At 73.9% G+C, this 45,700-nt stretch carries 45 protein-coding genes and 1 pseudogene (1 of these 46 running past the window's edge); 26 read left to right on the top strand and 20 right to left on the bottom strand.

Going from position 1 to position 45,700, the window contains the following annotated elements; all coding sequences use genetic code 11:
• Positions 1 to 1,303, top strand: partial view of an amylo-alpha-1,6-glucosidase gene (locus ETU37_RS18170; protein WP_129988741.1) — the 3' portion only. Its footprint begins 749 nt before the window's first position; the window shows 1,303 of its 2,052 coding nt (coding positions 750-2,052); its start codon lies off the left edge, out of view; its stop codon occupies positions 1,301 to 1,303.
• Here ETU37_RS18170 and ETU37_RS18175 read toward each other — a convergent pair.
• Both ETU37_RS18175 and ETU37_RS18180 read right to left on the bottom strand, forming a co-directional pair.
• The gene (locus ETU37_RS18175) at positions 1,293 to 2,147 is read right to left on the bottom strand and encodes an aldo/keto reductase (RefSeq protein WP_129988742.1); all 855 of its coding nucleotides are present in this window, start codon (positions 2,145 to 2,147) and stop codon (positions 1,293 to 1,295) included. The two genes, ETU37_RS18170 and ETU37_RS18175, sit on opposite strands and share 11 nt — an antisense overlap.
• Positions 2,148 to 2,157: 10 nt before the next feature.
• Positions 2,158 to 3,054 carry a LysR family transcriptional regulator gene (locus tag ETU37_RS18180; RefSeq protein WP_129988743.1) on the bottom strand — a complete coding sequence of 299 codons (897 nt, stop codon included), beginning with the start codon at positions 3,052 to 3,054 and terminating at the stop codon, positions 2,158 to 2,160.
• A gap of 83 nt (positions 3,055 to 3,137) precedes the next feature.
• On the opposite strand from ETU37_RS18180, the gene ETU37_RS18185 reads away from it, so the two are divergent.
• The 3 genes and pseudogenes from ETU37_RS18185 to ETU37_RS23730 all read left to right on the top strand — a co-directional run bounded on the left by ETU37_RS18185 (position 3,138) and on the right by ETU37_RS23730 (position 5,501).
• The gene (locus ETU37_RS18185; protein WP_206054019.1) at positions 3,138 to 4,043 is read left to right on the top strand and encodes an EamA family transporter; all 906 of its coding nucleotides are present in this window, start codon (positions 3,138 to 3,140) and stop codon (positions 4,041 to 4,043) included.
• Between the two features lie 68 nt (positions 4,044 to 4,111).
• Positions 4,112 to 4,637, top strand: a pseudogene (locus ETU37_RS23725) (cryptochrome/photolyase family protein); the annotation flags it as partial.
• Positions 4,638 to 4,859: 222 nt separating this feature from the next.
• Entirely contained in the window at positions 4,860 to 5,501 is a 642-nt protein-coding gene (locus ETU37_RS23730) for an FAD-binding domain-containing protein (RefSeq protein WP_276319696.1), read from the top strand.
• Between the two features lie 13 nt (positions 5,502 to 5,514).
• On the opposite strand, the gene ETU37_RS18195 is transcribed toward ETU37_RS23730, so the two are convergent.
• Together ETU37_RS18195 and ETU37_RS18200 are read right to left on the bottom strand one after the other, a co-directional pair.
• Complete coding sequence (locus ETU37_RS18195; RefSeq protein WP_129988744.1) at positions 5,515 to 6,372, bottom strand: hypothetical protein; 858 nt, start codon at positions 6,370 to 6,372, stop codon at positions 5,515 to 5,517.
• Position 6,373: 1 nt separating this feature from the next.
• On the bottom strand, positions 6,374 to 6,886 hold the full coding sequence (locus tag ETU37_RS18200; protein ID WP_129988745.1) for a SigE family RNA polymerase sigma factor: 513 nt from the start codon (positions 6,884 to 6,886) through the stop codon (positions 6,374 to 6,376).
• 89 nt (positions 6,887 to 6,975) lie between these two features.
• Here ETU37_RS18200 and ETU37_RS18205 point away from each other — a divergent pair, with 89 nt between their 5' ends.
• Positions 6,976 to 8,352, top strand: a complete 1,377-nt coding sequence (locus ETU37_RS18205; protein WP_129988746.1) for an FAD-binding oxidoreductase — start codon at positions 6,976 to 6,978, stop codon at positions 8,350 to 8,352.
• Positions 8,353 to 8,442: 90 nt separating this feature from the next.
• Here the strand turns inward: ETU37_RS18205 and ETU37_RS18210 are convergent, their stop codons facing one another.
• From ETU37_RS18210 to ETU37_RS18220, 3 genes are all read right to left on the bottom strand, one after another.
• The gene (locus tag ETU37_RS18210; protein WP_129988747.1) at positions 8,443 to 9,288 is read right to left on the bottom strand and encodes an alpha/beta fold hydrolase; all 846 of its coding nucleotides are present in this window, start codon (positions 9,286 to 9,288) and stop codon (positions 8,443 to 8,445) included.
• 82 nt (positions 9,289 to 9,370) lie between these two features.
• Complete coding sequence (locus ETU37_RS18215) at positions 9,371 to 10,405, bottom strand: endonuclease/exonuclease/phosphatase family protein (protein WP_165372592.1); 1,035 nt, start codon at positions 10,403 to 10,405, stop codon at positions 9,371 to 9,373.
• 193 nt (positions 10,406 to 10,598) lie between these two features.
• Positions 10,599 to 11,669, bottom strand: a complete 1,071-nt coding sequence (locus ETU37_RS18220) for an endonuclease/exonuclease/phosphatase family protein (RefSeq protein WP_129988749.1) — start codon at positions 11,667 to 11,669, stop codon at positions 10,599 to 10,601.
• 142 nt (positions 11,670 to 11,811) lie between these two features.
• Between ETU37_RS18220 and ETU37_RS18225 the strand changes: the two genes are divergently transcribed.
• Complete coding sequence (locus tag ETU37_RS18225; protein ID WP_129988750.1) at positions 11,812 to 12,921, top strand: pyridoxal-phosphate-dependent aminotransferase family protein; 1,110 nt, start codon at positions 11,812 to 11,814, stop codon at positions 12,919 to 12,921.
• A gap of 11 nt (positions 12,922 to 12,932) precedes the next feature.
• On the top strand, positions 12,933 to 14,180 hold the full coding sequence (locus ETU37_RS18230) for an alpha/beta fold hydrolase (RefSeq protein WP_129988816.1): 1,248 nt from the start codon (positions 12,933 to 12,935) through the stop codon (positions 14,178 to 14,180).
• Positions 14,181 to 14,200: 20 nt separating this feature from the next.
• Here ETU37_RS18230 and ETU37_RS18235 read toward each other — a convergent pair whose 3' ends face one another.
• The 3 genes from ETU37_RS18235 to ETU37_RS18240 form a co-directional block, all read right to left on the bottom strand.
• A complete protein-coding gene (locus tag ETU37_RS18235; RefSeq protein ID WP_129988751.1) occupies positions 14,201 to 15,121 on the bottom strand; it encodes an SdiA-regulated/phytase-like domain-containing protein in 921 nt (306 codons plus the stop codon).
• A complete protein-coding gene (locus tag ETU37_RS23320; protein WP_165372593.1) occupies positions 15,096 to 15,248 on the bottom strand; it encodes a hypothetical protein in 153 nt (50 codons plus the stop codon). The genes ETU37_RS18235 and ETU37_RS23320 overlap by 26 nt, the downstream gene beginning before the upstream one ends.
• Positions 15,249 to 15,333: 85 nt before the next feature.
• On the bottom strand, positions 15,334 to 15,891 hold the full coding sequence (locus tag ETU37_RS18240; protein WP_129988752.1) for an SACE_7040 family transcriptional regulator: 558 nt from the start codon (positions 15,889 to 15,891) through the stop codon (positions 15,334 to 15,336).
• A 106-nt stretch (positions 15,892 to 15,997) separates the two neighbouring features.
• Between ETU37_RS18240 and ETU37_RS18245 the strand changes: the two genes are divergently transcribed.
• The 7 genes from ETU37_RS18245 to ETU37_RS18275 all read left to right on the top strand — a co-directional run bounded on the left by ETU37_RS18245 (position 15,998) and on the right by ETU37_RS18275 (position 25,285).
• On the top strand, positions 15,998 to 17,062 hold the full coding sequence (locus tag ETU37_RS18245) for a class I SAM-dependent methyltransferase (protein ID WP_129988753.1): 1,065 nt from the start codon (positions 15,998 to 16,000) through the stop codon (positions 17,060 to 17,062).
• A 53-nt stretch (positions 17,063 to 17,115) separates the two neighbouring features.
• Complete coding sequence (locus ETU37_RS18250; protein ID WP_129988754.1) at positions 17,116 to 18,693, top strand: carboxyl transferase domain-containing protein; 1,578 nt, start codon at positions 17,116 to 17,118, stop codon at positions 18,691 to 18,693.
• Positions 18,694 to 18,702: 9 nt separating this feature from the next.
• The gene (locus tag ETU37_RS18255; protein WP_129988755.1) at positions 18,703 to 20,598 is read left to right on the top strand and encodes an acetyl/propionyl/methylcrotonyl-CoA carboxylase subunit alpha; all 1,896 of its coding nucleotides are present in this window, start codon (positions 18,703 to 18,705) and stop codon (positions 20,596 to 20,598) included.
• Entirely contained in the window at positions 20,591 to 21,529 is a 939-nt protein-coding gene (locus tag ETU37_RS18260; protein WP_129988756.1) for a hydroxymethylglutaryl-CoA lyase, read from the top strand. The genes ETU37_RS18255 and ETU37_RS18260 overlap by 8 nt, the downstream gene beginning before the upstream one ends.
• 266 nt (positions 21,530 to 21,795) lie before the next feature.
• The gene (locus tag ETU37_RS18265; RefSeq protein ID WP_129988757.1) at positions 21,796 to 22,890 is read left to right on the top strand and encodes a hypothetical protein; all 1,095 of its coding nucleotides are present in this window, start codon (positions 21,796 to 21,798) and stop codon (positions 22,888 to 22,890) included.
• A complete protein-coding gene (locus ETU37_RS18270; RefSeq protein ID WP_129988758.1) occupies positions 22,887 to 24,065 on the top strand; it encodes a hypothetical protein in 1,179 nt (392 codons plus the stop codon). The genes ETU37_RS18265 and ETU37_RS18270 overlap by 4 nt, the downstream gene beginning before the upstream one ends.
• Complete coding sequence (locus ETU37_RS18275) at positions 24,062 to 25,285, top strand: hypothetical protein (RefSeq protein WP_129988759.1); 1,224 nt, start codon at positions 24,062 to 24,064, stop codon at positions 25,283 to 25,285. Before ETU37_RS18270 ends, ETU37_RS18275 begins: the two co-directional genes overlap by 4 nt.
• Here ETU37_RS18275 and ETU37_RS18280 read toward each other — a convergent pair.
• Positions 25,246 to 25,941: an EcsC family protein gene (locus tag ETU37_RS18280; protein WP_129988760.1), complete on the bottom strand. Its 696-nt coding sequence runs from the start codon at positions 25,939 to 25,941 to the stop codon at positions 25,246 to 25,248. The two genes, ETU37_RS18275 and ETU37_RS18280, sit on opposite strands and share 40 nt — an antisense overlap.
• 57 nt (positions 25,942 to 25,998) lie before the next feature.
• Between ETU37_RS18280 and aat the strand changes: the two genes are divergently transcribed.
• Together aat and ETU37_RS18290 are read left to right on the top strand one after the other, a co-directional pair.
• The gene (gene aat, locus ETU37_RS18285; protein WP_129988761.1) at positions 25,999 to 26,688 is read left to right on the top strand and encodes a leucyl/phenylalanyl-tRNA--protein transferase; all 690 of its coding nucleotides are present in this window, start codon (positions 25,999 to 26,001) and stop codon (positions 26,686 to 26,688) included.
• 71 nt (positions 26,689 to 26,759) lie between these two features.
• A complete protein-coding gene (locus ETU37_RS18290) occupies positions 26,760 to 27,131 on the top strand; it encodes a hypothetical protein (protein WP_129988762.1) in 372 nt (123 codons plus the stop codon).
• 9 nt (positions 27,132 to 27,140) lie between these two features.
• Here the strand turns inward: ETU37_RS18290 and ETU37_RS18295 are convergent, their stop codons facing one another.
• The 3 genes from ETU37_RS18295 to ETU37_RS18305 are packed head-to-tail and all read right to left on the bottom strand — an operon-like array spanning position 27,141 to position 28,688.
• Positions 27,141 to 27,473, bottom strand: coding sequence for a rhodanese-like domain-containing protein (locus tag ETU37_RS18295; protein ID WP_129988763.1), 333 nt, complete (start codon positions 27,471 to 27,473; stop codon positions 27,141 to 27,143).
• Between the two features lie 10 nt (positions 27,474 to 27,483).
• Positions 27,484 to 28,350: an Fpg/Nei family DNA glycosylase gene (locus ETU37_RS18300; protein WP_129988764.1), complete on the bottom strand. Its 867-nt coding sequence runs from the start codon at positions 28,348 to 28,350 to the stop codon at positions 27,484 to 27,486.
• 20 nt (positions 28,351 to 28,370) lie between these two features.
• Positions 28,371 to 28,688, bottom strand: a complete 318-nt coding sequence (locus tag ETU37_RS18305) for a hypothetical protein (protein ID WP_129988765.1) — start codon at positions 28,686 to 28,688, stop codon at positions 28,371 to 28,373.
• A 150-nt stretch (positions 28,689 to 28,838) separates the two neighbouring features.
• Here ETU37_RS18305 and ETU37_RS18310 point away from each other — a divergent pair, with 150 nt between their 5' ends.
• Together ETU37_RS18310 and ETU37_RS18315 are read left to right on the top strand one after the other, a co-directional pair.
• Complete coding sequence (locus ETU37_RS18310; RefSeq protein WP_129988766.1) at positions 28,839 to 30,029, top strand: ATP-binding protein; 1,191 nt, start codon at positions 28,839 to 28,841, stop codon at positions 30,027 to 30,029.
• Positions 30,030 to 30,036: 7 nt separating this feature from the next.
• Entirely contained in the window at positions 30,037 to 31,125 is a 1,089-nt protein-coding gene (locus ETU37_RS18315; protein ID WP_129988767.1) for a winged helix DNA-binding domain-containing protein, read from the top strand.
• On the opposite strand, the gene ETU37_RS18320 is transcribed toward ETU37_RS18315, so the two are convergent.
• Entirely contained in the window at positions 31,080 to 31,502 is a 423-nt protein-coding gene (locus tag ETU37_RS18320; RefSeq protein ID WP_129988768.1) for a hypothetical protein, read from the bottom strand. The genes ETU37_RS18315 and ETU37_RS18320 overlap by 46 nt on opposite strands.
• Before the next feature lie 44 nt (positions 31,503 to 31,546).
• Positions 31,547 to 34,924, bottom strand: coding sequence for an ATP-binding protein (locus ETU37_RS18325; RefSeq protein WP_165372594.1), 3,378 nt, complete (start codon positions 34,922 to 34,924; stop codon positions 31,547 to 31,549).
• A 134-nt stretch (positions 34,925 to 35,058) separates the two neighbouring features.
• Here ETU37_RS18325 and ETU37_RS18330 point away from each other — a divergent pair, with 134 nt between their 5' ends.
• From ETU37_RS18330 to ETU37_RS18350, 5 genes are all read left to right on the top strand, one after another.
• Complete coding sequence (locus ETU37_RS18330; RefSeq protein WP_129988770.1) at positions 35,059 to 35,778, top strand: hemerythrin domain-containing protein; 720 nt, start codon at positions 35,059 to 35,061, stop codon at positions 35,776 to 35,778.
• Positions 35,779 to 35,909: 131 nt separating this feature from the next.
• A complete protein-coding gene (locus tag ETU37_RS23325) occupies positions 35,910 to 36,740 on the top strand; it encodes an NAD-dependent protein deacetylase of SIR2 family (protein ID WP_165372595.1) in 831 nt (276 codons plus the stop codon).
• A 40-nt stretch (positions 36,741 to 36,780) separates the two neighbouring features.
• Complete coding sequence (locus ETU37_RS18340; protein WP_129988771.1) at positions 36,781 to 37,596, top strand: glycerophosphodiester phosphodiesterase family protein; 816 nt, start codon at positions 36,781 to 36,783, stop codon at positions 37,594 to 37,596.
• Between the two features lie 104 nt (positions 37,597 to 37,700).
• Positions 37,701 to 38,114: an ATP-binding protein gene (locus ETU37_RS18345; RefSeq protein WP_165372596.1), complete on the top strand. Its 414-nt coding sequence runs from the start codon at positions 37,701 to 37,703 to the stop codon at positions 38,112 to 38,114.
• A gap of 59 nt (positions 38,115 to 38,173) precedes the next feature.
• A complete protein-coding gene (locus ETU37_RS18350; RefSeq protein ID WP_129988773.1) occupies positions 38,174 to 39,130 on the top strand; it encodes a DUF5926 family protein in 957 nt (318 codons plus the stop codon).
• A 239-nt stretch (positions 39,131 to 39,369) separates the two neighbouring features.
• Here the strand turns inward: ETU37_RS18350 and ETU37_RS18355 are convergent, their stop codons facing one another.
• From ETU37_RS18355 to larB, 4 genes are read right to left on the bottom strand one after another with little or no spacing between them, the layout of a single operon-like run.
• Positions 39,370 to 40,593 carry an arginine deiminase gene (locus ETU37_RS18355; protein WP_129988774.1) on the bottom strand — a complete coding sequence of 408 codons (1,224 nt, stop codon included), beginning with the start codon at positions 40,591 to 40,593 and terminating at the stop codon, positions 39,370 to 39,372.
• Positions 40,594 to 40,636: 43 nt separating this feature from the next.
• A complete protein-coding gene (locus ETU37_RS18360; protein ID WP_129988775.1) occupies positions 40,637 to 41,251 on the bottom strand; it encodes a TMEM165/GDT1 family protein in 615 nt (204 codons plus the stop codon).
• Positions 41,242 to 42,447 (bottom strand): nickel pincer cofactor biosynthesis protein LarC, encoded by a 1,206-nt coding sequence (gene larC / locus ETU37_RS18365; RefSeq protein WP_129988776.1) that lies wholly within the window; start codon positions 42,445 to 42,447, stop codon positions 41,242 to 41,244. The genes ETU37_RS18360 and larC overlap by 10 nt, the downstream gene beginning before the upstream one ends.
• Positions 42,444 to 43,139, bottom strand: a complete 696-nt coding sequence (gene larB, locus ETU37_RS18370; protein ID WP_240755819.1) for a nickel pincer cofactor biosynthesis protein LarB — start codon at positions 43,137 to 43,139, stop codon at positions 42,444 to 42,446. Before larB ends, larC begins: the two co-directional genes overlap by 4 nt.
• A gap of 24 nt (positions 43,140 to 43,163) precedes the next feature.
• On the opposite strand from larB, the gene pheA reads away from it, so the two are divergent.
• Genes pheA through ETU37_RS18385 form a run of 3 tightly spaced genes read left to right on the top strand, consistent with a single transcriptional unit; the run spans position 43,164 to position 45,510 of the window.
• The gene (gene pheA, locus ETU37_RS18375) at positions 43,164 to 44,102 is read left to right on the top strand and encodes a prephenate dehydratase (protein WP_129988777.1); all 939 of its coding nucleotides are present in this window, start codon (positions 43,164 to 43,166) and stop codon (positions 44,100 to 44,102) included.
• Between the two features lie 23 nt (positions 44,103 to 44,125).
• On the top strand, positions 44,126 to 44,545 hold the full coding sequence (locus ETU37_RS18380; protein WP_129988778.1) for a DUF4446 family protein: 420 nt from the start codon (positions 44,126 to 44,128) through the stop codon (positions 44,543 to 44,545).
• The gene (locus ETU37_RS18385) at positions 44,542 to 45,510 is read left to right on the top strand and encodes a glycosyltransferase (protein ID WP_129988779.1); all 969 of its coding nucleotides are present in this window, start codon (positions 44,542 to 44,544) and stop codon (positions 45,508 to 45,510) included. The genes ETU37_RS18380 and ETU37_RS18385 overlap by 4 nt, the downstream gene beginning before the upstream one ends.
• Positions 45,511 to 45,700 lie beyond the last annotated feature (190 nt).

Consider the following 45,700-nt stretch of genomic DNA (forward strand, 5'->3'; position numbering starts at 1 on the left):
GCTGGCGACGACGGATGCGCCGGGCGAGGAGTTCGTCGGTGCGGGGGCGCCGTGGTTCCTCACCCTGTTCGGCCGCGACAGCCTCTGGGCGGCGCGGATGCTGCTGCCCGTGTCCACGGGCCTCGCCGGCTCGACGCTGCGGGTGCTGGCCGCACGGCAGGGCACCACGCGCGACGCGGCCACCGCCGAGCAGCCCGGGAAGATCCTGCACGAGGTGCGGGCCACGGCGATCGACGTCCGCGACGAGAGCCGCACCTTCACGCTGCCGCCGGTCTACTACGGCACCATCGACGCCACCCCGCTGTGGGCCGTGACCCTGCACGACGCCTGGCGCTGGGGGCTGCCCGCCGACGAGGTCGAGCCGCTGCTCCCCGCGCTCGAGCGGGCGCTGGCCTGGCAGGTCGAGGAGGGCGACCCCGACGGCGACTTCTTCCTGGAGTACGTCGACGAGACCGGCACCGGCCTGGCCAACCAGGGCTGGAAGGACTCCGGCGACTCGATCCGGCGGGCCGACGGCTCGCTGGCCGGCGCGCCGGTGGCGCTGTGCGAGGTGCAGGCCTACGCGTACGCCGCCGCGACCCGGGGAGCCGACCTGCTGGAGGCGTTCGGCCGCTCTGGCACCGACCGGTGGCGGGCCTGGGCCGAGGAGCTGCGCACCCGGTTCCGCCGGCAGTTCTGGGTCGAGGACGCCCGCGGCGCCTTCCCGGCGATCGCGCTCGACGGTGCCAAGCAGCCGGTCGCGTCGGTGACCAGCAACATCGGGCACCTGCTCGGCACCGGGCTGCTCGACACCGACGAGGTCGACCTCGTCGCGCGCCGGCTGGTCGGCGAGGACATGCTGTCCGGGTTCGGCATCCGCACGCTGTCGAGCGACGCGCGGGGGTATTCCCCGACCGGCTACCACGTCGGCTCGGTCTGGCCGCACGACACCGCGATCTGCCTGGCCGGGCTCGCCGCCGAGGGCCGCCCCGAGGTCGCCCCGGTGGCCGAGGCGCTGCTCGCCGCGATGGACGCGTTCGACGGCCGGCCGCCCGAGCTGTTCGCCGGGGACGCCCGGGCCGCGCACCCGGTCCCGCTGCCCTACCCGGCCGCCTGCCGGCCGCAGGCCTGGTCGGCCGCCGGCACCGTCTCGCTCACCGCGTCGCTGCTCGGCCTGGCGGCCGACGTACCCGCCGGCGCCGTGACCGCCTCGCCCGCCGCTCCCTGGCCGCTCGGCGTGACCACGGTCAGCGGGCTGCGGGCCGGCGACCGCGCGCTCGCGGTCGCCGTCGACGAGAGCGGGGCGGCGACCGTCAGCTGGTGAGCAGCGCCCGGTCCTCGTCGTCGAGCTCGACGTGGACCGCCGCGGCGGAGTCGGCGACCGACTCGGGCCGGCTCGCGCCCGGGATCGGGATCATCGCCTCCGACAGGGAGAGCTCCCAGGCCAGGCACGCCTGCTGCGGGCTGATCCCGTGCTTGGTCGCGACCTTGCCGAACGCCTCCCACTCGCTGCCGAGGTCACCCGCCCGGCTCATCCCGCCGAGCGGGCTCCAGGCCAGGAACGCGAGGCCGAGCTCGGCACAGAGGTCGATCTCGTCGCGCGACGAGAGGAACGCCGGGCTGAACTGGTTCTGCACCGCGACCAGCCCGTCGCCGAGCTCGCGGTGCGCGAGCCGGATCTGCTCCGGGTTGGCGTTGGACAGCCCGGCGGCGGCGATCAGACCCTCGTCGAGCAGCGCCTTCAGCCCGCCGACCGTCTCGGCGTAGTCGACCTGCGGGTCGGGCCGGTGGTGCTGGTACAGCGCGATCTGCTCCACGCCGAGCCGCTGCATGGAGGCGAGGCAGGCCCGGCGCAGGTACGCCGGCGTCCCGTCGAGCTCCCAGTCGGTGCCGCGCCGGGTGTGGCCGCCCTTGGTCGCGACGAGCACGTCGTCCGGGCCGGCGCCGTACTCCTCGAGCGCCTTGGCGACGAGCACCTCGTTGTGGCCGAACGTCGCCTCGTCGGGCGAGTAGGCGTCGGCGGTGTCGATGAGGGTCACGCCCTCGTCGAGCGCCCGCTTGATGGTGCGGAGCCCGCGCTCCTCGTCGTTGTGCTCCCGGACCGACATCGGCATGGCGCCGAGGCCGATCGCGCTGACCGTGCGCGTCCCGATCCGTCGCTGCTTCATGCCGGCCAGCCTAGGCAGGGCGGTTCGTGTGCGCCTCCAGCCGGTCCAGCACCAGCCGCAACGGCGGCCACGACGCCCGCCCCCGCCGGGTGACCGTGTAGGACCGGAGCAGCACCTCGGGGTCCCGCAGCCGGACGATCGCCACGCCGCCGCGCGCCCCCATGGCCTCGGGCAGCAGGGCCACGCCCAGCCCGGCGGCGACCAGCTCCTGGACCAGGTCGAGGCTGTCGACCTGGTGCACCACCCGCGGCTCGAAGCCTGCCATCGAGGCCACCATGCGGACGACGTCCTCGTCGGCGGTGTTGCGCGAGTTGACGATCCAGTCGTGCCCGGCGAACCGCCGGAACACCTCCGTCGCCCGCCCGCGCAGGGTGGCCTCCGCCGCCGGCACGCCCAGGTGCCAGGGCGCCTGCCAGAGCGGCCGGGCCTCGAACAACGGGTCGAACCGCGCCGGCGCGAGGTCGTAGTCGTAGGCCAGCGCCAGGTCGATGTCGTCGCGCCGGAGGAGGTCGTAGGCCTCGTAGGGCTCGTGCTCCCGGATCTGCAGCCGTACGGCGGGATGGGTGCCGGCGAGGGCGTGCAGCACCGGCATCAGCGACCGCCGGATCGCCGTCCCGAACCCCGCGACGCGCACCGTCCCGACCGGGTCGGCGCGCGGGTCGAGGTCGAGCCGCGCGGCGTCGACCGCGGCCAGGATCGTCACCGCGTGGTCGGCCAGTCGCTGCCCCGCCGGGGTGAGCCGGACCCGGCGGCCGTCGGGCTCCACCAAAGGCGTGCCGACCTCGCGGGCCAGGGTCGCGATCTGCTGGCTCACCGTGGAGGTGGTGGTGTGCAGCTCCTCGGCGACCTCGCGCATGGAGCCGCGCCGGGACAGCTCGAGCAGCATCTCCAGGCGGCGCAGGTCCACCCGACGATTGTCCATGATCATCGAACGAACCGTCCATCGTTCACACGTGGACGCGAACGGTGCCGGTGTGGCGTCATGGAGTCATGACCACGACCGCACCCGTCACGACGCCGACCGGGGGACGTTCCCCGGCGACGGTCGGCACCTCCTTCGCGGTCGCGTCGATGCTGACGGTGCAGGTCGGCGTCGCGGTCGCCGTCGGGCTGTTCGACGACATCGGACCGGCGGGCGCCGCCTTCCTGCGCCTGGCCTGGGCCGGTCTGATCCTGCTGGCGCTGGTGCGGCCGCGGCGGGAGCAGTTCACCCGCTCGTCGTTCCTCGCCTGCGTCGCGCTCGGCACGGTGACCGCCGGGGTCACGATGCTCTTCATGGGCGCGGTCGCGCGGCTGCCGATGGGCACGGCGAGCGCCCTGGAGTTCCTCGGCCCGCTCGCCGTCGCGGTGGTCCGCAGCCACGGCCGCGGACGGGCGTACGCGCTGCTCGCCGCCGTCGGCGTGCTGCTGCTGACCGAGCCGTGGCACGGCGGCACCGACCTCGTCGGCGTCGCGTTCGCGCTCGGTGCCGCGCTGTGCTGGGCGTCGTACATCCTGCTGACGCAGAAGGTCGGCGACCAGGTCACCGGCATCACCGGGCTGGCCGTGTCGATGCCGGTCGCCGGCCTCGTGGCCACCGTGGTCGCCGGCCCGTCGACCTTCGGTGACCTGACCTGGCAGATCCTGCTCTACGGGCTCGGCCTGGCGATCCTGCTGCCTGTCATCCCGTTCACGCTCGAGCTGCTGGCGCTGCGGCGGCTGACCACCGGCGCCTTCGGCACGCTGATGGCGCTGGAGCCCGCGTTCGCGCTGCTCGTCGGCCTGGTCCTGCTGCACCAGGTGCCGGGCGTCCTGCCGGTCGTCGGGATCGGGTGCGTCATCGCGGCCGGCATCGGCGCGCAGCGCACCGGCGCCAGGGTTACACCACCGGAGACCGGGGCACCGTCGGTGGCATGACGTCGGCGCAGCTGGTCCTCCCGCACCAGCTGTTCGTCGAGCACCTCGACGCCGACCAGGACACGCTGATGGTGCTGGTCGAACCCGACCTCTTCTTCCGCCAGTTCCCCTTCCACCTGCACAAGCTCGTGCTGCACCGGGCCTCGATGACCTCGTTCGAGGACCGGCTCCGCGAGGCCGGGTTCGCCACCGTGTACGTCGCGACCAGCGCCGGCACCAGCAGCAACGACGCGCTCGCCGACGTGCTGCGCGCCAACCGGGTCACCGAGGTCACGGTCTACGACGTCGTCGACGACTGGCTCGACCGCGACCTGCGCCGGGTCTGCCGGTCGGTCGGCGCCGTCCTCACCGAGGCGGTGACGCCGAACTTCCTCACCACACCGGAGCAGATCGAGGCGACGTTCGCGGCACCGACAGCCGCGCATGCAGCACTTCTACGAGGCGCAGCGCCGCCGGCTCGACCTGCTGATGGAGGGGGGCAAGCCGGTCGGCGGGCGGTGGAGCTACGACACCGACAACCGCGAGCGGTTGCCGAAGGACGTGGCGCTCCCGGACCCGCCGCGCGCGACCCGCACCGACCACGTGCGCGACGCGCTCGCCTGGGTGGCCGAGGAGTTCCCCGACAACCCCGGTGACGCGTCGACCTTCCACTGGCCGACGACGCACCGGCAGGCGGAGAACTGGCTGCAGCGCTTCCTCGACGAGCGCTTCCACGACTTCGGTCCCTACGAGGACGCGATCGCCGCCGACCAGCCGTGGCTGTTCCACTCGGTGATCTCGCCCGCGCTCAACATCGGCCTGCTCGACCCCGAGCACGTGGTCCGGGCAGCCGTCGAGCACGCCACCGCGCACGACGTACCGCTGCCGAGCCTGGAGGGATTCGTCCGTCAGGTCATCGGCTGGCGGGAGTACATGCGGGCGACGTACGTCGTCCACGGCCCCCGGCTGCGCACCCGCAACCTGCTGCGGCTGGCCCGCAACCTCGGGCCGGGCTGGTGGGACGGCAGCACCGGGCTCGACCCCGTGGACGTCGTCGTACGGCGGGTCCTGCGGCACGGCTACGCGCACCACATCGAGCGGCTCATGGTGCTCGGCAACGCCATGCTGCTGCTGCGCACCGACCCCGACGAGGTCTACGCGTGGTTCATGAGCCTGTTCGTCGACGCCTACGACTGGGTGATGGTGCCGAACGTCTACGCGATGAGCCAGTTCAGCGGCGGCGAGCTGGTCACCACGAAGCCGTACGTGTCGGGCAGCAACTACCTGCGCACGATGGGCGACTTCGCCACCGGCGACTGGACGACCGCGTGGGACGCGCTCTACTGGCAGTTCGTCGACGACCACCGTGACGGCTTCGCCGCCAACCCGCGCGCGTCGATGGCGGTGCGCACTCTCGACAGGATGAAGCCGGAGCGGCGTCGTGAGCTCGCGGCCGTCGCCGCCGACTGGCTGGGCTGACGGTTCGGCGCAGTCAGCGCAGGCCCGCGCCCGAGCCGTACTTCTGCCGGGCGAAGTCGAGCATCGTGTCCAGGGTCGGCCCGCCCTGCTGCGGGGAGATCCGGAAGTACTCCGGCGGCCCGCCGTCCGCGTACCGCCGGGCCAGCACGTAGTAGCGCTGCCCGTCCACGCGGAGCGCCGCGGCGACCGAGGCGTCGGTACCGTCGACGAAGCCCGGGATGTCGGGGCGCTGGAACGCCTCGACCACGGTGACGCCGCCGCGCACGGCAGCGAGCTGTCCGTTGGGGAGGAGCTCGACCCAGTCGCGGACGTCGGCCGGGTCGGCGGCCTGGGTCGGGTCGTCGTCGACGCCGAGCTGGAAACCGATCCACTCCCCCAGGTTGCGCGCGCCGTAGGTGCCGTAGGGCTGCCACACGGCGGACGAGCCGCCGTTCCTCGCGAGAGTGAGGAGGTACCAGCGCCGCTCGCCGTCGAGGGTGAGGTCGAAGCCGACGGAGTCGACCGTGCGTCCCTCGGTCGCCGGGTCCTCGTACCGCTCGACGATCCGGGTGTCCGCCCGCAGCAGGACCTCGCCCTGGCTGTCGTAGCCCGCCCACTCGTCGCCCGGGAGCCGTTCGGGTGACGGCGTCGGCTCGGCCGTCGGGGTCTCGTCGGCGGGTTGGACGGTGCGGGGCTCGCCGCCTCCGCCCGTCATCGCCGCGGCCACGCCGACGACGGCCACCGCGACGAGGGTGGTGGCGGCCGAGGTGATGATCCGCTGCCGGCGCAGCGCGCGGTGACCCGCGGTGAGCCGGTCGCCGGCCGGCGGCAGCGGCGGCCCGTCGGACCAGGCGGTGCCGAGCCGCTCCTCGAGCTGAGTGGTGTCGCTCATGTCAGTCCTCCTGGCGGCGGTTCTGCGCGGGGGTGGCGAGCAGCTCCTGCAGCCGGGCCAGGCCGCGGGAGGTGTGGCTCTTGACGGTGCCGACCGAGATGCCGAGCTCGTGGGCGACCTGCTCGACGCTCAGGTCGGCGACGTGCCGGAGCACGACGGTCCGGCGTTGCATGGGCGGCAGCTGCTGCAGCGCCTGCACCAGCTCGTCGCGCACCTCGACGCCCGGTCCCGGGGGGGCGGCCGGGTCCCGGTCGGGCAGGCCGGGCAGCTCGCGCGACGAGGGCCGGCGCCGCTCGTCGAGCAGCGCGTTGAGGATGATCCGGCGGACGTAGGCGTCCTCGACCCCGGCGCGCGACAGCCGCGGCCACGCGACGTACAGCTTGGTGAAGGCGGTCTGCAGCAGGTCCTCGGCCTGGTGCCAGCTCCCGCACATCGCGTAGGCGACCCGGCGCAGCCGCTCCTGTCGCGACGCGACGTACTCGCTGAACGCGGCGTCCCGCTCCGCCTGGCGCATCCGTCCCCCGGTTGGTCGATCGTGGTCGGTCCTCACCCTGGTAACGCACGAAGCCGCGGCGAGGTTGTCACGCGTGGTCGAATGGCGTCATGGACCAGCCCGATCCTGCCGCCCTGGCTGACCTCGCGGCCTCGTTGCCCGACGGCGTCGTGGTCACGGACCCCGACCTCACGCAGAAGTACCGTCTCGACCGCTCCCAGGACGACGCCGCCGGCACGCCCGCGGTGGTGGTACGGGCCGAGGACGCCGCGCAGGTGCAGGCGGCCGTGCGCTGGGCGGCACGGCACGCGGTCCCGGTCGTCCCGCGCGGCGCCGGCAGCGGGCTCAGTGGCGGGTCCTCCGCGGTCGACGGCGGACTGGTGCTGTCGCTGGAACGGATGCGGGCGATCGAGATCGACACCGAGTCGCAGGTCGCGGTCGTCGAGGCGGGCGCGTTCAACGCCGAGGTCAAGCAGGCGGCCGCCGAGCACGGGCTCTGGTACCCGCCGGACCCGTCGTCCTACGAGATCTGCTCGATCGGCGGCAACATCGCGACCAACGCCGGCGGGCTGTGCTGCGTGAAGTACGGCGTCACCACCGACTACGTGCTCGGCCTCGACGTCGTGCTCGCCGACGGCACGCTCGTCACGCTCGGCGGGAAGCGGATCAAGGACGTCGCCGGGCTGCCGCTGCTCAAGCTCTTCGTCGGCAGCGAGGGCACGCTCGGGATCGTCACCCGGGCGGTCCTGCGGCTCGTGCCCGCCCAGGCCCCGCGCGCGACGATGGTCGCGACCTTCCCGAACGTCGACGCCGCCGCGCGAGCCGTCGTGGCCGTCCGCCGTACCCTCCGGCCGTCGATGCTGGAGCTGATGGACCGGGCGTCGATCAACGCCGTCGAGGACTACCGTCCGATGGGCCTCGACCGGACGGCCGGCGCGCTGCTGCTCGCCCAGTCGGACGCGCCCGGCGTCTCGTGCGGCGCCGAGGTCGAGCTCATGCGCGCCGCCTGCGAGGCCGCCGGCGCGACCGAGCTGTTCGTGACCGACGACCCCGACGAGGGCGAGATGTTCGTCGAGGCGCGGCGGATCGCGATCCCGGCGATCGAGACCACCGGTGCGCTGATGCTCGAGGACGTCGGCGCCCCGGTCCCGCTGCTGCCCGACCTGCTCGCCGCGATCGAGGAGGTCGCGGCGGCGTACGACGTCCGGATCCCCGTCATCGCGCACGCGGGCGACGGCAACACCCACCCGATCGTCGTGTACGACGCGGGCGACGCCGACTCCGAGAAGCGCGCCCGCGAGGCGTTCCGCGAGGTCATGCAGCGGGCCATCGACCTCGGTGGGACCATCACCGGCGAGCACGGCGTCGGTCGCACCAAGAAGGAGCTGCTGCCGACCCAGCTCGGCCCCGACGTGATGGCGCTGAGCCGGCGGGTCAAGGACGCCCTGGACCCCCAGGGCATCCTGAACCCGGGGGCGGTGCTGTAGGGGGCGTCGGAGTCCCTGGTGCACCAGGGACCCCTGCACTTCCAGGCCGACACAACACCCGGGAAGTGCAGGACTCGGCCTGGAAGCTCCTCAGTCGCGGTCCAGGAAGTCGACCGCGCTCGCGGCGAACAGCGGCGACAGGAACACGTCGTAGTGCGTCGCGCCGGGGATGACCGCCAGCGCGTGCCCGCCCTTCGGCCGGCCCTCGCCCGTCCAGCCGCCGTCGCGCAGGCCGCCGTCGAGCAGCCCGAACACCTCGACGTAGTGGCTCGGCGGGGCCATGTCGGCGTCGCCGCACATGACGAGGGTCGGGACCTGGAGGCCGCGGACCTCGTCGGTGAGGTCGAACGGCACCGCCATCAGCGCGCCGATCTTGTCGAGCAGGCGCGGGAAGTCCTCGGGACGCGGGGCGACGCGCTGGTACAGCTCGTACATCGGGGTGCCCTTCATCATCTCCGCCGCGGCCCCGGTGACCTGGCCCTGCTGCGCGCGCATCTCGGCGTAGATGGCGTCGGTGCGGACGTGGGCCGAGCAGGTGACGAGGCGGCGCACCTTGTCGGGGTGCCGGAGGGCGAGGTGGAAGGCCACCCCGCCGCCGAGGGAGTAGCCGACGACGTCGGCCTCGTCGTGGCCGAGGTGCGTGATCAGCGCGGCGATGTCGTCGGCCATCGCCTCGAGGGTGAGCGGACGGTCGACGTCGGCGGTGCGGCCGTGCGCCTGGAGGTCGGGGAGGATCACCTGGTGGCCGGCCGCGAAGACCGGGAGGACCGGGCCGAACATCTCGCCGGAGCCGAGCCCGCCGTGCAGCAGCACGAGCGGGCGGCCCTCGCCGTGCAGCTCGTAGTAGAGGCGGACGCCGTTGACGTCGGCGTACTCCCCGTTGCCGCTGGTGCTGCTGCTCCAGTCGCTGCCCTGCTCGCTCCGCTGCTCGCTCATCGCCCTGCTCCTCGCTCCGGTACGTCGGTGGCTTCACCCACTTCGACCGGGGGCGGCGCGAGAACTCATCGCGCCGCCGGGATCAGCCGAGGCCGAGCGTGGCGCGGACCATGTTGTGGTCGGAGGGGATGGTGCCGTTGACCTGCCACGTGCTGGGGTCCCACTGGGTGACGACCTTGTACTCGCGCACCGGCAGCCGGTTGTCCGCCCAGATCCAGTCGATGTTGTTGCCGACGCGGAACTGCTCGTTCCAGTAGCCGAACGAGCGCACGTCACGCTGGAACTTGTTGGCGGTGTTCATCCAGGCGTTCACGGTGGTCGCGGCGCGGGGGTGGGCGATCCTGGTGACGCGGTACTGCTGGTTGAGCACGTCGCCGTAGCCGGCCTGCTTCATCCGCGGCAGGAAGCGCTTCGCCATCGGCGAGAACTTGTGGGTGTTGAAATCACCGGTGGCGACGACCGGCCGGCCCTTCTTCAGGTCGTTGATCTTCCTGATCATCTCGCGCCACTGCTTGGAGCGGACCTTGCCGTGCTTGGGGTCGAGGTGCGTGGTGGTGAAGAGGAACTCGGCGCCGTTGACGTTGGACCGCAGCACCGCCCAGGCCATGTGGGCGGGGCTGTCCTTGCCCACCTGCGCGGCGTACTTCAGCTTTCCCTGCTTGACGAGCGTGATCGTCTGCGTGTTGTAGAGGATCCGGTCGCTCTGCGAGGCGCCCCGGTTCTTCTTCTTGCAGTGGTGCTGCGTGCTCGGCCTCTTGCAGTTGAACGCGTAGCGGTTGGTCAGCGCGAACGTCCCGCCCGCCTTGTTCAGGCCGTTGCGCAGGTCGAGGAACTGGTTGCGCCCGTCGACCAGGCGCGAGGCGAACGCCTTGCTCGGGTTGACCTCCTGGACGCCGATGACGTCGACGCTCTCGCTGAGGATGTTCGCGATCACCATCCCCCGTCGCTCGCGCCAGGGGCGGATCTCACCGGCGGTCTGGTCCAGGCTGACGCTGCGGACGTTGTACGACGCCACCCGGAGGTCGACGGAGGCCTGACGAGCCTCGGCGGCGGCCGGCTCCCCCGCGGCCGGCGACGCCAGCAGGGCGGTGGGGACGAGAAGGGACAGAGCGGTCAAGGACGTGACGATCAACCCGACGGTGCGCATCGTGGCTCTTTCAGGACTAGAGGGCAATAGCGGGTAGTACCCGCCTTTTTACGTTATGAACCACTCCATCCCGCGCAAACACGCGCGTCCCGCCCACCGGGAAATCGGTGGACGGGACGCATGAGGTGGGTGCGTGGGCCGCTCGGCGGCGGCCGGCGCAGGCTCAGGGGAGCGTGAGCGTGGCGCGGACCATGTTGTGGTTGGAGGGGATGACGCCCGTGAGCTTCCAGGAGCTCGGGTCGTAGTTGACGACCGTCTTGTACTCCACGACCGGCAGCTCGTTGCTGGCGAAGATCCAGTCGATGCTGTTGCCGGCCCGGAACTGCTCGTTCCAGTAGCTGAAGTCGCGGACGTCGCGCTGCAGCTTGTTCACCGAGCTGATCCAGCCGTTGACCACGTTCCGCGCCCGCGGCTGGTCGATCTTGGTGACGTAGGGCTGCTGGTTGAGCACGTCTCCGTACCCGTTGGCCTTCATCGCGGGGATGAACCGGGCGCCCAGCGACGACATCTTGTGGGTGTTGAAGTCACCGGTGACGACCACGGGCAGCGTGCCCCTCAGGCTGTTCACCTTGGCGATCAGCTCGTCCCACTGCGCCGCCCGGACGCTCTCGTCCTTGGGCTCGAGGTGGGTGGTCACGAAGAGGAACTGGCTGCCGGTGGCGAGGCTGCTCAGCACCGCCCAGCCGAGGTGGGCGGGGCTGGTGCCGGACCGCTGCGCGCGGTACTGGTAGGCGCCCTGCGACACCATCGAGAGGGTGCGCTTGTTGTAGTAGATCCGGTCGCTGTGCGAGGAGCCGCGGTCCACCTTCACGCACTTGTACTGGGTGCGCGCCTTCTTGCAGTTGTAGGACTTGCTGTTGGTGAGGGCGTACCAGCCACCGTGGCTGTTGAGGCCCTTGAGCAGGTCCTGGAACTGCGTCTTGCCGGCCACCAGGCGCGACTTGTAGACCCGGCTCGGGTTGAGCTCCTGCACGCCGACCACGTCGACGCCCTCGCCGAGGATGTTCGCGACGACGGCGTCGCGCCGCTCCCGCCACGGCCGGAACTCGCCCTGGGCCTTGTCCAGGCTCACGTTGGTGACGTTGTACGACGCCACCCGGACGTCGACCGGCATCTTGGCCGCGGCGGCGGCCCGGTCGGCCGGCCCGACGGTCACGGTGAGCCCGGCGGCCACGGCGAGTGCCGCGACGGCGGCGACCCCGCGGGCAAGACGGTTCGTTCGACCCTTGAGCATGCGTGCGTCCTCCCAGACGTTCGTCCGGGGCGTGCTTACGGCACAGCCCCGGCATTCCTCCCAAAAGGAGTTATCGGCAGGAAGCACGCAGAACTAAACGTGACGTTCGGCTCAAACGAGGCGTTCGGCTAGCGTCGGAGCCATGCCTGCGATCCTCGAGCGCCACCTGTTCGGGCCCGGCCCGTCGAATCCCTATCCCGAGGCCACCTCGGCCCTCGCTCTGCCGCTGCTCGGCCACCTCGACCCGGAGTTCCTCCGGGTGATGGACGAGACCTGCGACCGGCTCCGCACGGTCTGGGGGACGGCGAACGCGCGCACGCTGCCGCTCAGCGCCACCGGCTCCGCCGGCATGGAGGCGGCCTTCGTCAACACCGTGACCGAGGGCGACGTCGTCGTGGTCGCGGTCAACGGGCTGTTCGGCCAGCGGATGTGCGACGTGGCGGGCCGCTGCGGCGCCGAGGTGATCGCCGTCGAGCACACCTGGGGCCAGCCCGTCGACGTCGACCGCGTGCTGTCCGCGCACTCCTCGCCCAAGGTGATCGCCGCCGTCCACGCCGAGACCTCCACCGGCGCCCGGTCCGACATCGCCGCGCTGGGGGCGGGGAAGGGCGACGCCCTCCTGCTGACCGACGCGGTCACCTCGATCGGCGGCATCGAGCTCCGCGCGGACGACTGGGGCGTCGACGTCGGCTACGCCGGGACGCAGAAGTGCCTGGGCGTCGCCCCCGGCCTGGCGCCGTTCACGATCAACGACCGCGCCTTCGAGCGCCGGGTCGTCAAGCCGCGGTCCTGGTACCTCGACCTCGGCCTGCTCGGCGGGTACGTCGGGGAGGCGAGCGGCTCGGGCGGCCGCACCTACCACCACACCGCGCCGACCGCGATGGTCGCGAGCCTGCACGCCGGGCTGGGCCGGATCCTCGACGAGGGGCTGGAGAACGTCTGGGCCCGCCACGAGGAGGCCGGCCGGCTGCTCCAGGACGGGCTCGTGGAGCGCGGACTCGAGCTGTTCGCCGCCGAGGGCGCGCGGCTGCCCGAGCTCACCACGGTGAAGGTGCCCGAGGGTGTCGACTCCGCCGAGGTGCGCAAGATCCTGCTGGAGCGGCACGGCGTCGAGATCGGCGCCGGCGCCGGGTCCTACGCCGCGACGGTCTGGCGGATCGGGCTCATGGGCCACAACGCCCGCCCGGACGCGGTGCTGCTGGTGCTGGCGGCTCTCGACGACGCGCTGGCCACGGTCGGCTGGAAGGCCTGACGCCGGTGTCGCTGCGCTCGGAGACGCTGCACGCCGCGGGACTGCTGCTCGTCGAGCACGAGCTCGACGTCCCGCTCGACCACGCCGACCCCGACGGGCCGACGATCACGGTCTTCGCCCGCGAGGTCGCCGACCCCGGTCCCGGCGGCCGCGACCGGCCGTTCCTGGTCTACCTCCAGGGCGGCCCGGGGTCGGAGGCACCGCGGCCGACCCGGCTGCCCACGAGCCCGGCCTGGCTCGACCGGGCGCTGCGCGACTACCGGGTGCTGATGCTCGACCAGCGCGGCACCGGACGCTCGTCCCCCATCGGTTCGCTGCCCGGGCTCACGCCCGCCGAGCAGGCGGGGTACCTCGTGCACTTCCGTGCCGACTCGATCGTCCGCGACTGCGAGGCGGTCCGCGAGGCCCTCGGGGTCGACACCTGGAGCGTGCTCGGCCAGTCGTTCGGCGGCTTCTGCACGCTGACCTACCTGTCGCTCGCGCCGGGGTCGCTGCGCGAGGCGTTCTTCACCGGCGGCGTGCCGCCGGTCGGGCGGCCGGTCGACGAGGTCTACGCGACGACGTACGCCACCATGCGCGAGCGCAACCGCCGCTACCACGCGACCTACCCCGGCGACCGGCGGCGGCTCCGCGCGGTCCTCGACCGCGCCGCGGCCGGGGACCTGGTGCTTCCCACCGGCGACGTCATCACGCCGCGGTGGTTCCGCCAGGTGGGCAACATGCTCGGGATGAGCGACGGCGCCGCCCGGCTGCACTACCTGCTGGAGCTCGACCCCGACAGCCCGGCGTTCCTGCACGACCTGACCGGCGCGCTGCCCTTCCACGGCCGCAACCCGTTGTACGTCGTGATCCACGAGGCCTGCTACGCCGACGGGCAGGCGACCCGCTGGTCGGCGCAGCGGACGATGCCCGACGACTTCCACGAGGACGACACGCTGCTCACCGGCGAGCACGTCTTCCCCTGGTGCTTCGAGGACGTCGGCGAGCTCCGCCCGCTGCGCGAGGCGGCCGACCTGCTCGCCGAGCACGAGTGGCCGCGGCTCTACGACCCCGAGGTGCTGGCCTCCGTCGACGTGCCGGCCGCCGCCGCGGTCTACGCCGAGGACCCCTACGTCCACCTCGACTACTCGCTCGAGACCGCCGAGCTGGTGCCGACGCTGCGACCGTGGGTCACCAACGAGTACGAGCACAACGGCCTGCGCGTCGACGGGGAGCGGGTGCTCGACCGGCTGATCGGGATGGCCCGCGGGCAGGTGTGAACCGCCGCGGGGGCGCCGGCTCAGTCGATGTCGAAAACGAACAGGGCGTGGTCGAGCGGGTCACCCGGCGCGCGGAGGTCGTAGCCGTCGGACACCCACAGCCGGCCCTTCACCAGCTCGACGGCCCGGGCATCGAGCACGCCCCAGGGCGACAGGTCGAACGACCAGCCCGGGACGATGCTGCGGCTCGCCCAGTCGATCAGGCTCACCGTCGCCGGGTAGCGGGCGACCAGGAGACCGGCCCCGTCGCGGGTGAACGTCATGCCCATCGCCCCGGTCAGGCCCGGGACGGCGACCGGTGAGCCCACCTTGTTGTGCTTGTACCGGTAGGACCAGATCGTCCGGTCGAGCCCGACGTACAGCTCCTTGTCGGCCGGGTTCCACGCCGCGGCGGTGAAGTCGCTGCCGACCGGGAGGGACTGGTAGGAGTCGAGCCGGAGCTTGCCGCGCTTCCGGTCCAGCCGGAACACCGCCGGCTTCGCGTTCGGTGAGGAGCTGCCGGAGAACACGAAGAGCTGGTCCTTCTTGCGGTCGTAGGCGACGGCCTCCAGGTCGCCCACCCGGCTCTGGCCGGCGTGGTGGCGGCCGCCCTTCTTCCGCACGCCGGCCAGGTCGTCGTGGTTGAGGGTGCGCCGCAGGTGCCCGGTGCGGGTGTCGACCGCGAAGAGCTTCTTGCCGTCGTCGTCGACGATCCACAGCGTCCGGTCCCGGGGGACGTAGCCGGACCCCTCGTTGTCCAGCATGGACCGGTGACTGCCGGCGAACGGAGACGTCCGCACGACCTTCGCCAGCTCCAGCACGGGGGACGACGTGGCGGGAATCGCCCGGACCGGGGCGCTCGGTGCCAGCAGGGCGGTGACCAGGATCGCGACGGCGGCCGCACCGGCCCGGAGGGCGCGGCCCCGGCGGCGGCGCTCAGCCGTCCTGCTCGACAGCCACATCGCGGATGTCCCGATCCATCAGCGGGTGCGGGCCCACCACCCGCGTCGGTCGGACGTGCAGGGAGACCCCGCGTGGCGCGTGGTTCGGTCCGGCGGCCAGGCCGGCGGACAGGGCGTGGGGAAGCATCGCAGTCTCCTCGGGTGGGGGCTCCCGGACCTCCACCGTCTCCCGAGGTCGCCGCGGTGCCCATGACCCCACGGGGCCATTTCGGCTACCGCCCGTCCGGTACTCCCAGCCCGCGGAGCGCCATCGTCGCCAGCAGCGCGTGCATCCGCCGCTCGGGGAGCACGGCGCTGTGCGGGGTCGAGTTGATCAGGCCGAACGTCGCGTGCGCCCGCGCCCGCGCCTCCGCGCGACCGAGGCCCGGCTCGGCCTCCCGCATGCGGCTCACCCAGAGGTCGACGTACCGCCGCTGGAGCGAGCGCACCCGCTCTCGCGCCGCCTCGGGCAGCGAGTCCCAGTCGCGGTCCTGCACGACGATCAGCGGCTTGTTGTGCAGGGCGAACTCGACGTGCCAGTCCACCAGCGCGGCCAGCGCACGCTGCGGGTCGTCCTCGTCCCGGGAGCGCGCGCGTCCGACGCGCAGCAGCTCCTCGCTGATGCTGACCAGCATCTCGGCGAGCATCGCGTCCTTGGACGGGAAGTGCTTGTACAGCGCCGGGCCGGAGATCCCGCACGCCGCGCCCAGGTCGGCGACGGAGACGCCGTGGAAGCCGCGGCGGGCGAACAGCTCGGCCGCGGTCGCCAGGATCTCGTCGCGACGGCCCACGCCGCTGAGGTTAACGGACGTTCACCCGCCGGCCGTGCCATTGACCGCCGGTCGAACCCGCTCGGACGATCGAGGCACCACCAGACACCAAGGACAGGGAGCACCGATGCAGGCAGAGGAGCTGGCCGAGCGCGTCTTCGCGTCGGTCCTCGGCGCGTTCGAGACCGTGAGCATCCACCTCGGCGACCAGCTCGGGGTCTACCGGTACCTGCACGACCACGGCGCGGCCGGCGAGGCCGAGGTCGCGGAGGCGTGCGGGATGGCGCCGCGCTACGCCCGGGAGTGGCTGGAGCAGCAGACCGTGGCCGGGATCCTCGAGGTGGACGACCCGGCCCTGCCGGCGGAGGAGCGGCGCTACACCCTGCCGGCCGACCACGCCCCGGTGCTCGTCGACCGTGACCACCTGCTGCACAGCGCGCCCTTCGCCCGCCTCTTCACCGCCTGCGCCGTGCAGGTCCCGGCGCTGACCGAGGCCTACCGCACCGGCGGCGGGGTCGGCTGGAGCACGTACGGCGAGCTCATGCGGACCGCCCAGGCGGACGCCAACCGTCCGCTCTTCCTGGGGCCGCTCGGCAGCGAGCTGCTACCGGCGCTGCCCGACGTGCATGCCCGGCTCAGCGACGGCGGCTCGGTCGCCGACCTCGGCTGCGGCGAGGGCTGGTCGTCCATCGGGATCGCCCGCGCCTACCCCGACGCCCGCGTCGACGGCTACGACATCGACCCGGACTCGGTCGAGGCGGCCCGGCGCAACGCCGGCGGGGCCGGTGTGGACGGCCGGGTCACGTTCACGCTCGTGGACGGCGCGGCGGTCGAGCCCGAGACCCCCTATGACCTGGTCACCCTCTTCGAGTGCGTGCACGACATGCCCGACCCGGTCAGCGTGCTCGCGGGCGCCCGGCGGCTCGTCGCCGCCGACGGCACGGTGCTGGTGATGGACGAGAAGGTCGCCGAGGAGTTCCCCGGCGCCGGCGACGAGATCGAGCGGATCATGTACGGCTACTCGCTGCTCGTCTGCCTGCCCGACGGCCTCTCCCACCCCGGCTCGGTCGGCACCGGCACCGTGATGCGGCCGTCCACCCTGGCGTCGTACGCCGTCGACGCCGGCTTCAGCGGGATCGAGGTGCTCCCGCTCGAGCACGACGTCTTCCGGTTCTACCGCCTGCGGCTCTGACACCCGAGCCGTGCCGGTGGACGACCGAGGTTAACGGTTGCTAACCTCGGCGCATGTCCACGGAGATGCGCGCGCTCGTCGACGACCTGCGCGACCGCCTCGCGACCGCGCGGCTCGGCGGCAGCGAGTCCGCCCGCACGAAGCACCTCGACCGCGGCAAGCTGCTGGTCCGCGACCGCGTCGACCGGCTGCTCGACCCCGGCAGCCCGTTCCTGGAGCTGAGCCCGCTCGCCGCGACCGGGATGTACGACGACGCGGTCCCCGCGGCCGGAGTGGTCACCGGGATCGGCCGGGTGAGCGGCCGCGAGGTCGTGGTCGTCGCCAACGACGCGACGGTCAAGGGCGGCACCTACTACCCGGTCACGGTCAAGAAGCACCTGCGCGCCCAGGAGGTCGCCCGCGCCAACCGGCTGCCGTGCGTCTACCTCGTCGACAGCGGCGGCGCGTTCCTGCCGATGCAGGACGACGTGTTCCCCGACAAGGAGCACTTCGGCCGGATCTTCTTCAACCAGGCCAACCTCTCCGCCCAGGGCATCCCGCAGGTCGCCGCGGTGATGGGCTCGTGCACCGCGGGCGGGGCGTACGTCCCGGCGATGTCCGACGAGACCGTGATCGTCAAGGAGCAGGGCACGATCTTCCTCGGCGGCCCGCCGCTGGTGAAGGCCGCGACGGGCGAGGTCGTCACCGCCGAGGAGCTCGGCGGCGGCGACGTGCACGCCCGCAAGTCCGGGGTGGTCGACCACCTCGCGGACGACGACGCCCACGCGCTGCGGATCGTGCGCAGCATCGTCGGGACGTTCGGCCGGGACATGGTCTCGACAAGCTCGACCACCCGAGGCGACGGCTCGACCATCCGGGTGGAGGAGCCGCTCGAGGACCCCGAGGGCCTGTACGACGTGGTGCCGACCGACTCCCGCACGCCGTACGACGTGCGCGAGGTGATCCGCCGGGTCGTCGACGCCAGCCGCTTCCACGAGTTCAAGGCGTTGTACGGCGAGACGCTGGTCTGCGGCTTCGCGAAGATCTGGGGTCACGACGTCGGCATCGTGGCCAACAACGGCATCCTGTTCAGCGAGTCGTCGCTGAAGGGCGCTCACTTCATCGAGCTGTGCAACCAGCGCGGCATCCCGCTGGTGTTCCTGCAGAACATCACCGGCTTCATGGTCGGTCGGGAGTACGAGAACGGCGGCATCGCCCGCGACGGCGCCAAGCTCGTGACCGCCGTGGCGTGCTCGGTGGTCCCGAAGTTCACCGTCGTCATCGGCGGCTCGTTCGGTGCCGGCAACTACGGCATGTGCGGCCGCGCCTACGACCCGCGCTTCCTCTGGATGTGGCCCAACGCCCGCATCTCCGTCATGGGTGGCGAGCAGGCCGCCTCGGTGCTCGCCACCGTCCGCCGCGACGGCCTCGAGGCGCGCGGCGAGCAGTGGTCGGCCGAGGACGAGGAGGCGTTCAAGGCGCCGATCCGCGACCAGTACGAGAGCCAGGGCTCGCCGTACTACTCCACCGCCCGGCTCTGGGACGACGGTGTGATCGACCCCGTCGACACCCGCCGCGTGCTCGGCATGGGTCTCGCGGTCGCCGCGCACGCGCCGGTGCCGGAGCCCTCGTACGGCGTCTTCCGGATGTAAGGGGATCCCTTGTTCGACTCAGTGCTCGTCGCCAATCGCGGCGAGATCGCCCTCCGGGTCATCCGCACCTGCCGCCGCCTCGGCGTGCGCAGCGTCGCGCTGTTCACCGACCTCGACGCGTCCGCGCCGCACGTCCGGGAGGCCGACGACGCGGTCCGGGTGCCGTCGTACCTCGACGTCGACGCGGTCGTGCAGGCCGCCGTCGACACCGGCGCCCAGGCCGTGCACCCCGGCTACGGTTTCCTCTCCGAGCGTGCGCCGTTCGCCCGCGCGCTCGACAAGGCGGGCATCGCGCTCGTCGGCCCGACCGCCGACGTGATGGACGCGATGGGCCGCAAGGACGCGGCCCGCGAGGTCGCCGTCGCCGCCGGTGTCCCCGTGGTGCCCCAGGGGGACCAGGCGTCGTTCCCGATCCTGGTCAAGGCCGCCGCCGGCGGCGGCGGCAAGGGCATGCGGATCGTGCGGTCCGCCGAGGAGTACGACGAGGCGGTCGCCGCGGCCAAGCGCGAGGCGGCGTCGGCATTCGGTGACGACAAGATGCTCGTCGAGAAGTACGTCGAGCGCGGCCGGCACATCGAGGTGCAGGTGCTCGCGGACACGCACGGCACGGTCCTGCACCTGTTCGAGCGCGACTGCTCCACGCAGCGCCGGCACCAGAAGGTGCTGGAGGAGGCGCCCGCCCCGACCATCGACGCCGCCCAGCGCGCGGCGATCACCTCGGCGGCCGTCTCCCTCGCGCGCGAGGTCGGCTACACCAACGCCGGCACCGTCGAGTTCCTCCTGGACGAGGCCACCGGCGAGTTCTACTTCCTGGAGATGAACACCCGCCTCCAGGTCGAGCACCCCGTCACCGAGCTCGTGTCCCTGGTCGGCGGCCGCAGCCTCGACCTCGTCGAGCACCAGCTGCGGGTCGCGGCCGGCGAGCCGCTGTCGTTCGCCCAGAACGACGTGGTGCTCACCGGGCACGCGATCGAGGCCCGGGTCTACGCCGAGGACTCCTTCGGCGGCTTCCTCCCGCAGGCCGGCCGCGCCGAGATCGTGCGCTGGCCGGACCGCCATGGCCACGCCCGCGTCGACCACGCCCTCGAGGACGGCCAGGTCGTGTCGACGGCGTACGACCCGATGCTCGGCAAGGTGATCGTGCACGGCGAGACCCGCGAGGCGGCGCGGCAGGCGCTGGTCCGGGCGCTCGACGAGACCGCGGTGCTCGGCCTCACCACCAACACCGGCTTCCTGCGCGCGCTGGTCGCGAGCGACGAGTTCCGCGACGCCACGATCCACACCGCCTGGCTGGACACCGCCACGGTCGAGCCGCCGACCGACGACGTCGCCCGCACGATCGCCGCGTGGGTCGACGGCGCCGTGCTCACCGGCGGCGACCCGCACCCGTTCCAGCTCGACGGCTGGCGGCACGGCGGCACCCCCGCCCCGGTCGTGATCGACCTGGACCGTCCCGTCGAGGTCGTCCGCGAGGGCGGCGGCCGCGGCACGGTCGACGGCGTCCGGGTCGCCCAGGTCTCGGCCGAGCAGCACGAGGTCGTCGCCTTCGTCGACGGCACCCGGCAGACCGCCGTCGTGAACAGCGGCGTCCACGGCGTCGAGGTCGTGCACCGGGGGCAGCGCTTCGTGTTCACCCGGCCCGACCCGTTCGCCGACCCCGTCGACACCGCCGGCGACGGCACCCTGGTCGCGCCGATGCCCGGCACCGTGCTCGACGTCCGGGTCGCCGAGGGCCAGCAGGTCGCCGAGGGCGACGTGCTCGGCGTGATGGAGGCGATGAAGATGGAGCTGTCGCTCAAGGCACCGCTCGCCGGCACCGTGACGACCGTCGGCGCCGCCGCGGGCGAGCAGGTCGCCCTGGGTGCGGTCCTGTTCGTCGTGGAGGGAGACACCGTCGATGCGTAGCCCGCAGCTGGTCCGCGACCCGTCGCTGCCCGAGCGGGTCACGATCTACGAGGTCGGCCCCCGCGACGGCCTGCAGAACGAGTCGACCGTCGTGCCCGTGGAGACCAAAGCGGCGTTCGTGAAGCGGCTCGTCGCCGCCGGGCTCCCGGTCGTGGAGGCCACGTCGTTCGTGCACCCGAAGTGGGTGCCGCAGCTGGCCGACGCCGCCGAGCTCCTGGACCTGCTCGTCGCCGACCTCGGCGACACCGCCCGCGAGATGCCGGTGCTCGTGCCCAACGAGCGCGGCTTGGACCGGGCGCTGGAGAAGGGCTCGCGGCACGTCGCGATCTTCGGCAGCGCCACCGAGACGTTCGCGCAGCGCAACCTCAACCGTTCGCTCGACGACCAGTTCACGATGTTCGAGCCGACCGTCGCCCGGGCGCGCGAGGCCGGGCTCGACGTCCGGGCGTACGTGTCGATGTGCTTCGGCGACCCCTGGGAGGGCGACGTACCCGTCGAGCAGGTGGTCGCCGTCGGCAAGCGGCTCTTCGACCTCGGCGCCTCGCAGCTCTCGCTCGGCGACACCATCGGGGTCGGCACGCCCGGCCACGTGGTCGCGCTGCTCGACGCGCTCAACACCGCCGGCCTCGGCGACGACGTGCTCGCCATGCACTTCCACGACACCTACGGCCAGGCGCTCTCCAACGCCGCCGCCGCGCTGCGCCACGGCGTCACGACGTTCGACGCCTCGGCCGGTGGCCTGGGCGGCTGCCCGTACGCCGAGAGCGCGACCGGCAACCTGGCCACCGAGGACCTGGTCTGGATGCTGCACGGCCTGGGGATCGAGACCGGCGTGGACCTGGACGGCCTGGTCGCGACGAGCGTCTGGATGGCCGGCGAGCTGGGCCGGCCCAGCCCGTCCCGGGTGGTCCAGGCGCTGGCCGGCTCCTAGCGGTCCCGCCGACCCGGCTCGAACCTCCCGCCCTGATCCGCCGACCCGGCTCGAACCTCCCGCCGGGAGTGCGCGAGTCGGCGCGTCCTGCCCTCGCGGAGGTGCCGAGTCGGCGCGTCCTGCCCCTCGTCGCCCGGCCGCGCCGGTCGCCGTACGGGAGGCTCTTCCCCAGGCGTCTGGACGCTTCCCACGCGGAATGCGCCTTGTGGAGCGTCCCTAACCCCGCGTTACAGCTGCCTGGGGTCACGACTGGCAGAATCGCCCGCATGACTCGTCGCGTGTACCTGCATGTCGGGGCGCCGAAGACGGGCACGACGTACCTCCAGGACCGGCTCGCGGCCAACCGCACCGAGCTCGCCCGCCACGACGTGCACTACCCGCTCGGCCTCCAGGCCAGCCACTTCAAGGCGGCCCTGGACCTCCTCGACGACGTCTCCTGGGGCGGCCAGCGGGAGGACGCGCGGGGCGAGTGGGACAAGCTCGTCGACCGGGTACGGCGCCACGACGGCACGGTGATCGTCTCCCACGAGATCCTCGCGGGCGCGAAGCCGGAGCAGGTCCGCAAGGCGATGGCCGACCTCGCCGGCGACGAGGTGCACCTGGTCTACTCCGCCCGCGACCTGGCCCGGCAGATCCCGGCCGAGTGGCAGGAGGGCATCAAGCACCGGCGGCGCCGGTCGTTCGCCCGGTTCCTCACCCAGGTGCAGTCGGCCCGGCGGCGCAACCCGTCGATGTGGTTCTGGAAGGCGCAGGGCCTCCCCGACGTGCTCGCCCGCTGGGGCGAGGGGCTGCCGCCCGAGCGGATCCACGTCGTGACGGTGCCGCAGTCGGGCGCGCCGCGCGACCTGCTGTGGGAGCGCTACTGCGAGGCGTTCGGCATCGACCCCGCCTGGGCGCCGGCCACGTCCGACCGCGAGAACGTCTCCATCGGCATCGCCGAGACCGCCCTGCTGCGCAAGCTCAACCGCCGGCTCAAGCGGGCCGGTCTCAAGGGCGACGACTACCGCCGCATCGTCCGCCAGCTGATGGTCCACGACACCCTCGCCCACCGCGAGGGGATGACCCGGGCCACGCTCCCGCCGGTCGCGTTCCCGTGGGCCGAGGAGGTCGCCGACGAGTGGGTCGAGTGGATCAAGGGCGCGGGCGTCGACGTCGTCGGTGACGTCGAGGAGCTCCGTCCGGTGCGTCCGCCCGAGGACGCCGTCTGGCAGAACCCCGACCGGCCCCGCCGCCGCGACGTCGCCGACGCCGCCGTGGACGCGCTGGTCGCGGTCACGCTCGAGGCCGCGAAACGTCCCGACCCGCACGACCAGCTCTCCGCCAAGCTCGGCCGGGCCGCCCGGCGGCTGCGCGGCCAGTGAGCGACCCCGCCCGCAGCTGGGTCGCGCACCTCCGGTCCGGCGGCAGCACGCCCTGGGCCGAGTGGCTGCGCTCCCCCGGTCCCGCCGGCGGCTACGACGGGCCGGTGCCGGGTGCCGCCCAGCTCGAGCTGGTACGACGTCTCGCCGGCGCGCGCCCGGCGGGCGTGGCCGACGCCGCGTTCACCACGCTCGCGGACCGTGCGCTGCGCCGCTCGGGCGTCGGCCGCGGCCAGCCCGACCTGCCGCTGCTGGTGCCGGGGCGGACCACGGCCCCGGGTGTCGGCGCGCCCCCGACCGACCCGGCCGACGTGCCGGTCGACGAGCTGCTGCGGATCGCCGTCGGCCTGCTCGCCGACGTCGTCGTCGAGGCCGGCCCGCTGCCCGCGCGCACCCTCCCGCAGCGCCGGCTGCTGCCGCGCCGCCGGTTCCACCTCGCCGGCGCCCCGGTCAGCGTCGACGCCCTGCGCACGTCCCTCGCCGCCGCCGGCGAGGTCGAGGGCGGCTGGTCCCCCGAGGTGCTCCTCGTCGTGCGACCGCTCGACGTGCACCTCGCCGAGGTGTGGAGCACCCGCGTCCAGCACGGCGCGCCCGTCCGCTGGGGCACCTTCGCCGGCCGCTGGGCGCGCCGCGACGTGCTGCCGCCGTCGGCGGACTTCCCGCGGATCGCCGCGCACTGGGCGGGCAAGGTCGGGCCGTCGCGCGTGCACGTCCTGGTCGACCCGACGCTCGCCGACGCGGCCCGGCTCGTGGGGCTGCGGCGCGCCCCTGCCGCCGCCCGCGACGGCTTCGACGTGCACGCGCTGCCACCGGCCGGCACCGAACTGCTCCGCCGGCTCAACCGGGTGCTCAACGTCCGGGTCCGCGACGACGAGCGCGAGGGCCTGGTGCGCCGCGCGCGGGCGCTGCTGCCCGCCCGGGCGGCCGCCCCGCTCGCGCTGCCGGAGCCGTACCGGGCCTGGGCCGAGCGCCGGGCCGAGGAGGTGGCCGCCACCCTGCGTGCCGGTGGCTACCCTGTGCACGGCGATCTCGCCGGGATCGCTCCCCGCCACCTGGGCGCCGCCGCTCCGCGACGGTCCGAGGTGCTCTCCGCGGCGCTGGAGACCTGCCTGGTCCTGGCCGCCGCCGACGGAGCCGGCGGGCGACCGAGCAGGGGTGCGGAAGGGACCGAGAGGTGACGGCCAAGGTCATCCTGCACGTCGGCGCCCCCAAGACCGGCACGTCGTACGTCCAGGACCTGCTGTTCACCCACCGCGAGGAGCTCGCGGCCGCCGGGACGCTCTACCCGGCCGACCGGTTCGACGCGCACTTCCTCGCCGCGCTCGACCTGATGGAGCTGCAGTGGGGCGGCCTGGAGAAGCAGGCCGTCGGCGCCTGGGACCGGCTCGCCGAGCAGGTGCGCGGCTGGGACGGCACCGTGATCGTCTCCCACGAGATCCTCGCGACCGCGACCCCGACGCAGGTACGCCGCGCGTTCGCGTCGTTCGGCGACGGCGTCGAGGTGCACGTGGTGCTGTCCGCACGCGACCTGGTCCGGCAGATCCCCGCCGAGTGGCAGGAGAACGTCAAGCACCGGCGGGTGGTCGGCTACCGCGACTTCCTCGACAAGATCACCGACCCCGCTCGCAAGGGCACCCTGGCGTCGTGGTTCTGGGGCGTCCAGGAGGTCCCCGACATCCTCGACCGCTGGGGCAGCTCTCTGCCGGCGTCGCAGGTGCACGTCGTCACGGTGCCGCCGCCCGGCGCCCCGCGCGGGCTGCTGTGGGAGCGGTTCGCCTCGGTGTTCGGCCTCGACGCCGCGACGTACGCCAAGCCCTCAGGCCGCGACAACCCCTCGATGGGCGTGCCCGAGACCGCGCTGATCCGGCGGATCAACGAGCGGGTCAACAACGGCGTGCTCGCCAACGAGGACTACCGGCAGTTCGTCCGTGAGCTGCTCGCCCACCAGCACCTCAGCCGCCGCACCGGCAGCCCGCGGCTCACCCTGCCGCCGGACGTCCGCGCCTGGGCGGAGGACCTGTCGGAGACCTGGATCAAGGTGCTCGCCGCCAAGGGGTACGACGTGGTCGGCTCGCTCGACGACCTGCGCCCGGCGCCCGCCTCGCGCTCGGAGGCGGAGGCGTCGTTCGCCGACCCCGACGCGCCCGACGAGGACCAGGTCGCCGAGGCCTCCCTCGACGCGATCGTCACCCTGCTGCAGGAGAACGCCCGGCTGCAGGCCCGTGAGCACGCCCTGCGCGAGGACGTGCACGCCGCCCACCGCGAGCTCGACCGGGTGCGCGGCCTGTGGTTCCGGGTCAAGCGCCGCCTCGTCCGTGAGGCCGACGGCAACGCCGTGCTGGGCCGGGCGCTGTCGTTCTACCGCCGGGTCCGCGGCAGCAGCTCGCGGTCGGCGTAGCGACCGATCGCCCAGGTCGCGAAGCCGTCGGTGCCGGCGCCGATGAGGCCTCCGACCACCGGGATGCGCCGGCCCACCAGCGTCGCCGCACGCTTGCCGGCGACCCGGGTGAGCAGCTCGGAGGTGACCTCGGCGGCCATCACCCGGTCGAGGTGCGGGTCGTGCGCCGGGGCGGTGGCGATCGCCATCGGCGGCGCCGGCAGCAGGCCCTTCTTCACCAGGCGCTGGACGTCGTCGTCGCCGAGGATGCAGCCGAGGATGGCGTTGCGCACGCGCGGGTCGTCGAGGTCGTAGCCGCGCAGGTGCGCGATGCCGGCGACCATCCGGCACTGGATCAGCGCCAGCCCCGCGATGTTGGCGGGCACCGCTACCGCGGCGGTCACCAGGCCGCCGAGGTTGGTCGCGAAGCCCTGCGCGCCGGCGTACCGGACGTGCTGCTCGATGATGTCCTTGATCGCCTCGTCGACGGCGCCGGCCGTGCCCGGGCCGCCGTGCTCGGCCAGTCGCCGCTCCGCGGTGACCGCGGCGGCGGGCAGCTTGCCCACGCCCGCGATCGCGCGGTGCAGCGCCTCCTGGATGAAGCCGGTCGTCAGCTCGGGCGCGAGCTTGTGGGCCTGCGGCCCCAGCCGGCCGGCGATCTCCCTGCCGATGCCCATGCGTCTCCTCCTGCGGTGTTCCTACTCAGACCCTAACGAGCCAGCACAATGGAACCCATGCCCGTCGAGCCCGCGCCGTCGCCGTGGATGTTCCCGGACCTGCGCGAGCTCGCGGGGTCCGGGTCGTCCGACGAGCCCGACGACCTCGTCGCGATGGGCGCCGACCTCGAGCCGGGCACGTTGCTCGCCGCCTACCGGTGCGGCCTCTTCCCGATGCCCGACCCCTCGACCAGCCAGATGCTCTGGTGGTCGCCCGTCGCGCGCGGCGTGCTCCCGCTGGACCGGCTGAAGGTCTCCCGCTCGCTGCGCCAGTCGGCGGCCAAGATGGAGGTCCGCGTGGACACCGCGTTCGTGGACGTGGTCACCGCGTGCGCCGACCCGGCGCGGGACAGCGGCTGGATCGACGGCGACATCGCGGCCGCCTACACCCACCTGCACGAGCTCGGCTGGGCGCACTCGGTCGAGGCCTGGCGTGACGGCGAGCTCGTCGGCGGCCTGTACGGCGTGGCGATCGGCGGCCTGTTCGCCGGTGAGTCGATGTTCCACACCCAGCGCGACGCCTCGAAGGTCGCGCTGCTCGGCCTGGTGGACCTGCTCCGCGACGAGCACGCCGGGCAGCGCCTGCTCGACGTGCAGTGGCAGACCCCGCACCTCGCGTCGCTGGGCGTCGTGGAGATCGCCCGTCCGGCCTACCTCGACTGCCTGTCCCGGGCGCTCGCCGTACCGCTTCCGAAGGAGCTCGCATGACCCGGACGGGCCATCCCGGGTTGAGCACGCGGGCTCTGTGACGGCGCGCGTCGGCGACGCACACTGAGGCCATGACCGCGTCCGTGCCCGCTTCCCCGCCTCGGCGCTGGCTGGCGCTGATCTGGATCGGCGCGGCCATCCCGACCGCGCTCGTCGCGCTGCTGCTGCTGGCGCTGTCGGAGCAGCACGATGCCCGCGTCGCGGGCTGGGTGCTGGCCGGGCTCGCGGTGACCGGGGTCGTGCTGGGCGGCTGGCTCACCGGTCGCGGGCGGCACGCGCCCCCCGCCGCCTCGCTGACGCTGAGCGGCGTGTGGGCGGTGGCCGCGCTCGCGCTCTGGACGACCCAGGACTTCCTGGCCGACCGGCTCTGGGTGAGCGGCGTCCCGCTCGTCGTCGCCGTGGTCACCGCCGTGGTGGCGGTGAAGGAGCGCGAGGGGCACTGACCCCCCGGGTCAGACGACCTGCGGCACGGCTCCGGTCTCGCTCACCATCGGCCGGCCCGCGGCCTCCCAGTCGAGCATGCCGCCGTCGAGGTTGACCGCGTCGTGGCCGGACTGGGCGAGGTACGCCACCGCGCGGGCCGAGCGCGACCCGACCTTGCAGACCACGAGCACCTGTCCCTCGGGTACGTCGGACACCCGCTCGGGCAGCGTCGAGAGCGGGATGTGCAGCGCGCCCTCGATGTGGCCGTGCACCCACTCGACCTGCTCGCGCACGTCGAGGACCGCGAGGCCCTCGGGCAGCGGGTCGGGGACGCCGGAGATCGAGACGGTGGGAACGTGCATGACACCGAAACTACTTGAGCAGCTTGGACATCCGTCGGTCGGCCAGGGGCTTGCCGCCGGTCTGGCAGGTCGCGCAGTACTGCAGCGACGAGTCGGCGAAGGACACCTCGCGCACCACGTCGCCACAGACCGGGCACGGGAGACCGGTGCGGCCGTGGACGGCCATGTTGCTCTTCTTCTCGCCCTTGAGGTCGGCGGCGGCGAGGCCGCGGGAGCGCTCGACGGCGTCGCCGAGGACCGTGCGGATGGCGTCGTACAGCGTCTGGAGGCGGTCGCCCTCGATCCCCGAGGCCGGCGCGAACGGCGAGATCTTCGCGGCGTGCAGCAGCTCGTCGGAGTAGGCGTTGCCGATGCCCGCGATCGTGCCCTGCTCGCGCAGCACGCCCTTGACCTGCGCGCGGCCGGCCTTCTGCAGGATCGCCGACAGCACGTCGATCGTGAACGCGTCGTCGAGCGGGTCGGGGCCGAGGCGGGCGACGCCCGGGACGTCCTGGGGGTCGCGGACGAGGTAGATCGCCAGGCTCTTCTTGGTGCCGGCCTCGGTGATGTCGAGCCCGGAGTCGTCGTCGAGCACGACCCGGGCGGCCAGCGGCGACTTGTTCGACGGGCGCGGCGGCGTCGCGGGCACCTCGTCCTTCCAGCGGATCCAGCCGGCGCGGGCCAGGTGCACGACCAGGTGCAGCCCGGACACGTCGAAGTCGAGGAACTTCCCGTGCCGGCCGACCCCGTCGACCATCAGGCCGTTGAGCGCGGACAGCGGCGGGTCGAACGTCTTCAACGCGCTGAACGCCGCCAGGTCGACACGCGCAACCGCCCGGTCCTTCAGGCGACCGGCCAGGTCCAGGGCGAGGCCTTCGACCTCGGGCAGCTCCGGCACGCTGTCAGCCTAGAGCCTGGCTAGGCCAGCCGGAGGGTGTCGTCGCCCGCGGCCGGACCGTCCAGCTCGTGCAGGTCGTCGGCGTCCTCGTCGAAGACGGACTCGAGCAGCCCCCGGTAGCGGTGGTACGACGTCTGCAGCCCGCCGCGGAGCACGTCGATCAGCTGCGGCACCTCGTCGATGCGGAGCCGGAAGGTCCCCGAGCAGGTCCGGCCGCGCCACAGCGACAGCACGACCACGTCGGCCTCGGGGTGCCAGGAGACCCGCATCCCCCGGCCGTCACCGCGCGCGTCGAGGAACACCTCGCCGGACGAGGGGAGCGGGGACGGACGCCACATGCCCATATTCTCGTCCCCAGATGTGACCGCTGTCACGCAAGTCGCTGAGAGTGACCTGTGAGCAGCGGCCCGCGGGCGGGTGTCGAGGACTCGATTCGACTCGCTAGCGAAATCTACGGATTCCCCTAGATGTCCGGATAGATTCCTCGCGTGGACCCGGTACGCAACCCCTACGCCCCCGGCGCCGGCCAGCGACCGCCCGAGCTCGCCGGCCGCGACCGCGAGCTCCAGCAGTTCGAGGTCACGCTCGAGCGCGTCGCCGCCGGCCGCCCCGAGCGCTCGATGGTGCTCTCCGGCCTGCGCGGCGTCGGCAAGACCGTGCTGCTCAACGCGCTCCGCTCGCAGGCGGTCAAGCGCGCCTGGGGCACCGGCAAGATCGAGGCCCGGCCCGAGCAGTCGCTGCGGCTCCCGCTCGCGCAGGCCGTGCACGCCGCCGTCCGCGACATGGCGCACCGACACCGCGACCCGGACCGGGTCGACGCGGTGGCCGGCGTGCTCAAGTCGTTCGCGCTGCGCACCCCGCTCGAGGACCGCAAGGGCATCCGGTGGACACCGCCGGTCGACGTACCCGCCGTCAAGGGCCGCGCCGACTCCGGCGACCTCGAGCTCGACCTGATCGAGCTGTTCACCGACGTCGCCGACCTCGCCCAGGACCTCGGCGTCGGCGTCGGGATCTTCATCGACGAGATGCAGGACATCTCCACCGAGGAGCTCGCCGCGCTCTGCGGAGCCTGCCACGAGATCAGCCAGCAGGGCGCCCCGCTGGTCGTCGTCGGCGCCGGACTGCCGCACCTCCCGGTCGCGCTCGCGGCGAGCAAGTCGTACGCCGAGCGGCTGTTCCGGTACGTCGTCGTCGACCGGCTGCCGCGCGGCATGGCCGACCGGGCGCTGCTCGTGCCCGCGGGCACCGAGGACGTCGACTACGCCGGCGACGCGCTCGACGAGCTGTACCGCCTCACCGACGGCTACCCCTACTTCGTCCAGGCCTACGGCAAGGTCACCTGGGACGTCGCGGTCGAGTCGCCGATCCAGGTCAGCGACGTGTCCGAGGCGGCGCCCGAGGCCGAGCGCGAGCTGGCCGTCGGCTTCTTCGGCGCCCGCTACGACCGGGCCACGCCGGCCGAGCGCGACTACATGCGCACGATGGCCGAGCTCGGCGCCGACAACGACGACGGCGCGGTCACCACCGCCGACATCGCCGCCGCGCTGGGCCGCAAGCCGCAGAGCCTGAGCCCCGCGCGCGACGGGCTGATCAAGAAGGGCCTCGTCTACTCCTCCGAGCGCGGCACGGTCGCGTTCACGGTGCCGCACTTCGGCAAGTTCCTCCGGGCCCACGCATGAGGCGCGCATGAGCACGCTCACCGACCTCGACCTGGCGCGGTGGCGGCTGCGCACCCAGCACCTGACCGCCCCGGCGCCCGACGCGGCCGCCGTCGTCGGGCACCTGCTCTGCGTCCAGGCCGAGAACGTCAGCCAGACCGCCTGGGCCGTCGCCACCCGCACCAGCACGCCCGACGCTGCCGACCTCGGCGGGCTCGTCGACAGCGGCCAGGTCGTGCGCACCCACGTGCTCCGCCCGACCTGGCACTACGCCCGCGTCGAGGACATCGGCTGGCTGCTGGAGCTCACCGCGCCGCGCGTGCGGAAGACGACCGGGCAGGGTCTGAAGGTCGCGGGCGACCTCGACGATGCCCGGATCGAGCGGATGAGCCAGGTCGTGCTCGACACGCTCGCCGCCAGGCCCGACCGCACCCGCGACGAGCTCGCCGCCGCGCTGGCTGCCGAGGGCGTCGACCCGGGCGGCTTCGCGCTGATGCTGCTGCTCGCCGACCTCGAGCTGCAGCGGCTCCTCGTCAGCGGCACCCCGCGCGACGGCACGCACACCTATGCCCGCTTCGAGGACCGTGTCCCGGCCACGCCGTTCGACCGCGACGAGGCGCTCGGCACGCTGGCGCTGCGCTACTTCACCGGGCACGGCCCGGCCACGCTCGACGACCTCGTCTACTGGGCCACGCTCACGCGTGGCGACGCGAAGGCCGGGCTCGCCGCCGCGCAGGACAGGCTCGCGTCGTTCGAGCACGACGGCCGGACCTACTGGCACGACCCCGCCGACGAGCCGCCCCGGCGAGACGAGCCGTCCGAGCCGCGCGGGCACCTGCTGCTGATCCTGGACGAGCTCTACCGCGGCTACCAGGACAGCCGCATGGTCATCGACAGCGCCGGCCTCGTGCCGCGCGGCCGCGAGAGCGCGATCGGCATGGCCGTCGTCGACGGCCAGATGGTCGCGCGGATGAAGCGCACGGTGAACACTCGCTCGGTCCGCTTCGAGCTCACGCCGTACGACGTCCTCCGCCCGGGCGACCGCGCGGCGCTCGACGAGACGGCGGAGCGCTACGCCGCGTTCCTCGGCCTCGACGCCGAGGTTCTGGTGCGCTGAGCCAGCGCCCGCCGCAGCGCCGCGACACCGAGCACGCCGGTGGCGACGAGCAGGAACGCCTGGTACGCCGAGAGCGCGGGCGTCAGCGCGTCGTTGCCGAGGCCACCGTCGAAGAACCCCGAGACCACGCTCAGGAAGCACGCGAGGGCCAGGAGCACGCAGGCGACGACCGTCGCGCGCGGGCCGCGGGTGACGGCGACCCAGGTGAGCACGGCCTGGGCGACGATCATCGGCACCGGCGCGGCGAGCAGCGCCGTGCTGCCCCAGGCGTCGGCCCAGGAGTTCACGCCGGTCGCGACGGACAGCAGCCCGCCCACGAGGTCGGCGAGCAGGACGACCGCGAGGGCGGTCACGAGGTGGCGGGACGTGGTGGGCATGCGCCCAGCGTGCGCCCCGCCGCTGGGGAACGGCTTGGACCCGGCTAGATGCCGAGCCGCTCGCGGTGCCGGGAGAGCCACGTCGCGTAGACCGGCAGCCGCCACGCCTCCGCGAGCTCCGCCGCCCGGTCGGCCCAGGCCGTCGCCGCCGCCCGGTCGCCGCAGGTCGCCGCCGCCAGCGCGGCGTACCCGTCCACCGGGCCCACCGCCATCGCCACGCCCCCGACCGCCATCCGGCCGAGGTACGGCGTGAGCCGGTCGAGCGCGCGGCGGGCGAGCCCGGCGTCCTGGGCGGCGGCCGCGGCCTCCGCCTCGAACGCGTAGGACAGCAATGTCTGCCAGGTCTGGTCAGCCTCGTGGTACTGCCACCGGACGAGCCCCTCGCGCAGCTCGTCGACCGCGCCGCCCCGTGCGAGCACGACGTGCGCGGTCGGGTACGACATCGTCTGGTGGGTCAGCAGCGGCACCATCGGCACGAACTGGCCGACGTCCTCGCTCCACAGGCTCGCGATGATCCCGTAGACCGCCGGCACGATGTCACGCGCGGGCAGCGCCACCTGCGGCGCCACCTCGCTGATGAGCGCGAGGCGGGTCGCCACCCCGGCCGCGTCGCCGCGCAGCATGGTGAGGTTCAGCTCCACGAACGACACCGTGAACAGCACGTAGGGCAGCCGCTCGCGCTCGCCGATCCGCTCGGCCTCCCGGGCGTACCGGTCCCAGCCCTCCGGGTTGCCCATCTCGAGGTGGTCGGTCGCCAGGGCGAGCAACGACACCGCCTCCGCGGCCGGGTCGCCGAGCGCCCGCGCGGCCGCGAGCCCCTCCTCGGACCAGGCGATCCGGTCGTGCGTGCGCTCCGGCCGCCAGCTCGCGATCCAGCCCGCACGCGTCGCCCACCAGAGCACCCGCGGGTCGCCGAGCCGGCGGGCGACCGCGAGACCGGCGTCGACGAGCGCGGCCCGCTCGGCCGAGGCCTCGTGGTCGTAGTAGAGCTCCGCCGCGAGCGCGACCAGCGCCACGCAGCGGGCCTCCGAGTCCTCCTCGGGCAGCGCGGCCAGCGCCCAGCGCAAGTCGTCGATCGCGTCCTCGAAGACCTCCTCCCACTCGTGCGGCGTCCAGACGCAGTAGTAGGTCAGGGACTCCGCCGCCCTCGCGACCTTCTCCGGCGAGCCCAGCCCGCGGCCGAGCGCCATCGCCTCGAAGGCCGAGTCGACGACGAGGAACCAGTTGGCCGCGTACGCCGCGTCGCGGGCGAGGTCGAGCAGCATGCCGTAGCGGTCGGCCGGCTCCGCCCCGGGCGTCCTCCGGTGCGCGTCGACCGCCGCCTCGCGCAGCCGGGCCGCCTCGCCGTACGCCGACAGCCGGCGCGCCTGGGTGGCGGCCGCGTCGGCGGCGGCCCACGCCCTGGTCGCGTGGGTGGGGCCGGCGGCGAGCCAGTGCCGGGCGAGCTCGGCGGTGAGCTCGTCGGGCGCGTACAGCGCGCGCACGGTCGCGTCGGACTCCAGCGCGTGCGCGACCACCGCGTGCGCGCGGGCCCGACGGGTCGGCGGCAGCGTCAGCAGCACGGCCTCGTGGGTGAGGGCGTGGGCGAACCGGTAGAGGCCCGCGTCGACGTCGACGACGAGCCCCGCGAGCCGCGCGGTCTCCAGGTCGTCGGCGACCGCCTCCTCGTCGGTACCGGCCGCCGACGCCACGGTCTCCAGCCGGAACCTCCGCCCGACGACGGCCGCGGTCCGCAGGGTGTCCAGGGCGCCCGCCGGCAGCTGGTCGAGGCGCCGCGCCAGCACGTCCCGGACGGTCGCCGGCACCGCGGCCGAGTCGCCGCCGAGCCGGGCCAGCTCGACGAGGAAGAACGGGTTGCCCTCCGCACGCGCGTGCAGCGCGGCCACGTCCCGCTCCGGTACGGCGTCGCCGGCGACGTCGCGGACCAGCCGGCCGGCCTCGGCGACGTCGAGCCCGGCCAGGTCGAGGCGGGTGGCGTGGCGGCGGGCGAACGTCTCGCTCACCTCGGCCAGCGCCCCGGTCGGCTCGGGGTGCGCGCGCCGGGAGGCGACCAGGGCGAGCCGGGAGTGCTCGGGGGCGACCGAGAGCAGGTGCCGCAGCGTCCGCAGCGTCGCGTCGTCGGCCCAGTGCAGGTCGTCGAGCACGACCAGCAGCGGCCGGGTGGCCGCGGCGTCGAGGACGGCCGTCGCGACCCGGTCCCAGGTCTGGAACGCCACCGCCGCCGGGCTCTCCCCGCCCGACGAGGATGCGGGGAGGTCGGTCAGCTCGTGCGCGCCGGGAACGTCGAGGGCGCGCAGCACCGACAGCCACGGCCACAGCGGCGGGGCGCCGTCGTCCTGCGAGCACTGGCCGACGGCGACGGAGACGCCGCGGGCCTCGGCCTCGCGGGCGAGGTCGGCGAGGAGCCAGCTCTTGCCGATGCCGGGCTCGCCGACCAGCAGGCCCGCCGCGGTGCTGCCGCCGCCGGCCCGGTCGAGCAGGCCGTGGAGGACGGCCCGGTCGGCGACCCGGGTCGCGGGCACCTCGGCGCGCTCGGTCGGGGGGAGGACGGGCGCGGCCGGCGCGGGTGCCGGCGCCGCCGGGTCGGCCGGCAGCACGTCGAGCAGGGCGGGCTCCTGGCGGAGGATCGCCCGCTCGAGGTCGCGCAGCTCCGCGCCGGGGTCGAGGCCGAGCTCGTCGGCCAGCAGCTCCCGGATCCGGCGCAGGCTCGCCAGCGCGTCGGCCTGACGACCGGCCCGGGTCAGCGCGAGCGCGTGCAGCGCCCAGAGCCGCTCGCGCAGCGGCTGCAAGGCCGTCGCGGCCTCGGTCGCGGACAGCACACTGGCGTGCTCGCCGAGCGCCAGCAGCCCGAGCAACCGCAGCTCCTCGGCGGAGGCGCGGAGCTGGTGCAGCCGGGCGCGCTCGGCGGCGACGTCGGGGTGGTCGGGCAGATCGGCGTACGGCTCCCCGGCCCAGAGGCCGAGCGCCTCGTCGAGCACGTCGACGGCGGCGGTGACCTCCGCGCGGGAGGGCCAGGCCGGCGACCGGCCGGTCGCCAGCTGGGTGGCCAGCGGCGCCAGCGCCCGCTCGGCCGACCGCACGGCGTCGGCGAACCGGTGCGCGTCGACGGCCCCGCGCTCGGCGTGCAGCACGTAGCCGTGGTCGGTCGTGCCCAGCACCGCGGCCGCCGAACGGGCGGCCCGGTCGGGCTCGAGGGCGCGGCGCAGCCCGGAGATGTAGGAGTGCAGGGTGCCGTGCGCCGCCTTCGGCGGCTCGCCCGCCCAGACCAGGTCGGCCAGCAGGTCGGCGCTGACCGGCCGGCCCGGGGTCAGCGCCAGGGCCGCAACGACCGCGCGCGACTTCCGCGCGCCGACGTCGACCGGACCCGCCCCGTCCCCGTCGGCACGCTCCACCCGGAGGCTCCCCAGGACGTACCAGCGCACGGGCACACGCTAGACGTCCGGCCGGTCCCGCGGCGGCGAATTCCCGCCTCCAAGGCGGGCCCAAGGACGGCTCAAGCGCCCGGACGCAGAGTCGGTGTCACCGCACCGACACCGCATCGACCAGGGAGCACCCGATGAGCACGCCCACCACCCACCCCGTCCAGCTCGACCTGCCCGGCCAGACCCACGTCGCCGACGGCCCGCACGACCAGGCCGGCATGTACGTCATGCACCACGCCTTCCGGCGCGACCTGGCGCGCTTCGAGGCCGCCGTACGGCAGACGCCGCTCGGCGACCGGGCGACCTGGAAGGCACTGGCCGGCCGGTGGGCGGCGTTCACCGAGGTGCTGCACCACCACCACCGGGTCGAGGACGAGTCGATCTGGCCGCTGGTGCTAGGGCACGCCCGCGAGCGCGGCGACGCAGAGTCGGTCGAGACGCTGGAGGCGATGGAGGCCGAGCACGACACCATCGACCCCGCCCTGGCCGCCTGCACGGAAGGCTTCGCGTCGATGGTCGACCACCCGTGCGCCGACCACCGCAACGCGCTCGACGTGCGGATCACCGACCTGCGGGCCGGCCTGCTCGACCACCTGCGCCACGAGGAGACCGGCGCGCTGCCGCTCATCCAGGTGCTGCTGTCCGCCGAGGAGTTCGACTCCTGTGAGAAGGCGGCCGGCAAGGCCTACCCGCTGCGCCGGATCCCGTTCATCCTGCCGTGGGCGATGGCCGGACTCCCCGAGGAGGTGGTGACGCGGTTCCTCGGCGGCGCGGCCCCGCAGCTCAAGCACATGCTCCGGCTGCTCCGTCCCCGGTTCGAGCGCGGCGAGGCACAGGCCTTCCGCCACGCCTGAGACCGATATCGGTAGCCCAGCAGTGACCCATAGGTCACGTTCGGACTACCGATATCGGGAGGCGTCCGCCCTGAGGCGCCTTCGAGCGAAACTCGATGGTCTCGCCGGCCGTCGCCGCGCAGGATGGACTCGTGCCGGGTCACGGGACGCGGGTGGAGATCGCCTGCGACGAGTCGGGCTCCGAGGGCGGGAAGCTCGTCGGTGGTACGACCGACGTGCTCGCACACGCGAGCGTCGCGGTCGACCACGAGGTCGCCACCGCCTGGCTCGACGAGGTCCGGCTCCGGGCCCGCTCGCCGGCCTCGGAGGTCAAGGCCAGCGTCGTGCTGCGCCTTCAGAACCGCGCCGTGCTGCGTGACCTGCTCGGACCCGCCGGTCCGTTCTGGGCCGACGGCACCCCCGCCGCGCACGTCCACCTCGTGGAGAAGCGCTACCTGCTCGTCGTCCGCTTCCTCGCCCTCCTCGGCCTGGACGGGCCGGACGACCCGGCGCCCGAGGACGTCCACCGCGTCCTGGACGGCGACTGGGACGGAGTGCTGACCGCCTTCAACGACCTGCTCCGCGCCCGCGAGCGCGCGTCCCTCCTCGACCCGATGGGACCGGCGCTGGCCGCGGTCGTCGGCCACTGGTCCCGGGACTGCTCGGTCGTCGTCGACGTCGTGCACGACGAGCACCGCACCCTCCGCGAGGCCGGCGCCGTCCGGCTGCGTGCGCTCTGCGACCCGGTCGGGCTGCTCGGCGAGGTGCGGTTCGTCGACTCGCGCGACGACGCTCGGGTCAACCTCGCCGACTTCCTCGCGGGTACGGCGCGCCGGGTCGCGAGCGAGGTGCTGGCCAATCGCGTCGACGACGGCGTCGCCGAGCTGGTGGAGCTGGTGCGGCCGTTCGTCGGGGCGGCGTCGACCTGGGGCGACCGCGTCAGCTGGGCCGTGCTCGCGCCCCGCGCCGTGGTGTCGCCCTGAGATCCGACGCACCCGGCGCCTGACCTGCCACGATGTGCGCATGCGCCAGCCCGACGGCCGCCCGCAGGTCGTGGCTCATCGGGGATCGAGCCACGCGACCCCCGAGCACACGCTCGGTGCCTACGTGCGCGCGCTCGACGAGGGCGCCGAGGGCCTCGAGTGCGACGTCCGGCTGACGTCCGACGGGCACCTCGTGTGCGTCCACGACCGCACCCTCGACCGGGTCACCGGTACGCGGGGCAGCGTCGTCTCCACGATGAAGCTGGCCCAGCTCGACGAGCTCGACTTCGCCGCCTGGAAGAACCCGTGGGCAGACCTCGACGACGAGGCCCCCGAGATCGACGCCGACGCCCGGCGGGTGCTCACCCTGCGGCGGCTGCTCGAGACGGTGGCCGACTACGACCGGCCGGTCGACCTGGCGATCGAGACCAAGCACCCCACCCGGTACGCCGGGCTGGTCGAGCGGCGGCTGGTCCAGCTGCTCGACGAGTTCGGCTGGGCCGGCAAGGGGTCCCCGGCGCGGGTCATGTCGTTCTCCTGGCTCGCGCTGACCCGGATCAAGAAGCTCGCGCCCGACCTCGAGGTGGTGTTCCTGCTGGACCGGCAGCACGCCTGGCTGCTCGCCCGCGAGCTCGCCGCCGAGGACTGGATCGCCGGGCCGGGCATCGCGTTCCTGCGCGAGAACCCGCGGATCGGCCGCCGGCTGGCCGACCTGGGCCGCCGCATCCACGTGTGGACGGTCAACACCGAGCAGGACCTCGAGCTCTGCGTCGACCTGGGGGTGGAGGCCGTGATCACCGACCGCCCGCAGATGGCCCTGGCCCACCTGGCCCGTATCACGGGTGATGCGCGATGATCCTCCCTGGTGAGCGAGGCCACCCGGCGGGGGTGTTTGTCACGCGAGGGGGCGGGAAGTATGAGCAGCAGACCACAGACGAACCACACCCGAGGGGGAACCCCGTGAGCACCAGCTCGCTGCGAGCAGGGCGCGCGCCCGTCACGCTGCGCGTCCCCTTCGCCGCGTCCTCGGTGGCCGTCGCGCGGCAGAAGCTGCGGTCCTGGCTGGTGGAGGCCGGCACCTCCACCGAGACCATCGACGACGCCCGCATCGTCATCTCCGAGCTCGTCGCCAACTCCGTGCGCCACGCCCGTCCGCTGCCGGCCGGCGACATCGTCGTCACCTGGCAGGTCGAGCCCCGCGGTCTCGAGATCGCGGTGACCGACGGAGGCAGCGGCACCAAGCCGCGCACCGTCCAGGCCACCTCGTCGGCCCTCGCCGGGCGAGGCATGGCCATCGTCGAGAGCCTCGCCGTCACCTGGTGGTCCGACCACAGCCGGGCCCAGTCGACCGTGCACGCCGTCCTGGCGATCTAGGCTGCGCCGACCCACTCCCGCGGCACCTCGGCCTCGCCCGGCCACATAGGGTCCTGCCCATGGGTAAGAAGTCGCGCGTCAAGCACCGCTCCCAGCAGGAGACCGCCACGCCCGGCGAGGTCGGGCCGCGCCAGCCCTGCCCGTGCGGTTCTGGCCGGCGCTACAAGGCCTGCCACGGCAGCGCCGACGGACCGGCTCCGGCGTACGTCGCCCGCCCGTTCGCCGGCCTGGCCGACGAGGCCGACGTCATCGCGATGCGCGAGATGGTCCCGGCCGCCACCGCGCCGGTGCGGCTGCGTGACGGCGTGACCGACGCCGACCGCGCGGTCGTGCTCTGCTCGCTGCTGCCCGGCGCGGCCCCCGGCCTGGTCCGCCAGGACGGCACGATCTGGCTCGGCCTGCAGGTCCAGCACGCGTTCGGCGACCCGAGCCGGGAGCTCGCCGCGGTCCTGGAGAAGGCGCTCGCCGCCGAGCCCGGCGACGTGGTCGGCCTGACCGCCGCCCCCGCCGAGGGACCGCGGCTCCAGGACCTGCTGACCGACGACCCGCTCGAGGTCACCGTGCACCGCGGCTTCGACTTCTGGGTGGCCGACGTCGACGACCCCACCGGCGCGATCGCGTCGTCGCTGGAGGCGGCCAACGCGGCGGCCCACCCGGCCGCCCGGCTGACCTCGGTCGACGCGGCGTACTGGACCGACGTCTCCACCAAGGAGCACCTGCGCTGGGTGATGCCGCACGACGACGAGGAGCAGCTGCTCAGCGCGCTCGCCCGGCTGCACGCGGCCGGCAAGGACTCGCTGGTGGAGGGCTCGCGGCTCGTCGGCATGTTCCGCACCAACGGCGTGCTCGTGCCGGTCTGGGACCTGCCGCTCGGCACCGGCGCCGAGGTGCTCGAGGAGCCGGCGGCGGCGTTCCGGAAGCACCTCGACGCCGCCCTGGCCGACGACTCGCCGCTGAGCACCGAGGAGCGCTCCGCGCGCAGCGGGCTCGCCAACCGCCAGCTCACGATCCGGTGAGGCATCGAATCCGCAGGTGCAGAGCCGGGTTGACCACGGAATCCGCAGCAGGGGGACTAGACCACACGATTAAATCTGGGTGACGCGTGCCATATTCGGCCGATCCGGTTGATCCGGGGCCGCGTTCCCCGTATTTTTCTCTGTGCCCGGTCGTTGTTGTATCCCCCGTCAGCAACGGCCGGGCCTTTTCTTTGCCCGCACGCAGGACGCGCTCCGTCCACGTCGCCCCTAGCCGGGGATCAGGCCGGCAGCGGGTCCCGGACGACCGGGCAGGACATGCAGCGCGGGCCGCCGCGGCCCGAGCCGAGCTCGGAGCCGGCGATCGCGACGACCTCGATGCCGGCCTCCTCGAGCCGGGTGTTGGTCTCGATGTTGCGCTCGTAGGCGACCGCCACCCGCGGTGAGATCGCCAGGGTGTTGTTGCCGTCGTCCCACTGCTCGCGCTCGGCGGTGACCGGGTCGAGGCCGGTGTCGATCTGGTGCAGCGTGTCGATGCTCATCGCCTTGGCGGCCGCCACCAGGAACGGCTCGGCCTCGGCGGTGCGCAGCACCAGCCCCGCGTCGCCGTCGCCGGCGCGGTCGACACAGGTGACGGCGTACGCCCGGAGGCTGTCGGCGACGTTGGGGTACATCACGATCTTGTCGACGTCGACCATCGTGCAGACCGTGTCGAGGTGCATGGTCGCGCGCTCCTGCGCGATCGGTACGGCGAGCACGGTGTGCGCGAGGTCGGCGGCGAACACCTGCCGGGCGAGGCGCTCGGCGCCGGCCGGGGTGGTGCGCTCGCCGACGCCGACCGCGATGACGCCGGGGGCGAGCAGCAGCACGTCGCCGCCCTCGACGTGCTCGCGCTGCCAGCCGTGGATCTTGGGCGTGCCGGCGAAGCGCGGGTGCAGCGTGTAGATCAGCTCGGTCAGCTGGGTCTCGCGCTCCCGCGCGGGCATCGCCAGCGAGGTGATCGCGACCCGGTCGCGCACCCACACCGACGAGTCGCGGGTGAACAGCAGGTTGGGCAGCGGGTCGATCAGGAAGTCGTCGCTGGCGAGCAGGCTGGTGACCAGGCCGTGCCCGCCACGGACCTCGTCGTTGCGCACGCCCGCGGTGAGGAAGCCGGCGAGCTCCTCGGGCGACTGGTCCTGCAGGGCGGTGGTGAGGTACTGCCGCAGGGTGTCGCCGAGGTGCAGGCTGGCCATCGCGCCCTGGATCGCGCGCTCGCGGGCCTCGTCGCTGGCGAGCGTCTCGACGAGCAGCTCGACGAGGTAGAGCACCTCGACGTCGCGGGAGCGCAGTGCCTCCGCGAACGCGTCGTGCTCCTCCTGCGCGCGGCTGACCCAGGGGATGCCGTCGAAGAGCAGCTTGTCGTTGTTGCGCGGGGTCAGCCGCTTCAGCTCCGGTCCGGGGCGGTGCAGCATGACCGTGCGCAGTCGGCCGACCTCGCTGTCGGCGCCGTGGGAAGTGCTCATGGTTCCGAAGCCTAGGACCCGGCGGCCCCGGACCGCGTGTCGGTCAGGCCGCGACGATCTCGTAAACGGTGACCGCGGCGAGCAGCAGGCACACCGCCGCACCGACGTAGTGCAGCACCGACAGGTGCAGGTAGCGCAGCAGCACGCGCCCGGCGATGACGGCCAGGCCGGACACCGCGAGCAGCGCCGCCCACGCGCCGACGAACACGCTGATGTGGTCGTGGTAGCGCGTCACGAGGCTGATCGTCAGCAGCTGCGACAGGTCGCCCCACTCGGCGGCGAACAGGATGGCGAACGACGCGGCCGCGGCCTTGAGGAAGGACTTCCTCGCGTCGTCGCTGCCGGCCTTGGCGGCGTACTCCTCCTCGGTCTCCTTCTCCTCGGCGTCGGCCCCCGGCGCCGTCTTGATGAGGAGGAACGCGCCGACCAGGAAGATCAGCAGCGCCACCGACTCGATCAGCACGTCGGGCAGCAGCGTCGCGAGCGCACCGGCGGTGACGGCAACGAGGCACTGCACGCCGAACGCGAGACCGACACCGACCCAGACCGCGAGCGGCCGGAACCGCGTCGACAGGACCAGCGCGGCGATGAAGGTCTTGTCGGGCAGCTCGACCAGGAAGATCGTGCCGAAGGTGACGGCAGCGACGGTCAGGTCCACGCTTCCTCCTGGGCTCGGGCGACGGCGGCGGCGAGCACGGCCTTGACCGGCCGGCCGGTGCTGGTGGCGACGCGGGCGACGTCCTCGTACTCAGGCTGCGCGTTGACGACCTCCCCGTCGAGCAGCGCGAGCTTCACGGCGATGCGCTCGCCGTCGACGGTGACCGAGCGCATCGCCCGCTCGAGCGCGGTCTTGCCGACCGCGACCTCGCGGACCCCGATCGTCGAGGTGTGCCGGAACACCTCGCGGCGGACGGCGTCGACCCGGTCGGGGCGCACCAGCACGTGCAGGGTGTGGGCCGGGCGGCCCTTCTTCATCAGGATCGGGGTGAGCCAGGCGTCGCTCGCGCCGGCGTCGAGCAGGGCGGCGAGCACCGGTGGCCACAGCCGCGGGTCGAGGTCGTCGACGTTGGTCTCCAGGACGACCGCCCCTCGGTCGGTCGAGCCGTCCCGGGTGGTCGAGCCTGTCGAGACCACCTCCTCACCCACCAGCAGCCGCAGCACGTTGGCGTGGCCCGCGGGGTCGCGCCCGCCGGCGCCGACGCCGACCTCGCGGACGGTCATCGCCGGCTGCGGTCCCCAGTCGGTGGCGTGCGTGACGAGCAGCGCTGCGCCCGTCGGCGTGCACAGCTCCATGGTGGGCGACCCCACCGGTCCGCCGTACGACGGGACGCCGCGGAGCAGCTCGGTGACGGCCGGCGGCGGCACCGGCATCACGCCGTGTGCTCCGCGCACCGACCCGGAGCCGACCGCGACGGGCGAGACGACGAGCCGGCCGAGGCCGAGGTGGGCCAGGCCGGCGCTGACCCCGACGACGTCGGCGATCGCGTCGAGGGCGCCGACCTCGTGGAAGTGCACGTCGCCGGGGCTGGTGCCGTGCACCGCCGCCTCGGCGGTCGCCAGCCGGTCGAAGGTGTCGTGCGCGAGCACCCGGACGTCCTCGTGCAGGCCGGCCGACGCGAGCAGCTCGCGGATGTCGGCCCAGGTCCGGTGGGTGCTGCTGTCGGCGACCTCGACGTGGCAGCGGGTGGCCGCGAAGCCGTTGCGCGACACGGCTTCCGGCACGATCGCGACGTGCTCGGGCGCGACCTTCTCCACGGCCTCGGCGATCACGCCGACGGGCACGCCGGCGCCGACGAGGGCGCCGAGCAGCATGTCGCCGCTCGCCCCCGAGGACGCGTCGACCCAGCCGATCACCGGGCGTTCCTCGCCACCCGGGCGGCGAACACGCCGGCCCCGAAGCCGTTGTCGATGTTCACGACGGTCACGCCGGGAGCGCAGGAGTTGAGCATCCCGAGCAGCGCCGCGATGCCGCCGAACGACGCGCCGTACCCGACGCTGGTGGGGACGGCGACGAGCGGGGTGCCGGTGAGCCCGCCGACCACGCTGGGCAGGGCGCCCTCCATGCCGGCCACGACGATCAGGCAGTCGGCGGCGTCGAGGTCCGCGCGTGCGGCCAGGATCCGGTGCAGCCCGGCGACGCCGACGTCGTTGACCCGGGCGACCCCGGCCCCGTAGACGCGGGCGGTCAGCGCCGCCTCGGCCGCGACGGGGGCGTCCGACGTGCCGGCGGAGACGACGGCGACGGTGCCGGCGGGCTCGGGCAGCGGGCCGATGGTGGCCGCGCGGGCCTCGAGGTCGAGCACCGCGCCCGGAACCTCGGACTGGACGGCCTTCATCGCCTCGTCGCTCAGCCGGGTGGCCAGCACCGCCCGCTCGGGGTGGGCGGCGTGCAGGGTCCGGAGGATGCCGACGAGCTGTTCGGGCGTCTTGCCGGCGCCGTACACGACCTCGGGGTCACCGGTACGCCGTGCGCGGTCGGTGTCGAGCCGGGCGTAGCCGAGGTCGTGGATCCCGGGGTCGGCTCGGTCGTCGGCGTGGTCGGGCACGCGGGGAACACTACGCTGGCGGCCATGCCCGGAGTCCCGCCCGCCCGCTACGCCTTCCTCGGCCCCGAGGGGACGTTCACCGAGCAGGCGCTGCGCACCCTGCACGCCGCGCGGAAGGCCGAGCTGCAGCCCTGCTCGACCGTGACCGTCGCGCTCGACGCGGTGCGCAACGGCGAGGCGGACGGCGCCGTGGTGCCGATCGAGAACTCCGTCGAGGGCTCGGTGCCGGTCACGCTCGACGAGCTCGCGACCGGCGAGGCGCTGATGATCACGCGCGAGATGACCGTCCCGGTGGCGTTCAGCGTGCTGGTGCGGCCGGGCACGAAGCCGTCCGACGTACGCCGCGTGGCCACCCACCCGCACGCGGCCGCCCAGACCCGCCGGTGGGTCGCGCTGCACCTGCCCGACGCCGAGGTCGTGCACACGACCTCGACCGCGCAGGCGGCGTTCATGCTGACCCGCGAGGACCGGGAGTGGGACGCGGCGATCTCGGCGCCGGTCGCCGCCGAGCACTACCGGCTGGAGGCGATCGCCGAGGGCATCGCCGACAACCCGGACGCGCTGACCCGGTTCGTGCTGGTGTCGCGGCCGGGCCCGCCCCCGCCGCCGACCGGCCGGGACAAGACCTCGCTGGTGGCGTTCATGCGCGACGACCACCCCGGCGCGCTGATGGAGATCCTCGACCAGCTCACGATGCGCGGCGTGAACCTCACCCGCATCGAGTCGCGGCCGACCGGGGCGGCGCTGGGCAACTACTGCTTCTCGATCGACGCCGAGGGCCACGTCGACGACGCCCGCGTCGGCGAGGCGCTGATGGGGCTGCGCCGGGTCTGCGCCGACGTCCGGTTCCTCGGCTCCTACGAGCGGCACGACGGGGTCGCCCCGACGATCCGCGAGGGCACGTCGGACCGGGAGTTCCTCGACGCCGCCGCCTGGCTCGCGCGCCTCCGCAGCGGGAGCTGAGCCGCCACCTACGATCTCGTGCGATGAACGAGACGTTGCTGGTCACGCTGGTGGTCCTCACCCTGCTGCTGTCGGCCGCCGCCCTGGTCGTCGCGCTCCGCGCGTCGCGGGTCGCCCACCGCCGGGCCAAGCGCGCCCGCAAGGCTCCCGAGCTGCCCACCGACGTGCAGGGACTGCGCGGCGAGGTCCACTCGCTGCGCGCCGAGGTCTCCGACGCGCTGCGGCACCTGAGCGTGGTGCGCTACGACGCGTTCGGCGACATGGGCGGCCACCTCTCGTGGTCGCTGGCCCTGCTCGACGACACCGGCAACGGCGTCGTGCTGACGTCCATCCACGGCCGCAGCGACGCGCGCACCTACGCCAAGGGCGTCACCGACTGGAGCTGCGACCAGCAGCTCTCGCCCGAGGAGGAAGAGGCGATCCGCTTCGCCCGCACGGCGTGAGCCGGCTGCGCCTGCTCCTCACCGCGCTGCCGCTGCGTGGGCACGTGCACCCGATGGTCCCGCTCGCCCTCGCCTGCCGGGACGCCGGGCACGACGTGCGGTTCCGCGTCCCCGGCGCGTACGTCGGACGCGTCCCGCTGCCCGCGTGGGACGGGGACGCCCCGGGCGGCGACGTCGCGGCCGTCCGGTCGCACCGTGACGCCGACGCGATGGTGCTCTCCCGGGCCGTGCTCGGCGCCGCCGACGCCGACCGGCACGCCGCCGCGCTGGCCGCCGGGCTCGCCGACGAGCCGGTCGACCTGGTGGTGCACGACGCGACCGACGCAGGCGCCGCCGTCGCCGCGGAGCTGGCCGGGGTGCCGTCGGTCGCCTTCGACGTCGGGCACTGGCGACCCGTCGCGGCCGACCGCGCGTTCGTCGAGCCGCTGCCACCCTCGCTGCGGGTGCTCCCGGCGCCGGACGTCCCCGTCGTCGACCTCCGCTCGGTGGCCTGGGGCGACGGCGGCGAGGCGCCTCCGCGGGACGAGCGGCCGCGGGTCCTCGTGACCTTCGGGACGGTCGCGGCCGGGATCGACGACGTGGTCGCCCGGGTCCGGGGCGACCTGGCGCGGCTCGACCTCGACGTGGTCGAGGCCGTCGGGCGGCACGTCGACCAGCCCGCCGTGCTGGCCGCCTCCGACGTGGTCGTCCACCACGGCGGCACCAGCACGATGCTCGGCTGCCTCGAGCACGGCCTGCCCCAGGTGGTGCTCCCGCAGGGCGCGGACCAGCACGTCAACGCGCGCCGGCTCGCCGAGACCGGCGCCGCGGTGGTCGACCCGGCGTCGGTCGGGGACGCCGTGCGCCGGCTGCTCGCCCCCGACGCCCCGGAGCGGGAGGCCGCGGCCGCCCTGCGCGACGAGCTGCGCGCGATGCCGGCCCCCGCCGACGTCGTACCGCTGCTCGGGGACTTCGCGAGAAACTGAGCCCGGCCGAGCAACCCCCCGACATCCCGGGCGTCTGAGCAGGTGAAGGCAGACGACGGGGGAAGTGATGACCACGATGACGCACACGGCACCGGACCCGGTGGCGTTGTACGCCGCGCACCGGTTGGGTCTGGTGCGGCTGGCGGTGCTGCTCGTCGACGACGTGCAGTCGGCCGAGGACGTCGTGCAG

Source organism: Nocardioides iriomotensis (assembly GCF_004168035.1).
In the GTDB taxonomy this organism is placed as follows: domain Bacteria; phylum Actinomycetota; class Actinomycetes; order Propionibacteriales; family Nocardioidaceae; genus Nocardioides_B; species Nocardioides_B iriomotensis.

Coding starts and splice junctions, on each gene's coding strand:
- ETU37_RS18205 (WP_129988746.1), top strand. CDS start 6,976: ATGGACCAGCCCGATCCTGCCGCCCTGGCTGACCTCGCGGCCTCGTTG.
- ETU37_RS18320 (WP_129988768.1), bottom strand. CDS start 31,502: ATGCCCACCACGTCCCGCCACCTCGTGACCGCCCTCGCGGTCGTCCTG.
- ETU37_RS18210 (WP_129988747.1), bottom strand. CDS start 9,288: ATGAGCGAGCAGCGGAGCGAGCAGGGCAGCGACTGGAGCAGCAGCACC.
- ETU37_RS18265 (WP_129988757.1), top strand. CDS start 21,796: ATGACTCGTCGCGTGTACCTGCATGTCGGGGCGCCGAAGACGGGCACG.
- ETU37_RS18290 (WP_129988762.1), top strand. CDS start 26,760: ATGACCGCGTCCGTGCCCGCTTCCCCGCCTCGGCGCTGGCTGGCGCTG.
- ETU37_RS18355 (WP_129988774.1), bottom strand. CDS start 40,593: ATGAGCACTTCCCACGGCGCCGACAGCGAGGTCGGCCGACTGCGCACG.
- ETU37_RS18260 (WP_129988756.1), top strand. CDS start 20,591: ATGCGTAGCCCGCAGCTGGTCCGCGACCCGTCGCTGCCCGAGCGGGTC.
- ETU37_RS18185 (WP_206054019.1), top strand. CDS start 3,138: ATGACCACGACCGCACCCGTCACGACGCCGACCGGGGGACGTTCCCCG.
- ETU37_RS18235 (WP_129988751.1), bottom strand. CDS start 15,121: ATGTGGCTGTCGAGCAGGACGGCTGAGCGCCGCCGCCGGGGCCGCGCC.
- ETU37_RS18225 (WP_129988750.1), top strand. CDS start 11,812: ATGCCTGCGATCCTCGAGCGCCACCTGTTCGGGCCCGGCCCGTCGAAT.
- ETU37_RS18220 (WP_129988749.1), bottom strand. CDS start 11,669: ATGCTCAAGGGTCGAACGAACCGTCTTGCCCGCGGGGTCGCCGCCGTC.
- ETU37_RS18175 (WP_129988742.1), bottom strand. CDS start 2,147: ATGAAGCAGCGACGGATCGGGACGCGCACGGTCAGCGCGATCGGCCTC.
- ETU37_RS18350 (WP_129988773.1), top strand. CDS start 38,174: ATGGGTAAGAAGTCGCGCGTCAAGCACCGCTCCCAGCAGGAGACCGCC.
- ETU37_RS18305 (WP_129988765.1), bottom strand. CDS start 28,688: ATGTGGCGTCCGTCCCCGCTCCCCTCGTCCGGCGAGGTGTTCCTCGAC.
- ETU37_RS18315 (WP_129988767.1), top strand. CDS start 30,037: ATGAGCACGCTCACCGACCTCGACCTGGCGCGGTGGCGGCTGCGCACC.
- ETU37_RS18380 (WP_129988778.1), top strand. CDS start 44,126: ATGAACGAGACGTTGCTGGTCACGCTGGTGGTCCTCACCCTGCTGCTG.
- ETU37_RS18295 (WP_129988763.1), bottom strand. CDS start 27,473: ATGCACGTTCCCACCGTCTCGATCTCCGGCGTCCCCGACCCGCTGCCC.
- ETU37_RS18340 (WP_129988771.1), top strand. CDS start 36,781: ATGCGCCAGCCCGACGGCCGCCCGCAGGTCGTGGCTCATCGGGGATCG.
- ETU37_RS18330 (WP_129988770.1), top strand. CDS start 35,059: ATGAGCACGCCCACCACCCACCCCGTCCAGCTCGACCTGCCCGGCCAG.
- ETU37_RS18195 (WP_129988744.1), bottom strand. CDS start 6,372: ATGAGCGACACCACTCAGCTCGAGGAGCGGCTCGGCACCGCCTGGTCC.
- ETU37_RS18250 (WP_129988754.1), top strand. CDS start 17,116: ATGTCCACGGAGATGCGCGCGCTCGTCGACGACCTGCGCGACCGCCTC.
- pheA (WP_129988777.1), top strand. CDS start 43,164: ATGCCCGGAGTCCCGCCCGCCCGCTACGCCTTCCTCGGCCCCGAGGGG.
- ETU37_RS18200 (WP_129988745.1), bottom strand. CDS start 6,886: ATGCGCCAGGCGGAGCGGGACGCCGCGTTCAGCGAGTACGTCGCGTCG.
- ETU37_RS18245 (WP_129988753.1), top strand. CDS start 15,998: ATGCAGGCAGAGGAGCTGGCCGAGCGCGTCTTCGCGTCGGTCCTCGGC.
- ETU37_RS18280 (WP_129988760.1), bottom strand. CDS start 25,941: ATGGGCATCGGCAGGGAGATCGCCGGCCGGCTGGGGCCGCAGGCCCAC.
- aat (WP_129988761.1), top strand. CDS start 25,999: ATGCCCGTCGAGCCCGCGCCGTCGCCGTGGATGTTCCCGGACCTGCGC.
- ETU37_RS23320 (WP_165372593.1), bottom strand. CDS start 15,248: ATGCTTCCCCACGCCCTGTCCGCCGGCCTGGCCGCCGGACCGAACCAC.